This window comes from Thauera terpenica 58Eu, assembly GCF_000443165.1.
GTDB classification, from domain to species: domain Bacteria; phylum Pseudomonadota; class Gammaproteobacteria; order Burkholderiales; family Rhodocyclaceae; genus Thauera; species Thauera terpenica.
In genome coordinates, this window is sequence record NZ_ATJV01000054.1 from 1 (window position 1) to 49,493 (window position 49,493).

Annotated in this window: 37 protein-coding genes, 1 tRNA gene and 1 pseudogene; 13 read left to right on the plus strand and 26 right to left on the minus strand. The window is 63.8% G+C overall.

Features of this window, described 5'->3' with window-relative positions; all coding sequences use genetic code 11:
- Positions 1 to 359 precede the first annotated feature (359 nt).
- Together M622_RS30040 and M622_RS30050 are read left to right on the plus strand one after the other, a co-directional pair.
- Positions 360 to 4,154: a hypothetical protein gene (locus tag M622_RS30040; RefSeq protein ID WP_021249353.1), complete on the plus strand. Its 3,795-nt coding sequence runs from the start codon at positions 360 to 362 to the stop codon at positions 4,152 to 4,154.
- A 357-nt stretch (positions 4,155 to 4,511) separates the two neighbouring features.
- Positions 4,512 to 4,922 (plus strand): annotated as a pseudogene (locus tag M622_RS30050) (Tn3 family transposase); the annotation flags it as partial.
- Positions 4,923 to 5,071: 149 nt separating this feature from the next.
- Here the strand turns inward: M622_RS30050 and M622_RS30055 are convergent.
- The 9 genes from M622_RS30055 to rpsU all read right to left on the minus strand — a co-directional run bounded on the left by M622_RS30055 (position 5,072) and on the right by rpsU (position 13,312).
- Positions 5,072 to 5,368, minus strand: coding sequence for a hypothetical protein (locus M622_RS30055; RefSeq protein ID WP_021249356.1), 297 nt, complete (start codon positions 5,366 to 5,368; stop codon positions 5,072 to 5,074).
- A gap of 17 nt (positions 5,369 to 5,385) precedes the next feature.
- Positions 5,386 to 6,045 (minus strand): DNA-binding protein, encoded by a 660-nt coding sequence (locus M622_RS30060; protein WP_021249357.1) that lies wholly within the window; start codon positions 6,043 to 6,045, stop codon positions 5,386 to 5,388.
- Positions 6,046 to 6,402: 357 nt separating this feature from the next.
- A complete protein-coding gene (locus M622_RS39680; RefSeq protein WP_084520728.1) occupies positions 6,403 to 7,209 on the minus strand; it encodes a helix-turn-helix domain-containing protein in 807 nt (268 codons plus the stop codon).
- Between the two features lie 5 nt (positions 7,210 to 7,214).
- Positions 7,215 to 7,436, minus strand: coding sequence for a hypothetical protein (locus tag M622_RS30070; RefSeq protein WP_021249359.1), 222 nt, complete (start codon positions 7,434 to 7,436; stop codon positions 7,215 to 7,217).
- Positions 7,437 to 7,801: 365 nt separating this feature from the next.
- Positions 7,802 to 8,881: a site-specific integrase gene (locus M622_RS30075; RefSeq protein WP_021249360.1), complete on the minus strand. Its 1,080-nt coding sequence runs from the start codon at positions 8,879 to 8,881 to the stop codon at positions 7,802 to 7,804.
- A 97-nt stretch (positions 8,882 to 8,978) separates the two neighbouring features.
- Positions 8,979 to 9,054, minus strand: a tRNA-Ile gene (locus M622_RS30080).
- A gap of 9 nt (positions 9,055 to 9,063) precedes the next feature.
- The gene (gene rpoD / locus M622_RS30085; RefSeq protein ID WP_021249361.1) at positions 9,064 to 11,064 is read right to left on the minus strand and encodes an RNA polymerase sigma factor RpoD; all 2,001 of its coding nucleotides are present in this window, start codon (positions 11,062 to 11,064) and stop codon (positions 9,064 to 9,066) included.
- Positions 11,065 to 11,112: 48 nt separating this feature from the next.
- Entirely contained in the window at positions 11,113 to 12,966 is a 1,854-nt protein-coding gene (dnaG, locus tag M622_RS30090) for a DNA primase (protein ID WP_021249362.1), read from the minus strand.
- A 133-nt stretch (positions 12,967 to 13,099) separates the two neighbouring features.
- Positions 13,100 to 13,312, minus strand: a complete 213-nt coding sequence (gene rpsU / locus M622_RS30095) for a 30S ribosomal protein S21 (RefSeq protein ID WP_021249363.1) — start codon at positions 13,310 to 13,312, stop codon at positions 13,100 to 13,102.
- Positions 13,313 to 13,460: 148 nt separating this feature from the next.
- On the opposite strand from rpsU, the gene tsaD reads away from it, so the two are divergent.
- Positions 13,461 to 14,495 (plus strand): tRNA (adenosine(37)-N6)-threonylcarbamoyltransferase complex transferase subunit TsaD, encoded by a 1,035-nt coding sequence (gene tsaD / locus M622_RS30100; protein WP_021249364.1) that lies wholly within the window; start codon positions 13,461 to 13,463, stop codon positions 14,493 to 14,495.
- Between the two features lie 70 nt (positions 14,496 to 14,565).
- Here tsaD and plsY read toward each other — a convergent pair whose 3' ends face one another.
- Positions 14,566 to 15,183 (minus strand): glycerol-3-phosphate 1-O-acyltransferase PlsY, encoded by a 618-nt coding sequence (gene plsY / locus M622_RS30105; protein ID WP_021249365.1) that lies wholly within the window; start codon positions 15,181 to 15,183, stop codon positions 14,566 to 14,568.
- Positions 15,184 to 15,315: 132 nt separating this feature from the next.
- Here plsY and M622_RS30110 point away from each other — a divergent pair, with 132 nt between their 5' ends.
- Entirely contained in the window at positions 15,316 to 15,693 is a 378-nt protein-coding gene (locus M622_RS30110) for a dihydroneopterin aldolase (protein WP_021249366.1), read from the plus strand.
- A gap of 38 nt (positions 15,694 to 15,731) precedes the next feature.
- On the opposite strand, the gene M622_RS30115 is transcribed toward M622_RS30110, so the two are convergent.
- The 10 genes from M622_RS30115 to M622_RS30160 form a co-directional block, all read right to left on the minus strand.
- Entirely contained in the window at positions 15,732 to 16,160 is a 429-nt protein-coding gene (locus tag M622_RS30115) for an H-NS histone family protein (protein WP_245543059.1), read from the minus strand.
- Positions 16,161 to 16,282: 122 nt separating this feature from the next.
- Entirely contained in the window at positions 16,283 to 16,771 is a 489-nt protein-coding gene (gene ybaK / locus M622_RS30120) for a Cys-tRNA(Pro) deacylase (protein ID WP_031346843.1), read from the minus strand.
- 61 nt (positions 16,772 to 16,832) lie between these two features.
- Complete coding sequence (gene xerD, locus M622_RS30125; protein ID WP_021249369.1) at positions 16,833 to 17,762, minus strand: site-specific tyrosine recombinase XerD; 930 nt, start codon at positions 17,760 to 17,762, stop codon at positions 16,833 to 16,835.
- Positions 17,759 to 18,280: a methylated-DNA--[protein]-cysteine S-methyltransferase gene (locus M622_RS30130; protein ID WP_052028708.1), complete on the minus strand. Its 522-nt coding sequence runs from the start codon at positions 18,278 to 18,280 to the stop codon at positions 17,759 to 17,761. The genes xerD and M622_RS30130 overlap by 4 nt, the downstream gene beginning before the upstream one ends.
- Before the next feature lie 7 nt (positions 18,281 to 18,287).
- Complete coding sequence (locus tag M622_RS30135; protein WP_021249371.1) at positions 18,288 to 18,884, minus strand: chalcone isomerase family protein; 597 nt, start codon at positions 18,882 to 18,884, stop codon at positions 18,288 to 18,290.
- Between the two features lie 44 nt (positions 18,885 to 18,928).
- The gene (locus M622_RS30140) at positions 18,929 to 20,206 is read right to left on the minus strand and encodes a glutamate-5-semialdehyde dehydrogenase (protein WP_021249372.1); all 1,278 of its coding nucleotides are present in this window, start codon (positions 20,204 to 20,206) and stop codon (positions 18,929 to 18,931) included.
- A 58-nt stretch (positions 20,207 to 20,264) separates the two neighbouring features.
- Complete coding sequence (holA, locus tag M622_RS30145) at positions 20,265 to 21,275, minus strand: DNA polymerase III subunit delta (RefSeq protein WP_021249373.1); 1,011 nt, start codon at positions 21,273 to 21,275, stop codon at positions 20,265 to 20,267.
- Positions 21,276 to 21,288: 13 nt separating this feature from the next.
- A complete protein-coding gene (locus tag M622_RS30150; RefSeq protein WP_031346848.1) occupies positions 21,289 to 21,816 on the minus strand; it encodes an LPS-assembly lipoprotein LptE in 528 nt (175 codons plus the stop codon).
- Positions 21,817 to 21,847: 31 nt separating this feature from the next.
- A complete protein-coding gene (leuS, locus tag M622_RS30155; protein WP_021249375.1) occupies positions 21,848 to 24,475 on the minus strand; it encodes a leucine--tRNA ligase in 2,628 nt (875 codons plus the stop codon).
- A gap of 180 nt (positions 24,476 to 24,655) precedes the next feature.
- Positions 24,656 to 24,982 (minus strand): hypothetical protein, encoded by a 327-nt coding sequence (locus tag M622_RS30160; protein ID WP_021249376.1) that lies wholly within the window; start codon positions 24,980 to 24,982, stop codon positions 24,656 to 24,658.
- Between the two features lie 349 nt (positions 24,983 to 25,331).
- Between M622_RS30160 and M622_RS30165 the strand changes: the two genes are divergently transcribed.
- Positions 25,332 to 27,569, plus strand: coding sequence for a UvrD-helicase domain-containing protein (locus tag M622_RS30165; RefSeq protein WP_021249377.1), 2,238 nt, complete (start codon positions 25,332 to 25,334; stop codon positions 27,567 to 27,569).
- 259 nt (positions 27,570 to 27,828) lie between these two features.
- Here M622_RS30165 and M622_RS30170 read toward each other — a convergent pair whose 3' ends face one another.
- Positions 27,829 to 28,608 carry a ParA family protein gene (locus tag M622_RS30170; protein ID WP_021249378.1) on the minus strand — a complete coding sequence of 260 codons (780 nt, stop codon included), beginning with the start codon at positions 28,606 to 28,608 and terminating at the stop codon, positions 27,829 to 27,831.
- 302 nt (positions 28,609 to 28,910) lie between these two features.
- On the opposite strand from M622_RS30170, the gene M622_RS30175 reads away from it, so the two are divergent.
- The 4 genes from M622_RS30175 (at position 28,911) to dnaE (ending at position 37,108) form a co-directional block, all read left to right on the plus strand.
- On the plus strand, positions 28,911 to 31,202 hold the full coding sequence (locus M622_RS30175) for an NADP-dependent malic enzyme (RefSeq protein WP_021249379.1): 2,292 nt from the start codon (positions 28,911 to 28,913) through the stop codon (positions 31,200 to 31,202).
- A 119-nt stretch (positions 31,203 to 31,321) separates the two neighbouring features.
- Positions 31,322 to 32,497, plus strand: a complete 1,176-nt coding sequence (locus M622_RS30180; RefSeq protein ID WP_021249380.1) for a phospholipase A — start codon at positions 31,322 to 31,324, stop codon at positions 32,495 to 32,497.
- Positions 32,498 to 32,556: 59 nt separating this feature from the next.
- Complete coding sequence (locus M622_RS30185; protein WP_031346850.1) at positions 32,557 to 33,531, plus strand: quinone oxidoreductase family protein; 975 nt, start codon at positions 32,557 to 32,559, stop codon at positions 33,529 to 33,531.
- A gap of 46 nt (positions 33,532 to 33,577) precedes the next feature.
- Positions 33,578 to 37,108 (plus strand): DNA polymerase III subunit alpha, encoded by a 3,531-nt coding sequence (dnaE, locus tag M622_RS30190; RefSeq protein WP_021249382.1) that lies wholly within the window; start codon positions 33,578 to 33,580, stop codon positions 37,106 to 37,108.
- A 36-nt stretch (positions 37,109 to 37,144) separates the two neighbouring features.
- On the opposite strand, the gene M622_RS30195 is transcribed toward dnaE, so the two are convergent.
- The 3 genes from M622_RS30195 to M622_RS30205 all read right to left on the minus strand — a co-directional run bounded on the left by M622_RS30195 (position 37,145) and on the right by M622_RS30205 (position 41,970).
- Positions 37,145 to 38,836, minus strand: coding sequence for a SulP family inorganic anion transporter (locus tag M622_RS30195; RefSeq protein WP_021249383.1), 1,692 nt, complete (start codon positions 38,834 to 38,836; stop codon positions 37,145 to 37,147).
- A gap of 146 nt (positions 38,837 to 38,982) precedes the next feature.
- Positions 38,983 to 41,172 (minus strand): methionine--tRNA ligase, encoded by a 2,190-nt coding sequence (gene metG, locus M622_RS30200; RefSeq protein ID WP_031346852.1) that lies wholly within the window; start codon positions 41,170 to 41,172, stop codon positions 38,983 to 38,985.
- Between the two features lie 102 nt (positions 41,173 to 41,274).
- Positions 41,275 to 41,970, minus strand: coding sequence for an OmpA family protein (locus M622_RS30205; protein ID WP_245543060.1), 696 nt, complete (start codon positions 41,968 to 41,970; stop codon positions 41,275 to 41,277).
- 137 nt (positions 41,971 to 42,107) lie between these two features.
- Between M622_RS30205 and apbC the strand changes: the two genes are divergently transcribed.
- From apbC to M622_RS30220, 3 genes are all read left to right on the plus strand, one after another.
- Positions 42,108 to 43,199 carry an iron-sulfur cluster carrier protein ApbC gene (gene apbC, locus M622_RS30210; RefSeq protein ID WP_021249386.1) on the plus strand — a complete coding sequence of 364 codons (1,092 nt, stop codon included), beginning with the start codon at positions 42,108 to 42,110 and terminating at the stop codon, positions 43,197 to 43,199.
- Between the two features lie 180 nt (positions 43,200 to 43,379).
- A complete protein-coding gene (gene dcd / locus M622_RS30215) occupies positions 43,380 to 43,946 on the plus strand; it encodes a dCTP deaminase (RefSeq protein WP_021249387.1) in 567 nt (188 codons plus the stop codon).
- A gap of 145 nt (positions 43,947 to 44,091) precedes the next feature.
- Entirely contained in the window at positions 44,092 to 46,335 is a 2,244-nt protein-coding gene (locus M622_RS30220; protein WP_021249388.1) for an arginine/lysine/ornithine decarboxylase, read from the plus strand.
- Between the two features lie 89 nt (positions 46,336 to 46,424).
- On the opposite strand, the gene M622_RS30225 is transcribed toward M622_RS30220, so the two are convergent.
- Positions 46,425 to 46,922 (minus strand): dihydrofolate reductase, encoded by a 498-nt coding sequence (locus M622_RS30225; RefSeq protein ID WP_021249389.1) that lies wholly within the window; start codon positions 46,920 to 46,922, stop codon positions 46,425 to 46,427.
- Positions 46,919 to 47,713, minus strand: coding sequence for a thymidylate synthase (locus M622_RS30230; protein WP_021249390.1), 795 nt, complete (start codon positions 47,711 to 47,713; stop codon positions 46,919 to 46,921). Before M622_RS30230 ends, M622_RS30225 begins: the two co-directional genes overlap by 4 nt.
- Before the next feature lie 263 nt (positions 47,714 to 47,976).
- On the opposite strand from M622_RS30230, the gene M622_RS30235 reads away from it, so the two are divergent.
- A complete protein-coding gene (locus tag M622_RS30235; RefSeq protein ID WP_157282020.1) occupies positions 47,977 to 49,272 on the plus strand; it encodes a hypothetical protein in 1,296 nt (431 codons plus the stop codon).
- The last annotated feature ends 221 nt before the right edge of the window (positions 49,273 to 49,493 follow it).

Sequence of the window (49,493 nt, forward strand, 5' to 3'; positions counted from 1 at the left end):
TCGCGCTACTGGGCATGTCAATCATTGTGCTGGGCTGGCACGACAAGGCATAGCGTACGATTTTTTCCGTTTCGTGAGCTGACCCCCAGAAGTTCGATGATTCCGGAAAGCAGCCAACCGAACGACTTCTGAGCTTCGGAACCTGCCGGGAGGCCAATTCACAACTCAGCCTGGGGCGCGACAATCATCTTGTCCGGCCAAGATGATTGACGCCGTCCAGTTGGCGCCGCTGCGTCATTTTCCCGTCGGGCGCCTCTCAGACCGACACGGACGGCTCACTTCGCTGCTAGCACTTCTGCATGTGGTGTCGTTACGACAGCCTAAAGATGCTCGGACCCTTCAACTGAAGCAGAAGCGCAATGTTTGATATCACACCCGATGACATAAATCAGCTGAACGATATCGACCTGCGGGAATTGGTCGGGCGCCTCTGCGAAGCCGAACTGGCGAGTCGCGGGCTCTCGCCTGCGGCGGTCACGTGGGGAGGCAACCAGACTGCACCGGACGGCGGTCTAGACGTGCGTGTAGCCTTGCCCTCGGACGCGCCCATCGAAGGCTTCGTCCCTCGCCCGTCCACCGGATTTCAGGTCAAGAAGCCAGACATGCCTAGGCGCAAAATCCTCGCGGAGATGCGGCCGACAGGCACTATACGCCCCGTTATCCAGCAGCTCGCGGATGACGCTGGCGCATATGTCATTGTCAGCTCCACGGGATCGACCGCCGACGGCGCCCTAAGTGATCGCCAGAACGCCTTGCGCGAGGCTCTAGATGGAGTGGGCAACGCGGACCGGCTCCGCACCGACTTCTACGACCGCACCCGTTTGGCGACCTGGGTGCGGCGCCACCCGGGCCTTATCACCTGGGTCAAGGAGAAGGTAGGCAGGGCTCTTGTCGGTTGGCGCCCGTATGGCCCCTGGAGCGGCACAGCCGAGGGCATCGATGCTGAGTACCTGCTCGATGACAAGCTACGCCTACAGCTCGGGAAGCATCGTGACGCGCCCTCGCAATCCGTGGTCGACGCCATTGACGAGCTACGCGACGAGCTGGCCCAAGCCGGCAAGATAATGCGCCTGGTCGGCCTATCAGGCGTTGGGAAGACCCGCCTCGTTCAGGCCTTGTTCGACGATCGGATCGGATTGCGCTCCCTGCCGCCGTCCATTGCCGTCTACACCAACTTGTCGGACGACCCAGACCCCCAGCCAACCGGTCTGGCATCGGATATAATCGCAAACCGCACCCGCGCGGTCCTAATTGTCGACAACTGCCCTCCCGATCTTCACCGTAGGCTCTCCGAGTTGTGCAGCGGGCAGGACAGCACTGTCAGCGTCCTTACCGTGGAATACGACGTGCGCGACGATCAGCCGGAGGGAACTCAGGTCATCACCCTCGAGACGTCCTCACCCGAGCTGATCGAGAAGCTCATCCGGCGCCGGTATCCGCACATATCGCCGGTAGACGCGGGGGGCATCGCCGAGGCGTCTGGGGGTAACGCCCGGATTGCCATTGCCCTCGCCGAAACAGTCGAACGGTCAGATTCGATTGCCGGGCTGTCTAACGACGAACTCTTCCAACGGCTCTTCCGACAACGGCAAGAACCGAATAACGCCTTACTCCTCGCGGCCCAAGCGTGCTCACTCGTGTACTCATTCGAAGGCGAAGCTTTTGCGGGGGAAGAAGCTGAGCTGCCCCGCCTAGCCTCGCTCGCGGATCAAACCGCCCAGGAGACCTATCGTCTCGTTGGGGAACTGCTCCGGCGTGATCTCGTGCAGCGGCGAGGAGTCTGGCGAGCGGTGCTACCGCACGCGATCGCGAACCGCCTTGCGGCCCGCGCTCTTGACGACACTCCCTACGATCTCATCCACCAACAGTTGATCGAAGGCGGGAATGAGCGCTTAGCCCGGTCCTTCTCGCGGCGGCTATCGTTTCTGCACGATCACCCTAAGGCCGTCGCCATCGTCAAGCAGTGGCTCGCCCCCGATGGTCTTCTAGGCAACGTGTCAGGGCTCAACGATCTTCGGCGCGCAATGTTTGTGAACGTCGCACCCGTGCTACCGGAAGCTGCGCTAGCGGCGCTAGAGCGAGACGGCGGTGGCTATTCGAACGTCGACATGTTCGCGCGGCGACGGCTTCTGTCATTGTTGCGCTCCCTGGCTTACGACGCGCTTCTCTTCGAACGCAGTGCCCAATTGCTGTCGCGGGCTGTGATGGAAAGCGCCGACGATCAGGAGGCCAAGACTGCATCGGACACCTTCGTCTCGTTGTTCACGATCCACCTTTCCGGAACACACGCCACCATCGAGCAGCGTCTCGGCGTGATCGAACAACATCTCAAATCCGGCGAAGCAAAGGCACGGACGCTGGGTTTGGCGGCCCTGGATAAGGTGCTAGCGACAAACCACTTCGGTGCGAGCGATCGGTTTGAGTTCGGGGCTCGCTCGCGAGACTTCGGCTACACGCCACGTACCGTCTTCGACGTGGCCCATTGGTACGGTGCGGCCCTCATGTTGATCGAGGGCTTGGCCCTAACCGAGGGCGTGCTCAAAGCCGAGCTGCGCGACCTGCTGGCTCAGAACTTCGACGGATTGTGGACCGAGGCAGGGATGCACAGCGAGCTCGAAAGGCTTTGCCGTGGGTTTGCCGCCGACGGGTTCTGGCGTGAGGGTTGGGCCGCGTGCCGGCACACAATGCGATTCGACAGGGAACAGCAGACTTCTGAGTCCGCTTCGCGACTGTCTGACCTGGAGGCGGACCTTAGTCCCTCCAACCTCCCCGATCGCGTGCGAGCGATGGTCTTGGGTAACAGGTCGAGAGGACTCGATCTGGAATGCATTGACGTCGATGGCGGCACAGAGACCGCTAGCGAGCGCATGGAGGCGATCGCTCGCGAACTTGGCGCGGCAGTGGCCGCTGATGACGAAGCGTTCGCCGAACTCCTGCCTGACCTCCTCGGCGGCGGGAGCAGGGCTTGGACATTTGGCCGAGGGCTCGCTGCAGAGTCGCCGGACCGCCGTGCTACTTGGGCAAAGCTGGTCAAAGAACTGGAGCAGACCGCTCCCGAGCAACGAAACGTTCATGTGCTCTGTGGCTTCATGGCCGAGCTGTGGGAGCAGGACAGGCACCTCGCGCAAACCCTTCTCGATTCGGCACTCGATCAGCAAGCCCTGCCGAGCTGCCTTCCCGAACTACATACCGCTGTGAAGCTCGATGAGCGGGGCGTCGAGCGCCTGAAGCGAGCGGTGAGCGGCGGGCAGGTGCCGGTCCGGAGGTATCGGAATCTAGCGTGGGGAGGAACTACCGATCACTTGGCTGGAGGTCTTCTGAGTGATCTTCTCCTGCTAATTGCCAATCAGTCAGACGGGCTGGATGTGGCGCTGGAGATTCTGTTCATGCGTCTATTTTCGGATCGCTCGGTCGGGAGGGAGTACGAGCCTGAACTTCTTGAACTCGGTCGAAAGCTGCTTCCAAGGGTCACGTTTCGAAGGCACGACCATCGCGGGGATCACGAGTTAGCAGCCATTGCGAAGGCGTGTTTTACGGGTCCCGATACCGCTCTGGTCGCAGCGGAGCTTGCAAGGCGGATTAAACAGGCCGTGGAGGCCAACGAGATATCTTCGCTCGATAACGACGATCTCCTGACTGCTCTGATCGGGGTCCAGCCAGTAGCAGTCCTGGACGCATTGTTCGAAGGTGACGAGCAGGAGCAACAGATGGGCTTGTATCTGTTTGAACGCCTATTTGACCATCGTTCAAACCCAGCTGATGCGATTCGCTGCGACACCCTCATTGCTTGGTGTGAAGCAGATCGCGAACGTCGCTACCCCCTTGCGGCCTCGATCATCACGTTCGCCCGCCGCACGGAACCGGATGGTCCGAAGGTCTGGTCGGAGCAAGCGAAGGCAATTATCGCGGGCGCCCCCGACCCGAAGAACGTGCTTGCCGTGTTCGTTGAGCGGTTCCGCCCGAGGACCTGGACGGGCTCGCGCGCCGCGCTAATTGAGGCGAACGGTCGACTGCTTGACAGCCTCGAATCAGATGCCCCACCCAGCCTCATGCCCTTTGTAAACGAAACCAAGGAGCAACTTGCGCAATTGGTTGCAAGGGAGCGGGAGCGGGAGACCAAGGAAGACCGAGGACGGGATGAGCGATTCGAATGACGGGAGATGCTTGACGGAAGCGCCACGGTCAAAGTTCGTCGATAGCGAAGGCCGACCGGGCTGTCCCTGGGTAGCCGTGCCGTGCGACTGGTCCACTCGGATACGTGCCGCTTAACCGCCGACGGCTCGACCGACTGGATTGGGTCGCTATGGAGAGATTTGCATAGCGACCCATTGCCGCCTTACGACGAATAGATTGCGGATGACTGCTTGAGAATCATGAAACAGTCGTTGGAGGAGGTGTGACCTCGCCTGCCTCCTCAAGAGTCGGCCAGATCGGCGCAGCTCCCTCACCAGCCTCCGTAACGAGTAGGTGAGAACGCTGCACCGCTGCCCATACGCCGTCAGCGGAGGACCTCCCTGCGCGAGCTCGGGCGCATCGAGCGCACGCTGTTCATCCTGGACTGGCTGCAAAGCGTCGAGCTGCGCCGCCGCGTTCATGCCGGACTGAACAAGGGTGAGGCCCGCAACGCGCTGGCCCGTGCCGTGTTCTTCAACCGCCTGGGCGAAATCCGCGACCGCAGTTTCGAGCAGCAGCGCTACCGGGCCAGCGGCGTCAACCTGGTGACGGCCGCCGTCGTGCTGTGGAACACGGTCTACCTGGAGCGGGCCACGAAGGCCCAGAACGGTCACGATGCCGCACTGCTGCAGTATCTGTCGCCGCTGGGCTGGGAGCACATCAACCTGACTGGCGATTACCTCTGGCGCAGCAGCGTCAAGATCGGCGCGGGCAAGTTCAGGCCGGTACGGCCGCTGCAACCGGCTTAGCGTACTTTGCGATCCGTTTTCTGAAGCGACCCCTATAAGCGGGAACCGCCGAAAATTCGGTTCGGATCCGCGACCCGCTGGCCGACCGCGAGTACGAGTACGCACCGACGTGGGTGTTACGTTGTCGGCGGACGGGCGGAAGGGGATTTTCAGTCCCCTTCGGGACGCAGGTCGCGGACTGGGTCCTTTCGGCCCGTCCGGAAGGCGATCCTTTCGTTCGCTTCCCGGAGGTCAAGAAGCGCTTCGATGAGTTCGTCGAGCACCCGGCCGTCGAGGAACGCCTCGGCCACGTCGTGCGATCCTACGGGCGCCGGCGTCGTGATCGCGAGCCGGAAACCGCCGCCCTCGGCGCCTCCGGCCCCTTTGATTGTGAGGGATTCGGCCGTCCCTATGGTGTGGCGGTAGGGGATGCGCCGTTCGAAGTACAGGTCCTCGAAATAGCCCATGGCGTGCTCCCCGCCCGTCAGGCCTTCCCGCCGGAGCCCTTGGCCGCGTCGGCCAGTGCCCGGACGAGTTCTGCGTTCTGCGCGTTGATTCGTGAGAGCTCGGCGTTGAGCTCCGCGACGTTCAAGGCGGATGCGTCGCGCGCCGCGTCGAGGGCGGCCTTCAGGTCGTCGGCCCGCTTGGAAATCTCCTCGGCCCGCGCTTCGGCGGTCGCCGCGCGCTCGGACGCCTTGGAGAGCTTGTCCGACAGGACGGCTGCTTCGGCTCTGGCGGCTTTCTCGGAGGTTTCGAGCCCGGCCACTCGGGCCTGCAGGGATTCGAGTTCTGCGCTCACCTGGTCCGCGAGCTCGGCGGCTTCGCGCTTCTCGGACTCGAGCTGGGAACGGGCGGTCTCGAGGCCTTCCCGCTCGGACGCGAGGCGCGCGTTCGCGAGCTCAAGGGCGGCCGCCCAGATTTCGGCACCGAACTCCGCCAGGCGGTCGACGACCAGTTGCGGGGCCGGTTCGCGGATCGGCGCCTCCCTGGCCGCCTTCCGGTTCCGCCATTCCGACATCGCTTCCGAAATGGTGGTGAAGCTGCCCCCGCCGATGGCCTTGCGGACGACCGCGAGCGTGGGATTCTGGCCCGCAGCGTCGAGCTCCTCGGCGACGGCGAAGATCTGTTCCTTGGTGATTGCCATTCCGGGTTCCTCCGGGTGTCGTGTAGTAAGTAGTAATATCATACAACATACTACAAAATATAATATTTGAGTCAGGGTTTATCCACAGAATCCGTGGAAAACTCCGGGGAATCGTGCCCGGAGGCCGCGCCGACCCGGGAGGCCGGCCGGTGCCCCGAAAACGGGCGCCGTCAAATAGCGTCAATCAGCAGGCGCCGGCGGTCGAACGACATTCATCCTGGCCGCAGCTCCCCGCCGTTGCTTGATCGCTCCAGGATCCCGTCGCTGCTGCAGTGCGCCCGTCTTCTGCGCTCGATAGCCATGGCGGGAGGCGCCTGCTGACTGGGGGAAGATTCAGGCGAATTGGCGCCGGCCAGGCTAGCGAGGTCCGCCGTGTCCGGCTCTCTTCGAGACGATCTTCTGCAGGCCAGCGAGATAATGCTGAGCCGTGTCCGTGTCGCTTGGATGTTCAGCTTTCGGATGCTGGCCTTGTACAGCGGTTTGAGAACGCCGCCGGGCATCGATAACGTGCGCGCCGACAGGACTGAACAGCCCCGCCTTTGCTCGCCGGACAAGTCCTGCAAACCAAGCGACAGCGGAGCCTTGGATGCGTCGGCTCTCGAGTGCATAGGCGAGTTCATCAAGCAACTCCTGCGCGTGCGTTCCGGGCATTTCGGTCAGCAGTTGCTCGATAGCGGATTTTTCGGCCGCCTTCACGCTGGGTGGAATCTCGAGCGATCTGCGGTTTGTCGCGGCTTGTGGTTGTAGTGGTGGTTCTTTATGGTGGTTATGTGGTGGTTCAAGGGGTGACACAGCTATGACGCCCCGGGGGTGACATAGCTGTGTCACCCCGGGGGTGTCAGAGTTGTCACCCTCTCCCCGACACGACGCGGTGGAGGGTGACAAATTGTCGGGGGTGCGCCCAAGCGCCAGTCGGTACCCGTTGGATGTCTGGCGACCCGCCTCGGTGAAGCGCCGCTCGATGGTGATGAGTCCGAGGTCCTCAAACTGTTTCAGCATTCGCTGCACCGTTCGCTCAGATGTGCAGCATTTCTCTGCGAGTGTCCTGTTTGATGGCCAGCAGAAGCCTTGGTCGTCAGCGATATCGGCGAGTGCCAGCAGCAGAACCTTTGCACTGGGTTGCAGGCGGTGGTTCCATGCCCAATGCATCGCCTTGATGCTCATGGCGCTTAGGCCGCGGACTCGTCGATGGCTCGCGAGATCTGCGAAACGCAGAAGAGGACCCGCCTTCCGATCTTGCGTCTGGCAGGGCGAAGCTTTCTCGCAACCTCGTTGTCGCCGGCAAGGGTGAGACGCAGTCCTTCTGGACTGCGATTCAGGATCTCGGCGACCTGCTGGATGGTCAGTAGCGGGCTCCCGTAGCGGTGGAGCAGGATTTCTTCGGTGGTCACGCTCACTTCTCCTTGAACACGTACTGAGTCGTCCGGGCGGAGGACATGTATCCGGCGATTGCCGGCAATTGCCACTAGATGTGGGTAGTGAGTACGTGCAAAGAGTAAAGGAACGTAGACTTGAGTAAAGGGCTAAGTTATTGAATAAAAAGTAAATAGCGGTCAAAATCTTCTTGACTGCTGCACGGCGGTTAATGCCTGATACTTATGAGAAATTTCCCGCAGGTGGGGGCGCAATAGGGTTGCAGCTAGCATTTTTGCGCCGAGCGGTTTTGAAGCAAACTGTTACAATATGACGTTGTCTGAGTATTGACTCTTGTGGGGTGTAGTGGGTTTTGCGCTATGGTTTTCGCAGCATTTCAGCGCTATGTTCTGGGCTTGGAAGACAGCTGGTCGAGTTTGGCCACCAAGTCTTCTGCCCTCAGGTGTGTGTATCGCTTCAGCATTTGCATGGACTTGTGGCCGCTGATGGCTGCCACCTCCTGGTCGCTGAGGCCCTTCTCGACGAATCGGCTGACGGCCTCGTGCCGCAGGTCGTGGAAGCGGAAGTCTTTCAGGCCGACGGCGGCTTTGATCTCCAGCCATGCCTTGTTGAAGGTGTAGGGGCGGCGCCGTCCATCCTTGCCTGGCTCGCCGAAGAAGATCAGATCGGTATCGATCGGGCGGATCGGATTTTCGAGCGCTTCGCGGAGGGCGTCGACCGCACCGGTTGTCAGGGGTACCGTGCGGGGGAGGGTGTTTTTCGTTTCTACAAGCCGGACGATGCGCCGTTTGAGATCGACCTGGCTGCGGCGGAGCGTCGTGATTTCGGCCGAGCGCATGCCTGTCTCGAGAGCGATGCGCGCGATCCAGCGCAGCATCGGATTTGAGTACGTTGCAACGGCGTCGAAGATGCGTTTCTCTTCGTCGGGCGAGAGTCGCCGCTCGCGGCCGGCGCCCGGAGCCGGACGCCGGATACTAAGAACGGGGTTGTAGGGTAGGCCAAGGCCCCACTCTTTGATGGCCACCGTAAACAGATGCCCGAGCAGTGCCAACTCAAGGCGGACCGTGTTGTTCGCGCGCGGAATGCGGATGCCGGCTTTGTTCGGGTCGCCGGCTAGCCGCTTGTCTCTGAACTGGGCAATGACTTCTGGCGTGAGCGTCGCGAGGGAGTATGCACCGAGCGCGCTACGGAGCACTTCGGCGCGCCGTCGTTCGGAAACCTGAGTGGTAGGGCGCTTGGTGTGGGTGACTTCCTTCAAGTAGCGGTCGAGCGCCTGACTGACCGTCATGCGCTCTGCAGGTGAGCGCTGGATGTGGACGCCTCGCACCATCTCGTCTTCGGTCCGTCGAGCCCAATCCTCGGCGTCGCGCTTCAAGCGGAAGGTCTTGGCAGTTGTCGGCCAGCCGGTCTTGCGGATGACGGCTTTCCAGGTCCCTGAGGGGGTCTTGACGATCGTTGCCATGGTGCGCTCCAGTACACGTGCTGTACTGAAATTGTACCTAAGCTACCGAATAACATGGAAAAGGGGCTTAGGATTTCTCCTAAGCCCCTGATTTTATTGGTGGGCCCTGCGGGATTCGAACCCGCAACCAAAGGATTATGAGTCCTCTGCTCTAACCGTTGAGCTAAAGGCCCGGTAAATCCTTACTGATCGCTGTCGAGGAAGCTGCGCAGCTTCTCCGAGCGGCTCGGGTGACGCAGCTTGCGCAGCGCCTTGGCTTCGATCTGGCGGATGCGCTCGCGGGTGACGTCGAACTGCTTGCCCACTTCTTCCAGCGTGTGGTCGGTGTTCATTTCGATACCGAAGCGCATGCGCAGCACCTTGGCCTCACGTGGGGTGAGCGAATCGAGCACTTCGCCGGTGGCGTCGCGCAAGCCCGAGTACATCGCCGCCTCGGCCGGGGCCAGGGTGGCGGTGTCTTCGATGAAGTCGCCCAGGTGCGAATCGTCGTCGTCACCGATCGGCGTCTCCATGGAGATCGGCTCCTTGGAGATCTTCATGATCTTGCGGATCTTCTCCTCGGGCATCTCCATCTTCTCGGCCAGGGTTGCGGGGTCCGGCTCGGAGCCGGTTTCCTGCAGGATCTGGCGGCTGATGCGGTTCATCTTGTTGATGGTCTCGATCATGTGCACCGGGATGCGGATGGTGCGCGCCTGGTCGGCGATCGAACGCGTGATGGCCTGGCGGATCCACCACGTGGCGTAAGTGGAGAACTTGTAGCCGCGGCGATATTCGAACTTGTCCACCGCCTTCATCAGACCGATGTTGCCTTCCTGGATGAGGTCGAGGAATTGCAGGCCGCGGTTGGTGTATTTCTTCGCGATCGAGATCACCAGGCGCAGGTTGGCCTCGGTCATTTCGCGCTTGGCGCGCCGCATCTTGGCTTCACCGGTGGACATCTGGCGATTGATGTCCTTGAGCTCCTTGAGCGGGATGCCCAGGTGCTCTTGCAGGTCGATCAGCTTTTGCTGCTCCTCGAGCACCGCAGGGTGGGCGCGCGACAGGTTCTCGGCGTAGCTCTTGCCGGCAGCGATTTCCTTCTTCAGCCAGTTGAGATCGGTTTCGCGGGTGGGGAAGTTCTTGATGAAGTGCGCGCGCGGCATGCCCGACCGATCCACGCACAGGCGCAGGATCTGGCGCTCGTGACCGCGGACCTGTTCCACCATCTGGCGCACCGAGTCACACAGGCGTTCGATGGACTTGGCGGTAAAGCGGATGTTGAGCAGCTCGTCCGAGATCTGCTGCTGGAGCAGCAGATAGTGGGTGTCCTGCGAGCCGCGCTTTTCCAGTACGTCGATCTTCTGTGCGTACAGGTCGCGAATGACCGCGAAGCGTGCCAGGGCATCGTTCTTGAGCTGTAGCAGCGACGCGGCATTGACGCGGGCGGCAATTTCCTCGTCGGTCTCTTCCTCGATGTCGCTGTCTTCGTCCGCTTCGCTTTCGTCACCGCTGGACGCGGTGTCGGTATCGTCTTCGGTGATGTTCTCGCCCGGTACTTCCTCGTTGCCGGTCTCGGGGCAGATCAGGCCGTCGATCAGATCTTCGATCTTGGCCTCGTCCGCCGCGATGCGGTCGACGATGCCCAGAATCTCGGCGATCGTGGTCGGGCAGGCGGAGATGGCCTGCACCATGTGCTTGAGGCCGTCCTCGATGCGCTTGGCGATTTCGATCTCGCCTTCGCGGGTCAGTAGCTCGACCGTACCCATCTCGCGCATGTACATGCGCACAGGGTCGGTGGTGCGGCCAAATTCGGAGTCGACCGAGGACAAGGCCTGTTCGGCCTCTTCCTCGGCGACGTCTTCATCGACGTTGCTGGCGACGTTGTCCGACATGAGTATGTCTTCGGCGGCGGGTGCCGCGTCGTAGACCTGGATGCCCATGTTGTTGAACGTGGCAATGATGCCTTCGATCTGTTCGGCGTCTGCGACATCATCGGGTAGATGGTCGCTGATTTCGGCGTACGTAAGATAGCCGCGCTCCTTGCCGAGCGTGATCAAGGTTTTCAGCCGTGTGCGGCGCACTTCAGCATCGAGCGGCGCTGCGACGGGGCTTTCGACGACCGGTGCGGCCTTGTCTTTCGCTTTGGAGGTCCGGCCCTTGGGGCTGGCCTTGCGCGGCGAATCCTTGGCTGTTTCGCGTGCCATAGCACTCCTCAGTAGAGGGTGTGAGAAAATGGGAAACCGAGAATTGTACTATAAATCCGATACTTTCGGCGCACTCGTGAGCTCGCGCTTCTCCAGTAGCAGCTCCGCCAGCCGCTGTCTTCCGCTGGCGTCGAGCCCTTGTTCGCGGTTCTGTTCAAGCAGTGTGGCGATCTCGGCACCGAGGCTGTCGCCCTGCAGTTTTCGCAGGCTGTCCTCAAAAAGTGTCTCGACAATGGCTTCGTCGAATTCGGCGTCCACGAGTTCCGCGGCGACGCGCGAAAGCGTCTCGGCGTGAGGCGTGTCGCGAAAGCGCTCGATGAGGGCGCCCAGCCCTCCGCTTGGCACCGCTTCGCCCAGGCTGAGCAGGTCGATGATGGCGATCAGGGCAAGGCCTTCCGGGCTGCCCGATGGCACCAGATCGACCGGCATGCGTGCCGCCCAGGTTGGATGCTGCATGATGAGTCGGAGCAGGGTGCCTGCGGTGGATGGTGGTTTGCGCCGACCCGCCAGGCGCGGTGCGGCTGATCCGCGCGCACGTGCGCCGGTGGCAAAGGCGGGGCGCAGCGGCACTTCGAGCGCTGCGTCAGCAGGCGGGGCTGGTGTGCGCTTGTGTTTCGAACTGGCGGCGAGCACCCCGAAGGCGTGCTCCACTTCGCCCTGCGTCAGTCCGCTGGCCTCGGCCACCGCCTTGATCACCTGCAGGCGCAGCAAGGGGGCCGCAATGCGGGTGACGAGCGGTGCCGCTTCGTGGACGAAAGCGGCGCGACCCTCGGCGGCGTCCATGTCGTGACGACTGCGCAGGGTCTCGATCAGGAAGCGCGCCAGGGGCATGGCGCTGGTCGCGGCCTTGCGAAAGGCGTCCGTGCCCTCGGCGCGAATGTAGGAGTCGGGGTCGTGCTCAGGGGGCAGGAACAGGAAGGCCAGGGTGGCGTCGTCGCGCAGGGACTCGAGCGCGTTTTCCAGTGCGCGCCAGGCCGCGCGGCCGCCGGCAGCGTCACCATCGAAGCAGAACACGACACGGTCGGTCTGGCGCAGCAAGGCGTGCACATGCTGCGCCGTGGTTGCCGTGCCGAGCGTGGCGACGGCGTTGGTGACGCCGAACTGGGCGAGGGCGACAACGTCCATGTAGCCCTCGACGACGACGGCAAAACCTTCGTCGCGGATCGGCTTCTGTGCCAGGTAGAGGCCGTAGAGCTCGCGTCCCTTCTCGAACAGCGGCGTTTCGGGCGAGTTCAGGTACTTGGGCTCGCCCTTGTCCAGCACGCGACCGCCAAAGGCGATGATGCGCCCGCGCCGGTCGTGGATGGGAAAGATGATGCGGTCGCGGAAGCGGTCATAGCGCTTGCCCTGGTCGTTGTCGATGACCAGGCCGGCGTCGGCCAGGGTCTTGCTCTGGTAGTCCGGCACGGCCTTGTGCAGCGCCTGCCAGTCGTCAGGCGCGTAACCCAGGCTGAAGCGTGCAGCGATCTCGCCCGACAGGCCGCGTTGCTTCAGATAGTCGATGGCGCGGCGCGCGGGACGCAGTTGCTCGCGATAGAAGCGCGCCGCCAGGCTCATGACCTCGTACAGGCGCTCGCTGCCATCGTCCTGCGTGGCGCTGCTGTTGCGGCCGTCGTCGGGTACTTGCAGGCCCGCCTGGTCCGCCAGCTCCTTCACCGCGTCGACAAAGCCCAGGCCGCTGTATTCCATGAGGAAGCCGACCGCGCTGCCGTGCACGCCGCAACCGAAGCAGTGATAGAACTGCTTGGAGGGGCTGACCGAGAATGAGGCGGATTTTTCGCCGTGGAAAGGGCAGCAGGCGAAGTAGTTCGCGCCGCTCTTCTTGAGCGGGACGTAGCGTTCGATGACGTCGACAATATCGACGCGCGACAGCAGCTCCTGGACGAAGGACTGAGGGATCATCGTGCGCCGGTGGTCGAGATCTGCGGCTGGCGGCGACGTGCCGTTGCAGACGCGTAAAATGCATCACGCCGGGTGAAGATCAGACGATCTTCACCCGGCGCAAGAGCAGCCGGAAAACCGGGTGCGCGGAGAATCAGTACATCTTCGGCGGCAGGGTCTGGCTGCGCAGGCGCTTGTGGTTGCGCTTCACGGCGGCGGCCAGCTTGCGCTTGCGCTCCGCAGTGGGCTTCTCGTAGAACTCGCGCGAGCGCAGCTCGGTCAGCACACCGGTCTTCTCGATGGTGCGCTTGAAGCGGCGAATCGCAACTTCAAACGGCTCGTTTTCCTTGAGGCGGATACCGGGCATTGCGGACTTCCTTGGGTGTCTGGTGGGCAGAAAGATCGCCAATATAAACCACGGGACAGGTCATGGCAAGTGCGACGTGACCGCAAGGCGTCGTGTGCGGCTGCGTGTGCGGGTTAAAATGGCGCATCGAATCAGATGGATGCAAGCCATGAAAGTGCTGGGGATCGAGACCTCCTGTGATGAGACCGGAGTGGCGGTGTACGACACTCAGGAGGGGCTGCTCGCGCATTGCCTGCACTCGCAGATCGACCTGCATGCCGCTTATGGCGGCGTGGTGCCTGAGCTGGCCTCGCGCGACCATATTCGACGCCTGCCGATCCTGCTCACCCAGACGCTGGAGCTTGCCGGGCTGAACGCAGCCGACATCGATGCCGTGGCCTATACCTCAGGGCCTGGCCTGGCCGGCGCCTTGCTTGTGGGCGCGAGTGTGGCCGAGTCCTTCGCGCTGGCGCGGGGCATTCCCGCCTTGCCGGTGCATCATCTCGAAGGTCACTTGTTGTCGCCGCTGTTATCGGCCGATCCGCCGCAGTTTCCCTTCGTTGCCCTGCTGGTGTCGGGCGGGCACACGCAACTGATGCGGGTGCGCCGGGTGGGCGACTATGCGTTGCTGGGCGAATCGGTCGATGACGCCGCCGGTGAGGCCTTCGACAAGACCGCCAAGCTGCTCGGCCTGGGTTACCCCGGGGGGCCGCAGCTCGCCCGACTGGCGACGCAAGGCGTGGCGGGGCGCTTTCGTCTGCCGCGACCGATGCTCCACTCGGGCGATCTGGATTTCAGCTTCAGTGGCTTGAAGACCGCGGTGCTCAATGTGGTTTCGGGGCCGGAGTGGGACCCGGAACGCATGGCTGACCTGGCCGCTGAATTCCAGCACGCGGTGGCCGAGGTCTTGTGCGCAAAGGCATTGGCCGCCCTGAAGAAGACCGGGCTGAAGACGCTGGTGGTGGCAGGAGGGGTGGGGGCCAATCAGCACTTGCGACAAGTGCTGGACGAAGCCTTGCAAAAAAAGGGGGGGCGAGTCCACTACCCGGAGCCTGCGCTGTGTACCGACAACGGCGCCATGATCGCCTTTGCCGGCGCGCTGCGCCTGGCTGCGGGCGAGGTGGTGGGTGGCGAGCCCGCGGTACGCATCCGGCCGCGCTGGCCGCTGGCTGAGCTGCAGCCGCCACAGTCAGCCAGGCAGTGATGGATAGCTGATGCCGGCGCCCCGGGCCTGCGGAGCAGACAGGGGCAGCGCCCGGGCGATGGGCAATCCTTCAGCGTGCGTCGGCTTTCTTGCCGCCGCCGATCTTGCCTTCGGTGCCGGCGCTCAGGCGTGCGATGTTGGCCGCGTGACGCCAGAACAGCAGGCCGGCCATGATCAGCAGCACCACCACGATGGGGTGCGGGCCGAGAAACATCAGGCCCGAAATCGGTGCCGCCGCCGCCGCCGCCAGCGCCGCGGCGGAAGAGTAGCGCGTGACGAAGGCCACCGTCAGCCAGACCAGCGCGCACAGAACGGCAAGCTGGACATCCACGCCGATCATCACGCCCAGCGCGGTGGCGACGCCCTTGCCGCCCTTGAAGCGCAGGAAGACGCTGAAAATGTGACCGAGAAGCGCGAACAGGCCGGCGCACGCAGCCTCCAGGGGCGTGAAGCCGAGCTTGCTCGCCAGCCACACCGCCAGCCAGCCCTTCAGGCAGTCGCCAACCAGCGTCAACACCGCCGCGCCTTTGTTGCCGCTGCGCAGCACGTTGGTGGCGCCCGGGTTGCCCGAGCCGTAGCGACGCGGATCTTCCAGACCGAACAACTTGCTGGTGACAACGGCAAAGGGTATCGAGCCCAGTACATAGGCCGCGAGGAGCATCAAAGACAGGAAAAACAGGGACATCATTGCTCCGCGTTTTCCGCCATGACGGAAAACGAATGCATGGAAGGGTCAGGGTGAGGGCACAACGAGCATTTGCGGCTCCGGCCAGCGCCCGCGCACAGGATAGAATCGCACCGATTCTAAACGGGAACCAGCATGGATTTCATCTTCATCGAGGAGCTGCGGGTCAAGGCCTGGGTCGGCGTGTACGAACGCGAGAAGACCGGGCAGCAGACGGTCGAGCTCAATCTCACCTTTGGTGTTCCCGACGCCGCTGCCGAGCATGACGACATTGCCGACACCATCGATTACGCCGTTGTCACCCAGCGCATTCGCGAGGAGTTGGGGCTGCGTCATTTCAATCTGATCGAGAGCCTGGGCGAATTCGTCGTCAACTTGCTGTTCGACGAGTTTCACGCGCCCTGGGTCAAGCTGCGCGTGGCCAAGATCGGCGTGATGAAGGATGTGCGCCGCGTCGGCGTCTTCATCCAGCGCGGCCGAGGTGGGGTGGAGCCACCGCCGGCCGGCGTCTAGGCAATGCCCGGACTTTCAGCGCTGAGTCACTGCTCTTCTCATGCCGCCAGGTCTTCGATGGGCTTTCCCTGTGCCAACCAGTCCAGCACCCATTGTGGACGACGACCGTGGCCGCTCCAGCCTTGTTCGGGTTTGGCCGGGTTGCGATATTTGATCACCGCGGGCGGCTTGTCCTTCCTGACAGCGGGGGGCGCGCTGCCTTCGGCCTCGGTCGTTGTGCTTGCGACCTGGCTTGTCGGCGCTGCGAGCGCCTCATCCGGCATCACATCGTGTGGGGCTGGCAGTTTTTGCGCCTGTTTGGGTGTTTTTTTGCGCGTTGCGCGCTGCGGGGTGGCCGTGCGCTGATCAATTTCCGCTTCGATTTTCGTCAGCAGCTCGCGCAGGTCGGGAAGCGTATAGCTCGAAAGGTCCATGGTATTTCCTCGGTGATACCGCACTCCTGCGGTCAATGGATTTCCCGGGTTCATTTCCCCGCCCATGGGCCGTACGCGAAAACCATGAGCGGAAATCTTGCCAGCAACTGGAAGGCGGATTGAAGCCCTTGAATCTACGAACTGATGTAGTCAGCTCATTGCGCTATTGCAACGCCTCAGTTGGCGACATCGACCAGCTTGGCCTGCAGCACGCGCAAAAGGTCGTGCGGATGAATGCCGACCAGATAGCCGCGACGGCCGCCATTGATGTACACCAGCGCCAGGTCGAGCACCGTGCGTTCGATATACACCGGCATGGGCTTGCGGGTGCCAAAGGGTGAGGTGCCACCGACGAGATAGCCGGTGTGGCGATTGGCGGTTTCGGGCTTGCAGGTTTCGATGCGCTTGCAGCCAATCTGGCGTGCGAGTTCCTTGGTCGAGACCTTGCGGTCGCCGTGCATGAGCACGATCAGCGGCTGCGCGTTTTCATCTTCCATGATCAAGGTCTTGATCACGGCGTGTTCATTCACATTGAGTTCGCGGGCTGAAACGGCGGTGCCGCCGTGATCCTCATAATCATAGAGGTGGCTGGAATAGGCCATGCCGTGCTGGCGCAGGAAGCGTGTTGCGGGGGTCTCGGGCGCGTGGGTGTCGTGGCGGCTCATGATTGAATTCCGGAAGATGCTGAAGAGGCTTTGCGCGTTGATGTGCAGCGCCTTGTCTCGGTCAGGCACGAGGATGGTGCTTGGCATGCAATTGCTTGAGTCTCTCACGTGCGACATGGGTGTAGACCTGGGTGGTCGAAATGTCGGCATGACCGAGCAGCAACTGCACTACGCGTAAATCTGCGCCGTGATTGAGCAAATGGGTCGCAAAGGCATGGCGCAGGGTGTGCGGCGAGATACGCTCGGCCGGAATGCCGGCAATGAGCGCGTTTTGCTTGATGATGCGCCAGAACATCTGGCGTGTCATGCCGCGGCCAAAGCGGGTGACGAAGACCTCATCGCAGCTGCGGCCCGCGAGCAGTGTGGGGCGGCCCTCGCGCATGTAGCGCACGATCCAGTCCGCGGCGATTTCACCGAGCGGGACCAGGCGCTCCTTGCTGCCCTTGCCCATCACCCGCAGCACGCCCTGGTCAAGGCTGACGCCAAACAACTTGAGCCCGATCAGCTCCGAAACCCGTAGTCCGGCTGCATACAGCACTTCGAGCATGCAGCGGTCGCGCACGCCTTGTGGCGTGTGCACGTCGGGTGCTGCCAGCAGGGCCTCGACCTGGGCTTCGCTGAGAGTCTTGGGGAAGCGCTGAGCCGGTAGTGGTGGATCGAGCATCAGCGTCGGATCGATGCTGATCTCGCGGTTTGCCAGCAGGTGACGGTAGTAGCGCCGCCAGCTGGCGAGCAGGCGGCGCTGGCTGGCTGGGCGGGCGCGCAGGCTGAATTCGGCGAGATAGGCGGCGAGATCGCTGGACTGTGCCTGCGCGAGTGGGGTAGCGCGTGCGCTCAGCCACACGGCAAACAAGGCGAGGTCACTGCGGTAGCCGCTGAGGGTGTTACGGGCAAGCCCGTGTTCAAGCCACAGGCTGTCGATGAAGCGGTCGAGTTCGGCGCGTGCGGCGGCGGGCAGGGCCGCCTCTGCCGGGCCTGGTCGTGGCTTCACGTCGCGCCTTCGTGGCGCAACAGCCAGCGCTTGACCTCGAGCAGCCAGCCACCACTGCTGTGGGCAAAGCCGCCCAGGCCCTGAGCGGAGGTGACGCGATGACAGGGCACGATGAGCGGGAAGGGGTTCGCGCCACAGGCCTGACCAACCGCGCGCGCGGCACTGCCGAGCTGCCTGGCAAGCTCGCCGTAACTGCGCGTCTGCCCGGGCGGAATGGCGCTGATCGCGGCCCAGACGCGGCGCTGGAAAGGCGTGCCGCAGGCACGCAGTGGCAGCGCCAGGGCGGCTGCGGGGTCGTCGAACCAGGCGTGGAGCGCCACGGCGGCGGCACGCGCAGTGTCGTTTTCGGGTTCTTGCAGTGTGCTGTCCGGCGCCAGGAAGATCAGTTCGCTGAGTTCCGCACCGGCGCTGCGAATGCCCAAGGGTCCAAACGGCAGCGCGATCACGGCGTCAAGATCGCTCACGCAGTCAGGCACCTTGACGCAAGAGGCTGCGCCCGCAGGCGGTAGTAAGGACATTTTCGCCTCAGCGCTCGGGTTTGAGCAGGTCTGCCTTGAGCGCGGAGTCCGCGGGGCCCTCGCCGAGCCAGATGCGCAGGAGCGCAGGATAGAAGGCCGGGTCCGCAATGTCGCTGCCCTGCACCTGGCCATTGATCAGCAGGCGGGTCGCACCGCTGGCAAGCTGGTCGAGAATGAGCTCGGTTCCCGCCTTGGCCTCGCCGCTGCCCATTATCGCCGTGAGCAGTGCATCGGTGGCGGGTTTCAAGGCGGCGAGCGTGATGCTGTCGTGGTTGCGTTCCAGGCCTGCGAGCAAGGCGTCGGCGAACTGCTTGCCCTTGAGGTCGCGGATCATGACGATGCGGATGCGCTTCACGCCAGCGTCGTCCAGCACGGCGGCGGGGCTACTCGTGGGCTGGCGCAGATAGAGCCCCATCGCATACACCTTGAAGGTCAGGCGTGTGCGCAGGCCGGCGCCATTGAGTTCGACGCGCGTGTTCTCCACGCTGTCCTGCGACTTGAAGTCCACGCCGCCCACGTCGATGTTCGCGAGGGCCAGACTGGCCGTCAGTACTGCGGCCGCCACGAAGAGAGCTGCGAGTGGACGGCAGATGAGGAACTTCATGGTGTGCACTCCTGGAATGGGAGTTAGAGATCAGCGGCGAGAGATCAGCGGCGGATTTCACCGTTACCGAACACGATCCATTTCTGGCTGGTCAGGCCTTCAAGACCGACCGGTCCACGCGCATGGATCTTGTCGGTGGAGATGCCGATTTCTGCGCCCAGCCCGTACTCGAAGCCGTCGGCAAAGCGCGTCGAGGCATTGACCATCACCGAGGACGAGTCCACCTCGCGCAGGAAGCGCATGGCGTGGCTGTAGTTTTCGGTGACGATGGCTTCGGTGTGGCCCGAACTGAAGGTGTTGATGTGGGCGATGGCCTCGTCCAATCCATCCACCAGCTTCACCGCGATGATGGGGGCGAGGTATTCCTCGCGCCAGTCGGCTTCGGTGGCGGGCACAAGCTTGTCGGTGCTGATGCCGGCGTCGCGCAGCAGCGCCAGCGCGTCGGCGCAGCAGCGCATCTCGACGCCCTTGGCGGCCAGTGTGCGGCCGATCTCGGGCAGATAGATGTCGGCCACGGTGCGCGCGACGAGCAGGGATTCAGCGGTGTTGCAGGTGCCGTAGCGCTGCGTCTTGGCATTGTCCACGATCGGCACCACCTTTGCGGGATCGGCCTCGTCGTCGATATAGACGTGGCAGTTGCCGTCGAGGTGCTTGATCACCGGCACGCGCGCGTCCTTCGAGATGCGTTCGATCAGGCTCTTGCCGCCGCGCGGCACGATGACGTCGACGAATTCGGGCATGGTGATGAGCGCGCCCACCGCCTCGCGGTCGGTGGTGTCGACAACCTGCACCGCGTGTTCGGGCAGCCCGGCAGCAAGCAGCCCGGCGCGCACGCAAGCGGCGATGGCGCGGTTGGCGTGGATGGCCTCCTTGCCGCCGCGCAGGATGGCGGCATTGCCCGATTTCAGGCATAGCGCGGCCGCATCGGCGGTGACGTTGGGGCGGGCCTCGTAGATGATGCCGATGACACCCAGCGGCACGCGCATCTTGCCGAGCTGGATGCCCGAGGGGCGGCGCTTGATCTCGCTCATCTCACCGACCGGGTCAGGCAGGGCGGCAACCTGCTCAAGGCCGACGGCCATGGCTTCCACGCCCTTGGCGTCGAGGGTCAGACGGTCGATGAGTGCCGCTTCCAGACCTGCAGCGTGGGCCTGCTCGAGGTCCTGCGCGTTGGCCGTGAGCAGCTCGCTGCGGCGCGCGCGAACTTCGGCGGCCATGGCCAGCAGGGCGGTGTTCTTGAGTGCGCTCGGGGCAGCGGCGAGCACGCGCGAGGCGGCGCGAGCCTGGCGGCCGAGGGTCTGCATGTAGGTGTGGATGTCCATCGCGGTGTCAGGCTGATCGGGCTAAACGATCATTAAAACACCGAACAGCAGGCCTGGGCTATGTGCGGCGTGCCAGTCGCAGCGCGAGCTGGAGGAATTCGTCCCACACGTCGCCTGCGAGCAGGCCCTTGATCATGCGGTCGATGCGGGCGGCGTGCACCAGCGCGCTGCGCAGCGCGCCCATGCTCAGACGGGCGAGGGCGCGATTCACCGCCTGCTGGCGGCGGGGGTCAAAGATGCGCTCGGCCTTGAACAGCGCCGTCAGGGGCTGGCCGTCATCACGGCCCTGGCACAGCGTGGCCAGGCTGCGGGTCTCGTGGGCGAGCGCCCACAGCACCAGCGGCGGCGCCGCACCTTCGCCCTTGAGGCCTTCGAGCAGGCGCGCGCAGCGCGCGGGGTCGCCTTCGATGACGGCCTGACGCAGTTTGTCGATGTCGTAGCGGGCGACGCTGAGCACCGCATCCTGTACCTGCTCCAGGCTGAGCGCGCCTTCGGGGTGAAGCAGGCCGAGCTTGAGGATCTCCTGGTGGGCGGCGAGCAGGTTGCCTTCGACGTGCTCGGCGATGAAGGCGAGCGCATCGGCGCTGGCGGTCTGCTTCTGCGCGGCGAGGCGACGGCCCAGCCAGTCGGGCAGGCGCTCACGCTCGGGGGCGTTGAGCTCGAGGCAGTGCGCTGCCTCCGACACCGCTTTGAACCAGTTGGTCTTGCGCACCGTCCAGTCGAGTTCGGGCAGCGTGATCAGGGTCAGCGTCTGTGCCGGCAGGGCGGCGACGTAACGCTGCAGCGCATCGCCGCCGTCGCGGCCCGGCTTGCCGGTGGGGATGCGCAGATCGATCAGCTTGGCGCCGCCGAACAAGGACAGATTACCTGCCGCCAGGGTGAGCGCGTCCCACTTGAATCCCTGGCCGACGACCAGAGTCTCGCGTTCGTCGTAAGCCTGGCGTTTCGCCGCGGCCCGGATCGCATCGGCGGCCTCGAGCACCAGCAAGACCTCGTTGCCGTGCACCAGCCACAGCGGTGCGAGCGGCTTGTCGAGCGCAGCGGAGAGCTGGTCGGGGCGCAGGTTCACGGCAGGGCGGGCCTCAGGCCGCTGGCGCTGCTGCGGCCAGTCGCCGCATCAACTGTTGCAGCAGGTCGTTCTGCATGTCTCTGTAGAGCAGCGTTTCTTCCTGTTCCTTGCCCAGCACCTGAGAGTCGTCGAAGGTATATTCGCGCGCTGCCGAGATGGACGTGGGGGCGATCAAGGCCTTGCCCGTCTTGTCCAGCAATTGAAAGCGCAGGGTCTGGGTGAGCTGATACTCACGCACCTTGCCGGCGCCGGTGAGGCTGAGAATCTCGCGTCCGCGCTCGTTGGCGAGAATCTGCAGGCGGGCGTCGGCCTGCGCGGCGTCCTCGGTCACGGTGGTGCTGCCGGTAGTGGCGATCAGGCGGCGCAGGCTCGCACCCAGTGCGGTCAGTTCGCTGGCACTGACGTGCAGCGTGGCGAATTCCAGCCGTTGCGGGCCGCGCAGCTTGAAGCCGCAGCCCGACAGCAGCAGGCCGCTGAGGGCCGCGCCGCCCAGCACCAGGCGGCGGCGGGAGGGTGAGCGTGCCTGGTGGTCCGGAGTCATGAGGTGATGGTGGCAGGGCATGGCGGCGTCCTCAGACAACGATGTTGACCAGGCGACCGGGCACGACGACGATCTTCCTTGCCGGCTTGCCTTCCATGAACTTCAGCGCCGCTTCCGATCCCAGGGCGAGCGCCTCGATATCGGCCCTGGGGGCGTCGGCAGCGAGCTTGATGCTGCCGCGCAGCTTGCCATTGACCTGCAGCACGAGCTCGACCTCGTCCTGCTTGAGCGCAGCTGCGTCCACTTCCGGCCAGCGGGCGCCGATGATGCCGCCGCCAAAGCCGCAGTCCTGCCACAGCGCGTGACAGATGTGCGGGGTGATGGGCGAGAGCAGGCGCAGCAGGATGGAAAAACCTTCCTCAGCCACTTCGGCATGGGCGGCGGCATCGGCGCCGGCGCTGTCCTTTTGCGCCTTCTCGAGCGCGTTGAGGATCTTCATCGCGGCCGACACCACGGTGTTGAACTGGTGCTTGCCGAAGTCGTAGCTCGCCTGCCTGAGATGGGTGTGAATCTCACGGCGGGTGTCGGCGGCGGCGGCAGGCAGGGTGTTTGCGCTCAGCCTGCGCGTGCTGGGCAGCAAGGCGCGGGTGGTGGAGGCGAAGCCATGGCCGTAGCTCCATACCCGACGCAGGAAGCGCGAGGCGCCTTCGACGCCAGCATCCGACCATTCGAGCTGCTGATCGGGTGGGGCGGCGAAGATGATGAACAGACGCGCGGTGTCGGCGCCGTACTGGTCCACCAATGACTGCGGATCAACGCCGTTATTTTTCGACTTCGCCATCTTCTCGATGCCGCCGATGACGACCGGCAGGCCGTCCGCCTGCAGTCGGGCGGCGGTGATGCGGCCGCGTTCGTCGCGATCGACGAGCACATCGGCGGGGTTGATCCACTGCTTCTTGCCGCCTTCGAGTTCGCGGTAATAGGTCTCTGCCACCACCATGCCCTGGGTGAGCAGGGCCTTGAACGGCTCGGAGACGTCCACCAGCCCGCAATCACGCATCGCGCGTGTGAAGAAGCGCGAATACAGCAGGTGCAGGATGGCATGCTCGATGCCGCCGATGTATTGATCCACCGGCGCCCAGTAGTTGGCGCGCGCGTCCACCATCGCGCTGTTGTTGTCGGCGCAGGCGTAGCGCAGGAAGTACCAGGACGATTCGACGAAGGTGTCCAGCGTGTCGGTTTCGCGCTTGGCGGGCTTGCCGCACCGGGGGCAGTCGCAGTTGTAGAACTCGGGCATCTTGGCCAGCGGCGAGCCACGGCCGGTGACTTCGACGTTCTCGGGCAGCACCACCGGCAGTTGCTCATCCGGCACCGACACATCGCCGCAGTCGGCGCAGTGGATCATGGGAATCGGGCAGCCCCAGTAGCGCTGGCGCGAGATGCCCCAGTCGCGCAGGCGGTATTGCACGCGCTTTTGCCCCAGACCCTTGGCGGCGAGATCAGCGGCGATCGCATCGACCGCGCCAGCAAAGTCCAGGCCGTCGTACTTGCCCGAGTTCACCAGCCTGCCGTAGCCGGCGTAATCGTCCTGCCAGGGTGCGAGGGTGTCGGCGTAGGCCTCACTGCCGACCACCATGCGGATCGGCAGTGCGTAGCGGGTGGCAAAGGCGAAGTCGCGCTCGTCGTGTGCCGGCACGGCCATCACCGCGCCTTCGCCGTAGCCCATCAGCACGTAGTTGGCGACCCAGACCTCGAGTGGCTCGTCGCTCAACGGGTGGCGCACCTTGAGGCTGGTGGCCATGCCCTTTTTTTCCATCGTGGCGATGTCGGCTTCGGCGACGCCGCCGCGTTTGCATTCCTCGATGAACTCGGCCAGCGCCGGGTTGTTGATCGCGGCCTGGGTGGCGAGCGGGTGCTCGGCGGCGACCGCGACATAAGTCGCCCCCATGAGGGTGTCGGCGCGGGTGGTGAACACCTTCAGCACGCCCTCGCTGCCGATGCTGGCGACGTCATACGGGAAGCTGATCTCGACGCCTTCGGAGCGCCCGATCCAGTTCTTCTGCATCAACTTGACCTGCTCGGGCCAGTCCGGCAGGTCGTCAAGCGCGGCCAGCAACTCGTCGGCGTAGGCGGTGATCTTCATGTAGTACATGGGGATCTCGCGCTTTTCGACGAGGGCGCCGGAGCGCCAGCCGCGACCGTCGATGACCTGCTCGTTGGCGAGCACGGTTTCATCCACCGGGTCCCAGTTCACCGCGCCCAGGCGCTTGTAGATCAGGCCCTTCTCGTACAGGCGGGTGAACAGCCACTGCTCCCAGCGGTAGTACTCGGGCGTGCACGTGGCCAGTTCGCGCGACCAGTCGATGGCGAAGCCGAGCCGCTTCAACTGGCCCTTCATGTATTCGATGTTGGAATAGGTCCACCTGGCCGGTGGCACGTTGTTCTGGATCGCGGCGTTTTCGGCCGGCATGCCGAAGGCGTCCCAGCCCATCGGCTGCAGCACGTTGTAGCCCTTCATGCGGTGAAAGCGTGCGAGCACGTCACCGATGGTGTAGTTGCGCACGTGCCCCATGTGCAGCTTGCCCGAGGGGTAGGGGAACATCGACAGGCAGTAGTACTTGGGCTTGCTCGCGTCTTCGGTCACGCGGAAGGCGTCGGTGGAGTCCCAGTGCTGCTGGGCGGCCGTCTCGACGGCGGCGGGCTGGTATTTGTCCTGCATGAGCGTGCGTGCGAGCCTGAAGGCGTTGAAAACGCGCGAGTATACCGCGAAGCCGGGGCGGACCGCGAAGCGTGCGTGGTGGCTGCGGGGGCTGCGGCAGGTCGCCGGGGCAGTGCGGACCGGACAAAAAAATACCCCGCCGCAGCGGGGTGTCAAATGCGAGCGTCGGCCACGCCTGCTTCAGAGGGCCCGGGACGAGCCGCCGACGCTGCGCTGCCAGCTGGTGTGGAAGGCGGTGAACATGTCTTCCATCGCAATCAGCGGCAAGCGCCAGGTGCGGCTGTGGCTACGCACGAAGGGCAGCACCTGGGGAGCACACAAGGTGTTGCGTTCCTGGTCCAGCAGGGCGGTGAAGGCGTCCATGCAGGCGCCCCAGTATTCGGCGTTGCCGACCCAGCCGGTCTCGGCTGTGGCAGTGCGCACCGCCTTGCTCCACAGGGCTTCTGCGCGTGCGGTCGAAACTCCGGCCTTGCGGGCATACCAAGGTAGCAGTTTGGGCGTTTTCATGATGTTTTCTCCTGAGCGCCGGGTCTCGGCGCGATGATCCTGCCGGTCTCGTGGACCTCGCCTCAGTGGCGATTGTCGTGCCGCAATATTGATCGGCGGCGTTTCCGTGGGCTTGATTCTATTGACGTTTGGTCGGAAATACTGTGAATTGGTTCCGTATCTACAGCAAAAATGTTGCCATGCACAAATGGAAAATAGCGCTTGCGTGATTGTTTGGCAAGTATTTGTGCTGCAATGCAACATCGTCTTGCATCTGACTCTGCACAGACCCATGCCACTACGGCGCGCCACCCATGAATCGAAGCTCAGGCCGGCGGCATTACAATGCACGGCCTACGAAGGAGCGCTGATGTCCAACCTGCTCGCCAATCTCAACACCGAACAACTGCAGGCCGTCACCCTGCCTGCGCAGCACGGCCTCATCCTTGCGGGCGCTGGCTCGGGCAAGACGCGCGTGCTCACGACCCGCATCGCCTGGCTGATACAGTCCGGTCAGGTCGACCCCGCCGGCATCCTGGCGGTGACCTTCACCAACAAGTCCGCGAAGGAGATGCTTGCCCGCCTCGCGACCATGCTGCCGGTGAGCACGCGCGGCATGTGGGTCGGCACCTTCCATGGCCTGTCCAACCGCTTGTTGCGCGCTCACCATCGCGATGCCGGGCTGCCGCAGTTGTTCCAGATCCTGGATTCGGCGGATCAGCTTGCTGCCATCAAGCGTCTGTTGAAGACGCTCAATGTCGACGACGAGAAGTTCCCGCCGCGCGAACTGCAGCAGTTCATCAATGGCCAGAAGGACGCGGGCATCCGGGCGCATGCGGTCGAGGCCTGGGACGATTACACGCGGCAACGTGTCCAGCTTTATCAGGAATACGAGTCGCAGTGCCAGCGCGAAGCGGTGGTGGATTTTGCCGAGTTGTTGTTGCGCAGCTATGAGCTGCTCGAGCGCAACGAGCCGCTGCGCCGCCACTATCAGCGCCGCTTTCGCCACATTCTGGTCGACGAGTTCCAGGACACCAACCGCTTGCAATACCGCTGGCTGAAGCTGTTTGCCGACGAGGGACGTGAAGGCGGGGCGGCGATGTTCTGCGTCGGCGACGACGACCAGAGCATCTACCGCTTCCGGGGCGCGGAGGTGGGCAACATGCTCGACTTCGAGCGCGAGTTTCGCGTGCCCAACGTGATCCGGCTGGAGCAGAATTACCGCTCGCACAGCAACATCCTGGATGCGGCCAATGCCGTCATCCGCCACAACACCAAGCGCCTGGGCAAGAACCTGTGGACCGACCAGGGCGCGGGCGAGCCGATCCGTGTGTACGAGGCGTTCGCCGATGGCGACGAGGCGCGCTGGATTGTTGAGGAAGTTCAGGCGCTGGTGCGCGAGGGCGCGCTGAGGAGCGAAATCGCGCTGCTGTATCGCTCCAACGCGCAGTCACGCGTGCTTGAGCACCAGCTGTTTTCCGCCGCCATTCCCTACCGCGTGTATGGCGGGCTGCGTTTTTTCGAGCGCCAGGAGATCAAGCATGCGCTCGCCTATCTGCGCCTGATTGCCAATGAAGACGATGACACTTCGTTTGCGCGCGTGGTCAACTTCCCCACCCGCGGCATTGGCGCGCGTTCGCTGGAGCTGCTGAGCGACGCGGCGCGCACCTACAACACCAGCTTCTACGCGACCGTGCCGCATCTCAGTGGCAAGCCGGGCAGCGTGCTGGCGCAGTTCGTGCGCCTGGTCGAGGATATGCGCCGCGATACCGCCGGTCTGCCGCTGCCTGAAGTGGTCGATCACGTCCTCGACCACAGTGGTCTGCGCGCGCATTACAAGGCTGACAAGGACGGGCGCGAGCGCCTGGAGAATCTGGACGAACTGCTCAATGCGGCGGCCTATTTCGCTGCCGAGGTGCAGGTCAACGCGCGCACCGATGCCGACTCCGAGGTCGATGCGCGTATGCAGGCGCACGCTCAGCTTGCTGATTTCCTTGCCCATGCCTCGCTCGAAGCCGGCGACCATCAGGCCGATCAGGGCGCGGATGCGGTGCAGTTGATGACCGTGCATTCGGCGAAAGGACTGGAGTTCAACGCGGTCTTTCTGTCCGGGCTGGAAGAGGGCCTGTTTCCGCACGAGAACAGCATCCTCGAGAGCGATGGACTGGAAGAGGAGCGGCGTCTGATGTACGTGGCGGTGACGCGTGCGCGTGAGCGCCTGTATCTGTCCTTCGCGCAGAGCCGGATGCTGCACGGACAGACGCGCTACAACCTGCGCTCGCGCTTTCTGGAGGAGATTCCGACCGAGCTCGTGAAGTGGCTGACGCCGCCCAATCCACGCTCGGCGGCAGGCGGGGCCATGGGTGGGGTGGGGGGCGGCTATTTCAAGCCTTCCGCCCCGGTCCCGCTTGAGCGCGCGCCGCGACCAAGTTTTGCGACCCTGCCCAATGGTTTGAAGATTGGGCAGTCGGTGAGTCATGCAAAGTTTGGTCAGGGGGTGATCGTGGCGGCCGAAGGCAGCGGGACGGATGCCAAGGTGCAGATCAAGTTCGAGACGGCGGGGGTGAAGTGGTTGCTGCTGGCGGTGGCGAAGCTGGAGGCGGTGTGAGCGTGGGGTGAACGCGATCTGAACGCATATGGGGCGCGCGAGGCCCAGGACACGCAGGTGGTGAGTTCAGCGGTGGGTGGTCCAGGATGCAGGACGGGGGCAGGCAAGTCGTGGGTGGTCCGGGGCGCAGGACGCGGGGTGTTTGCTCCGCCGGCTGCGGAACTCGCTCGCTGCGCTCGCTCAGACAGTCCTCGCCGGCTGCGCAAACGCCCCGCATCCTGTGCCCCTGCGGCGGATGGCGGGGGGCGGCGGAAGAGGCTCAGGCGCCGAAGGTGCGCGCCAGGGTGTTGTAGAGCGCGACGAATTCCTGCGACAGCTTGTGCTTCGGGTCGAGGTGGATCATGGGTCTGGCCTGCTCGTGCGATTCCTTGATCTTCACCGAGGCGGACAAATAGGGCTGCAGCACCGGCAGGCCCTCGTCGATCAGCTCCTGCACCACTTTTTGCGGCAGATTGGCGCGCGGCTGGAACTGGTTGACGACAATGCCTTCCACGCGCAGATCACGGTTGTGGTCGGATTTGATCTCCTCCACGTTTTCCAGCAGCGAATACAGCGCCTTGCGCGAGAACTCGTCGCAGTCGAAGGGGATCAGGCAGGCGTCGGCGGCGATCAGCGCCGAGCGCGTGAAGAAGTTCAGCGCCGGCGGGGTGTCGATGAACACGCAGTCGAAATCTCCCGCCAGTTCGTTGAGCGCATCGCGCAGCTTGTAGATCTTGTAGCGTGACTCCAGCTTGCCCTGCAATTCCTCGAGCAGGGGGTGCGAGGGCATCACGTACAGCTGGTCGAAGGGCGTTGCCACCACAAAATCGGCGGTCGCGCGTGGGTTGAGCTTGAAGTTCAGCGTCTGGTCGAAGAAATCGGCGAGCGTGGACTGCACCTCATCGCCGGTGGCGCCGAGCAGGTACTGGGTGGAGTTGCCCTGAGGGTCGAGATCGACCACCAGCGTGCGCTTGCCCTGCTGCGCGCTGATGGCCGCGAGGTTGCAGGTGATGGTCGACTTGCCCACTCCGCCTTTCTGGTTGAACACCACGCGTCGCATTCTTCGCTCCCTTCGTCAGAGTGGGCATTCTGCCAAAAAAGCGGCAGCCGAAGGGGTTTTGCGCAGCGCCCACATAAGCAAAGCGTCGTGCCAAAGGCCTGTGGCCTGCGCTAAACTTCCGGCTGGTCAATCGTGGCCATCCCGCCGCCGCCCATGGCAGCGGACACGGCGAACCCAAAAACAAGATCAGACTTGCCCGAACATCGGAATCGCGCAACCCGTTCCGGGAATGTGCGGTGCACGCGGGCCCTGCGCCCGTTCCAACGCTTTAAACATGCCTCATTGGTACGAGGGGAGAAACCATGGATCAGGATTTCATCGCCGCTGCGCTCGACTATCACCGCTCCCCGACGCGGGGGAAGATTTCGGTCGTCCCGACCAAGGGACTGACCAATCAGCGTGATCTCGCACTGGCCTACTCGCCGGGGGTGGCGGCCGCTTGTGATGCCATCGTCGCCGACCCGGCCCAGGCCTTCGAGCTCACCAGCCGTGGCAATCTGGTTGGCGTGGTCACCAATGGCACGGCGGTGCTGGGGCTGGGCAACATCGGTCCGCTGGCCTCCAAGCCGGTGATGGAAGGCAAGGGCTGCCTGTTCAAGAAGTTTGCCAACATCGACGTGTTCGACATCGAACTGGCCGAGAACGACCCCGACAAGCTGATCGAGATCATCGCCGCGCTCGAGCCCACGCTGGGCGGTATCAACCTTGAGGACATCAAGGCCCCGGAGTGCTTCTACATCGAGAGGAAGCTGCGCGAGCGCATGAAGATTCCGGTCTTCCATGATGACCAGCATGGCACCGCGATCATCTCGGCGGCTGGTCTGATCAACGGCCTCAAGGTCGTGGGCAAGGACATCGGCAAGGTCAAGCTGGTGTGTTCCGGCGCCGGTGCGGCGGCGATCGCCTGCCTGGACATGATGGTCAGCGTGGGTTTGCAGCGCGAGAATATCTACGTCTGCGATTCCAAGGGCGTGATCCATGAGGGGCGCGAGGCCAACATGGAGCCGACCAAGGCGCGCTACGCGCAGAAGACCGAGGCGCGTACGCTCAATGACGTCATCGAGGGCGCCGACGTCTTCCTTGGTCTGTCGACCGCGGGGGTGCTGAAGGCCGAGATGGTGGCAAGGATGGCCGACAAGCCGCTGATCTTCGCGCTCGCCAATCCGAACCCTGAAATCCTGCCTGCCGACGCCAAGGCTGTGCGTCCGGACTGCGTGATCGCCACCGGGCGTTCCGACTTTCCGAACCAGGTGAACAACGTCCTGTGCTTTCCCTTCATCTTCCGTGGTGCGCTCGATGTCGGTGCGACCACGATCAATGAAGAGATGAAGCTGGCGTGCGTGAATGCGATTGCCGAGCTGGCGCAAGCCGAGGCCAGCGACATTGTTGCCAGCGCCTACGGCGGCCAGGAGCTGAGTTTCGGCCCCGAGTACATCATCCCCAAGCCCTTCGATCCGCGCCTGATTGTGAGGATTGCCCCGGCGGTGGCGCGCGCCGCGATGGAATCCGGCGTGGCGACCAAGCCGATCGAGGACTTCGACGCCTACGTTTCCAGCCTCAATGCCTTCGTGTATCAGTCCGGCATCGTCATGAAGCCGATGTTCTCCTCGGCCAGATCGGTGCCGATGGAGCAAAAGCGCGTGGTCTACGCCGAAGGCGAGGACGAGCGCGTGCTGCACACGGTGCGAGTGGTGCTGGACGAGGGGCTTGCACATCCGATCCTGATCGGGCGCCCGGACGTGATCGAGATGCGGATCAAGAAGATCGGGCTCAGCCTCCAGCCCGGGCGTGACTTCGAGATCGTCAACCCGGAGTCCGATCCGCGCTATCGCGAGCTGTGGACCGAGTACTACCAGCTCATGAGTCGCGATGGCATCACACCGGAGCTGGCCAAGGCCAAGATCCGCCGCGACACCACGCTGATCGGCGCGATGCTGCTGCGCCGTGGTGATGCCGATGCGCTGGTATGTGGCACCTATGGCACATTCGGCTACCACCTGCAGCAGATCAAGGATGTGATCGGGCTGGCGCCGGGTGCCAAGCAGTTTGCAGCCATGAACCTGCTGCTGCTGGCCAAGCGCATGTTGGTGGTGACCGACACTTACGTGAACGAGAACCCGAGCGCCGAGGATGTGGCCGAAATTGCCCGCATGGCGGCCGAAGAGTTGCGCCGCTTTGGCATCGAGCCAAGTCTTGCATTGTTGTCGCACTCCAACTTCGGCAGTTCGGAGTCCACGTCTGCACGCAAGATGCGTCGCGCCAGCGAAATCTTGCACGAGATGTGCCCCGATCTGAATTTTGATGGCGAGATGCATGGCGATGCCGCGCTGTCGGCGGAAATTCGTGACAAGGTGCATCCGGATTCACGCCTCAAGGGCGACGCCAACCTGTTGGTGATGCCGAACCTTGATGCAGCCAACATCTCCTTCAATCTCATGAAGATGGCCAATGGTGACGGCGTATCGGTCGGCCCCATCTTGCTTGGCGCCGCAAAGGCGGTGCAGATCCTGACGCCGTCGGCGACGGTGCGCCGGCTGGTGAATATCACCGCGCTGGCGGTCGTCGACGCCAAGGAGTCGCGCGCCGGGCGCTGATCAGCACGCGGCGCGCTCCCCGCTCCGAGCTGGGGCGGGGAGCGCGACACGATTCTTCACCGTCACTGCAGCGGGCAGCCCTTATCATGGCTGCCCGCCTTGTTTTCAGCCCCACTTCCATGAAGCACACAAGACAACTCGCAGCCTGTCGCCTGATCGCTCTTGCCGGCCTGCTGTGCGCGCTCCCCGTCCACGCCTCGGGCTGGCTGCTTGCCGCGCCCGAGCCGCGCGTCGTTCCCGGGCAGAGCTTCAGCGTCATCGTCATCGCCCCCCGGTCTACGCTTGAGCTGCCCGAGCGCCTGCCGGCGCAGATCGAGTTGCCCGATGGCGGCCCACGCATTGCGCTCGAGCTGGTGGCGAGCGGCCCCACCGATGCGGGCTCACAGCAGCGTCGCTACATGGCGCGCTGGCCCAGCGAAGTGGTGGGCTTCGCCACGCTCGCATTGCAGGAGTCGGCCTCGGCCCGGCTCGTGCTGGATGCGGGTGCGACCACGCGCAGCGCAGTGCAGACGGCGCAGTTGGGCGCGGTACAGGCGCAGGGTGATCTGGTGCCCGGCGCTGCTGCTGTGGAGCCGGTCGCGCCCTCGGCGCTGGGTTTTCATGAACCGATGTACTTTCTTGTCGGTGGTGAGGATCCGGTGTCGGCGCGCTTTCAGTTCAGCTTCCGCTACCGCGTCTTCGATGACCACGGCGTGCTCGGTGAGACCCTTCCCATCGTGCGCGGGTTGTACCTTGGTTTCACGCAGACTTCGGTATGGGATCTGCAATCGGACTCCAAGCCTTTCCGTGATTCCAGCTTCAGGCCCTCGTTGTTTTACCGCTGGCGACTCACCAACCCTGATGGCGGCAGCTCGGTGGCGCTGTCCGGGGGCTACGAGCACGAGTCCAATGGCAAGGACGATGAGGCCTCGCGCAGTATCGATACCCTGTTTCTCAGGATCGAGGGGCGCCACTACTTCGATGATGAGCGCACCTATCTCGGCATCGAACCCAAGGTGTGGACCTATCTGGACCGCAGTGACAATCCCGACATTGCGCGCTACCGTGGCTATGTCGATCTTGGCCTGAGGCTGGGGAGGGATGACGGACTGATGCTGAGCTCGAGCTTTCGCCGCGGCACGGCCGGCAAGATGCGCCGCCAGTTTGATCTCTCCTACCCGCTGCGGCGCAGCGTATTCTCTGGTGTGGGGGCGTTTGCCCATTTGCAATACCTGAGTGGCTACGGCGAAACCTTGCTCGACTACGACCAGTACAGCGATCCCCAGGTCCGCATCGGTTTCTCGCTCGTACGTTGAACATGGCTGGCGCCGAGCCGGCACTTGACCCTGATCACAAAGCCAAGGAGACAGCAATGATGACGCATGCAATTCGTTTGCATCAGGCCGGTGCGCCGGAGCTCATGCAGTGGGAATCGATTGCACTGCCGCCACCCGCAGCGGGCGAGGTACGTCTGCGTCACCATGCGATCGGGCTCAACTACATCGACACCTATCACCGCAGTGGTCTGTATCCCTTGCCCTTGCCGTCAGGGTTGGGGCAGGAGGGGGCCGGCGTGGTGGAGGCGGTCGGCGAGGGTGTGAGCGAGGTGGCGGTGGGCGATCGTGTGGCTTACGCCACCGCGCCGCTGGGCGCCTATGCCGAGGCACGCAATGTCCCGGCCGATGTGCTCGTGCCCTTGCCGGACGCGCTGTCCTTCGAGCAGGGGGCGGCCATGCTGATGCAGGGCCTGACCGCGCAGTATCTGCTGCGTCGCACCTATCGCGTGCAGGCGGGCGACACCATTCTGGTTCATGCCGCGGCCGGTGGGGTGGGGACGATCATGTGCCAGTGGGCGAAAGCGCTGGGCGCGACGGTGATCGGCACCGTGGGCTCGGAGCACAAGGCCGAGCTGGCGCGGGCCAATGGCTGCGATCATCCGATTGTCTACACGCGCGAGAATTTCGCCCGGCGCGTGCGCGAGCTGACCGACGGAGAAGGTGTGCCGGTGGTGTTCGATTCGATCGGCAAGGACACCTTCATGGATTCGCTCGCCTGTCTGCGCCCGCTTGGCCTGATGGTGAGCTTTGGCAACGCCTCCGGCGCCGTGCCGCTAGTGGACATTGGCGTGCTGGCGCGCATGGGCTCGCTGTTCCTCACCCGTCCGACGCTGTTTACCTACGCCGCCAGGCGCAGCGATCTGCTGGCGATGGCGAGCGAGCTGTTCGACCTGGTGGTGGCGGGCACCCTGCGCGTCGAAATCAATCAACGCTATGCGCTCAAGGACGTAGCGCAAGCTCACCGTGATCTCGAAGGTCGGCGCACGAGCGCTTCGAGCATCCTCCTGCCCTGAGCCTGGGGCGGAGCGGTCGAGGCTCAGCTCGGGTAAAATCCGCGCCATGACTGACGCCCACGATCCTGCCACCCTGCCCGCCGCCGCTTCACCTTCCCAGCCGCGTTTCGTCCATCTTCGACTGCATTCCGAGTATTCGGTCACCGACGGCATCGTCCAGGTCGATCAGGCGATTGCCAGCGCGCTTGCCGACGGCATGCCGGCCCTGGGCATCTCCGACCTGGTCAACCTGTTCGGCATGGTCAAGTTCTACAAGGGCGCGCGCGACAAGGGGCTCAAGCCCATCATCGGCGTCGACGCCTGGGTGCAGAACGAGCTCGAGCGCGACAAGCCCGGTCGTGTGCTCTTGATCTGCAAGAACCGTGAGGGCTACGGTCAGCTGTGCAGCTTGCTCACGCGTGCGTATCTGGAGAACAAGCATCGCAGCCGCGCCGAGATGCGGCGCGAGTGGTTCGAGGAGGGTGCAGCGAGCGAGCTGCTGTGCCTGTCGGGTGCGATGAGCGGGGATATCGGCGCCGCGCTGGCGGCCGGCAACCCCGAGCAGGCGGCGAAGCTGGCGGCGGACTGGGCGCGGCTGTTTCCTGACGCCTTCTACCTCGAAATCCAGCGCGCCGGCCACCCCGGCACCGAGGCCTATATCCGCCAGACGCTGGAGATTGCCAGCGCGCTGGGGCTGCCGGTGGTGGCGACCCACCCGGTGCAGTTCCTCAAGCGTGAAGACTTCCAGGCGCACGAGGCGCGGGTGTGCATCGCCCAGGGCTATGTGCTGGCCGACAAACGCCGGCCGCGCGACTTCACCGAGGAGCAGTACCTCAAGAGTCAGGCGGAGATGTGCGCGCTTTTCGCCGACATTCCCGAGGCGCTCGAGAACGCGGTGGAGATTGCGCGCCGCTGTTCGCTGACGGTGGAGCTGGGCAAGAACTTCCTGCCCCTGTTCCCGACGCCGCAAGGCATGACGCTGGACGACTTCCTGGTGCATGAGGCGCGCGCAGGACTTGAGCGCCGTCTGGCCCAGCTCTACCCCGACGCGGATGAGCGCGAGCGCCAGCGCGCACGCTACGAGGAGCGGCTCAAGTTCGAGACCGACACCATCGTGCAGATGGGCTTTCCGGGCTACTTCCTCATCGTCGCCGACTTCATCCGCTGGGCAAAGAACAATGGCGTGCCGGTGGGGCCGGGCCGTGGCTCGGGTGCAGGCTCGCTGGTGGCCTATGCGCTCGACATCACCGACATCGACCCGCTCGCCTATGCCTTGCTGTTCGAACGCTTCCTGAACCCGGAGCGAGTGTCGATGCCCGACTTCGACATCGACTTCTGCCAGGACAACCGCTACCGCGTCATCGAGTACGTGCGCGAGCGTTACGGCAAGGACGCGGTGAGCCAGATCGCCACCTTCGGCACCATGGCCTCCAAGGCGGTGGTGCGCGACGTCGGGCGTGTGCTCGATCTGCCCTACGGCCTGTGCGACCGGCTGTCCAAGCTGATCCCGATCGAAGGCGCCAAGCCCGTCTCGCTCAGCAAGGCCTACGAGATGGAGCCGCAGATCGGCGAGATGATGAAGGACGGCAACGATGGTGAAGCCGTCCAGACCCTGTGGGCGCTGGCGCAGCCGCTCGAAGGCCTGGCGCGCAACGTCGGCATGCACGCCGGCGGCGTGCTCATTGCGCCGGGCAGACTCACCGATTTCTGCCCGCTCTACATCGCCGACGGTGAGGACGCCACGCCGGTGTCGCAGTTCGACAAGGACGACGTCGAGGCGGTGGGGCTGGTCAAGTTCGACTTCCTCGGCCTGCGCAACCTGACCATCATCGAGCTCGCGCTGGAGTACATCGCGCGCATGACCGGCGAGCGCCCCGACTTGATGAGCCTGGGCTTCGAGGACCCGGCGGCTTACCAGATCCTGAAGGACGCCAACACCACGGCGATCTTCCAGGTCGAGTCGGACGGCATGAAGAAGCTGCTGAAAAAGCTCGCGCCCGACCGCTTCGAGGACATCATCGCGGTGCTCGCGCTCTATCGCCCCGGGCCGCTGGGCTCGGGCATGGTGGACGACTTCATCCTGCGCAAGAAGGGTCAGCAGGCCATCGATTACTTCCATCCCGACCTCAAGGCCTGCCTGGAGCCCACCTACGGCGTCATCGTGTACCAGGAACAGGTGATGCAGATCTCGCAGATCATCGGCGGCTACACCCTGGGTGGCGCTGACATGTTGCGGCGCGCGATGGGCAAGAAGAAGGCCGAGGAGATGGCCAAGCACCGTGCCACCATCGCCGAGGGTGCAAAGACGAAGGGTTACGACCCGGCGCTGGCCGAACAGCTCTTCGATCTGATGACCAAGTTTGCGGAGTACGGCTTCAACAAGTCGCACACCGCAGCCTACGCGGTGGTCACTTACCACACCGCCTGGCTCAAGGCTCACCATTGCGCGGCCTTCATGGCGGCGACCATGTCATCCGACCTGGACAACACCGACACGATCAAGATCTTCTACGAAGATACGGTCGCCAACGGCATCACGGTGCTGGCGCCGGATGTGAACGCCTCCGACTACCGCTTCGTGCCGGTGGACCGCAAGACGATCCGCTACGGTCTGGGCGCAGTGAAAGGGGTGGGCGAGCCCGCGGTGCGGGCAATGCTCGCCGCGCGCGAGCAGGGCGGGGCGTTTCGCGACCTGTTTGATTTTTGTGCGCGGGTTGACCGGCGCATGGCCAACCGCCGCGTCATCGAGGCCTTGATCCGCGCCGGTGCGATGGATGGTCTTGAGGCGCACCAGGGGCTGGATCGCGCGCAGCTGATGGCGACCGTGGCGCTGGCGATGGAGGCGGCCGAACAGGCGGCGGCGAATGCGATGCAGGGCGGTCTGTTCGACATGCTGCCCGAGGCTGCCGGTGCGGCCCCGGATTTTGTCCGTATCCGCCCGTGGACCGAGCGTGAGCGCCTGAAGGAAGAGAAGCTGGCAATCGGTTTCTTCCTCTCCGGCCACCCCTTCAATGCCTCCCGCCCCGAGGTGCGGCGCTTCGTGCGCCGTACCCTGGCGCAGCTCGAGCCCGCGCGCGACATCAGCATGCTGGCCGGGGTGGTGATGGAGACCAGGACCAAGATGGGCGGGCGCGGCAAGATGGCGTTCGTGACGCTGGACGACGGCACCGAGGCGCGCGAGGTGATGGTGTATTCCGAGGTGCTGGAAGCCAATCGCGGCAAGATCGTCACCGACGAGGTGCTGGTGGTCGAGGGCAAGATCAGCAACGATGAATTCTCCGGCGGGCTGCGCATCATCGCCGAGCGCCTGCTGACCCTGGGTGAGGCCCGCAGTCGGTTTGCGCGCGCCTTGCAGCTGCGCATCGAGGGTGGGCTGGATGCCAGCGGCGGCGCGGTGGTCGCAGCGGGCAAGCTGCAGACCTTGCTCGAGCCCTTTCGTGAGGGCGGCTGCCCGGTGCGGGTGCGCTATCGCAATGCGGCAGCCGAAGCCGAGCTGCCCTTTGGTGATGGCTGGCGCGTGCGCCTGGATGACGCGCTGCTCGACAGCCTGCGCGAATGGCTGCCGCCCGAGGCGGTCGAGGTGATCTACCCCAACTGAGCCCAGCTGAGCGCCAGCCCCGCACACGGGCGGCGCTCAGGTGTAGGCGATCTCCCCCTCGCCGGCGCTGAGCCATTGCGCGCGCAAGAGCGCGTCGGCGATGGTGGCGGTGATGTTCTCGTCGCCGAGCCGGTCCATGAAGCCGGAGCGGAACACGATGGAGCCCGGCTGCGAGTTCAACCCGCACAGGATGAGATGGGCGCCTCGCCTTTGCAGATTGCGGTGCAGGGTCTGCAGGATGTCCAGGCCGGTGGTGTCGATGCTGACCACCTTGTCCAGATCGAGAATGACCACATCCGGATGGCCGTGCTGCATCAGCAACAGGTTTTCGAGCTTGTTGGCGGCGCCGAAGAACAGGCTGCCGAACATCCTGTAGGCGAGAATGCGCGGCGTGCCGTCCTCCCGATTCATCTGCGCGGCGCCGTAGTGCCCTTCCAATGGCACGCGCTCGATGCGGGTGAGGTCGGACATGCGGTAGATGAAGAACAGGCTTGCCAGCACCATGCCCAGCTCGACCGCCAGGGTCAGGTCGAAGAACACGGTGACGAAGAAGGTGCCGAGCAGGATGGTGCGATAGGGCAGCGAATAGCGCATCAGCTCTTTTGGCGCGAAGGCGTGCCACTCGCCCATGTTGACCGACACCATGACCACGATCGCCGACAGCGTTGCGAGCGGGATGTGGCTGGCGGCCGGCGCCAGCACCAGCACGATGGCCAGCAACACCAGGGCGTGCAGGATGCCGGCGACCGGGGTGCGCCCGCCGGTGCGGATGTTGGTGGCGGTGCGGGCGATCGCGCCGGTGGCGGCAAAGCCGCCGAACAGCGGCGCGGCGACGTTGGCGATGCCTTGTGCCATGAGCTCCTGGTTGGGGTCGTGGCGGTCGTCGATCATGCTGTCGGCGACGCGGGCCGAGAGCAGCGATTCAATCGCGCCGAGCAGGGCGATGGTGATCGCCGGGCTCACCAGCTTGCCCAGTGTGCTCAGACTCAGTGCGGGCAGGCCGATCTCAGGGAGCTCCTGCGGGATGCCGCCAAAGCGGCTGCCGATGGTGTCGACCGGCAGGGAGAACAGGGCATTGGCCACGGTCATGAGGATCAGCACGGCGAGGGGGCCGGGCAGACGGGCCATCCAGCTGACGGTCTTCGCCTTGTGGTTCCAGGCCAGCAGCCCGGCCAGTGATCCTGCGCCAACGGCGACCGTTGCCGGGTCTATGCTTGGCAGGGCCGTCCACAGCGCCGCCATCTTGGCGAAGAACTCGCCCGGCAGGTTTTCGATCTGCAGGCCGAGGAAGTCCTTGATCTGCGAAATGAAGATCACCACGGCGATGCCGTTGGTAAAGCCGATCACCACGGACAGCGGGATGAAGCGGATCATGTTGCCCAGGCGCAGCGCCCCCAGGGCGAACAGCAGGATGCCTGACATCATGGTGGCGATGAGCAGGTTCTGTACGCCGTAGTCAGCGACGATGGCGTAGATGATGGGGATGAAGGCGCCGGTGGGGCCGCCGATCTGCACCCGTGAGCCGCCGAGGAGCGCGATCAGCAGGCCGGCGACAATCGCGGTCCAGATGCCGGCGGCGGGAGACATGCCCGAGGCGATGGCGAAAGCCATCGCCAGTGGCAGGGCGAGCACGCCGACGGTGATGCCGGCAGAGAGGTCCTGGACGAAGCCGGTCCGGTTGTAGCCGGGGAGGGTGTCGAGGAGCTTGGGTCTGAAGTGGATTTTCATGCTGTCTCCGCTGCGGGTGGGAACGCGGGCTGGAGCGCCGCCCGTTCGGGCAGCGCTACGGAGACGGTCGCCCTCGACCGGCGTGATGCAGGATGAACCAGCGTTTCGAGGGCGTCAGCGGCATGGTGTGTTCTGCGGTCCCGCGTCTACTTGACCCGCATGCCTGCGCTGGCGCCGGCATCGGGCGAGAGGATGTAGAGGCCACCGCTCTTGCCGTCCGCATCGGAGGCAGCCAGTACCATGCCTTCGCTGAGGCCGAACTTCATCTTGCGCGGCGCAAGGTTGGCGACCATGACCGTGTGTCGACCAATGAGCGTCGCCGGGTCATAGGCCGATTTGATGCCGGCGAAGACCTGGCGCGGTTTTGGCGCGCCGGCGGCGTCGGTCTCGCCGATGTCCAGTTGCAGGCGGATCAACTTGTCGGCGCCGTCGACGTGCTCGGCGTTGACGATGCGGGCGATGCGCAGATCGACCTTGGTGAAGTCGTCGATGCTGATGTGCGGTGCGGCGGTCTCGGCTGCTTGTGCCGCGTGCTGCTGCTTTTCGGCATGACGTTGCGGCGAGGCGGTGGCGTCGGCAGCTTTCGCGTTTGCAGCGCTCTGGGCGGGTGCGGCCGCAGTCGGGGCGAGCGATTCACGGTTGGCTTCGAGCAGGGCGTCGATCTGCTTGCGTTCGACGCGCGTCATCAGGTGGCTGTAAGGCTCGATGCGGTGTCCGGAGGGCAGGGGCGCCCAGTCGCCCAGCCAGTTCATGGCCGGAACGGAGAGGAAGGTCTCGACTTGCTCGGTCAGGGTCGGCAACACCGGCTTGAGGTAGCGTGCGAGGTCGCGGAACATGGTCAGCGCGCTGCTGCACACCATGTGCAGGTGGGCCTCCTGGCCTTCCTGTTTCGCCAGTTCCCAGGGCTTGTGGTCATTCACGTACTGGTTGGCGATGTCGGCCAGGCGCATGGTCTCGCGCAGCGCACGGCTGTAGTCGCGTTCGTCGTAGGCGGCGGCGATCCTGCCATCCGTCCAGGCGGCGGCGAAGTCGGCACAGGCGGCGACATCGATCTCACCCAGTTTGCCGTCGAAGCGCTTGCCGATGAAGCCGGCGCAGCGGCTGGCGATGTTGACGAACTTGCCGACGAGGTCGGAATTGACCCTGGCGATCATGTCGTCGAGGTTGAGGTCGACGTCTTCCATGCTGCCGTTCGATTTGCCGGCGAAGTAGTAGCGCAGCCACTCGGGATTGAGTTTTTGTGTGATGTAGGAGTGTGCGGTGATGAAGGTGCCGCGGCTCTTGCTCATCTTGGCGCCGTCGACGGTCAGGAAGCCGTTCACGCACAGTTGGCTGGGCGTGGCGTAGCCGGCGAACTTGAGCATTGCGGGCCAGAACAGGGCGTGGAAGTAGAGGATGTCCTTGCCGATGAAGTGCACCATCTCGGTGCCGGCTGCTGCGGCGCGATCGGCGTCGATGTAGTCCTCGACGATGATGGGCTCGGCGCTGGCGGCGCGTTTTTCGGCCAGGTTGCGAAAGCTGGCGAGGTAGCCGATGGGTGCATCGAGCCAGACGTAGAAGTACTTGCCAGGTGCGCCCGGGATCTCGAAGCCGAAGTAGGGCGCGTCGCGCGAGATGTCCCAGTCGGAGAGCTTGTTCTCGCCGGCCTCGCCCAGCCACTCCTTCATCTTGTTGGCGGCTTCGGGCTGCAGGCGGCGCTCGCCGAGGGCGTTGTGGCCGCGCGTCCAGCTGCGCAGGAAGTCCACCGCGCGCTCATCCGAGAGGCGGAAGAAGTAGTGTTCCGAGCTTCTCAGCACCGGCTTGGCACCGGACACCGCCGAGTACGGGTTCTTGAGCTCGGTCGGAGCATAGGCGGCGCCGCAGGCTTCGCAGTTGTCGCCGTACTGGTCGGCCGCGCTGCACTTGGGGCATTCGCCCTTGATGAAGCGGTCGGGCAGGAACATCTCTTTGACTGGGTCGTAATACTGCTCGATCGAGCGCGTGTCGATCAGTCCGCCGGCCTTGAGCTTGCCGTAGATGTCCTCGGCGTAGAAGCGGTTCTCGGCGCTGTGCGTCGAGTGGTAATTGTCGAAGCCAACGCCGAAGTCGGTGAAGTCCCGCAGATGCTCGCCATGTACGCGTTCGATGAGCTGCTCAGGCGTCAGTCCTTCCTTTTCGGCGCGCAGCATGACGGGCGTGCCATGGGTGTCGTCCGCGCACACGTAGTGCACCGAATGGCCCCGCATGCGCTGGTAGCGTACCCAGATGTCGGCCTGAACATAGCCGACCAGATGGCCGAGGTGAATGTCGCCGTTGGCATAGGGCAGGGCGTTGGTGACGAGGATCTTGCGGGGCATGGTGGCTTCGGCGCGATTCAAAGGACGCAAGTTTATCAAAGCGCAGCGCTCACCGCCGTGCGCCCGGCTGAAGCGGCAGCTGCGGCGCGGATCTGGACCCGATCAGGGCATCGCCCGCAGCAGCAGCTCGACCCTGCGGTTGCGTGCGCGTCCCTCTTCGGTGGCGTTGCTGGTGAGGGGGTCGGCTTCGCCCTGACCGTCGGCACTGAGGCGCTCAAGCGCGATGCCGCGCTCGCTGAGATAGCTCACGACAGCTTCGGCGCGTTCGATCGACAGACGCAGATTGACCATCTCGCTGCCCTGGCTGTCGGTGTGGCCGATGACCTTGATGGCGACGCCGTTGTCGTCCGTCAGCGCCGGCGCGATGGCTTCGAGTGCGCTCGCAAGGGAGGGGCGGATTGCGGTACTGCCCGAGCTGAAGCCGTCTGCGACCGGGATCTCGATGCGCACGCCTTGCGCGTCAGCCGCCCCCACCTTGATGCCGGGCAGGGGTGCGGTGGCGGTGCTGATGCGTTCGCGCAAGCCCTCCCATTGCGGTGCCGGGCTTGCAGGGCGGACAAGGGCGTGGCGGTGGATGGGGTCGCTGGCGGCCGGGGTGGCAGGTGTTCCAGGGCTTGCGCAGGCCGCGAGCAGCAGGCTTGCAGCCAGGGCAATGCAGACTGGAGCGCTGAACAACGGGGTCTTGAAGAGGGCGGGCAGGCGGATGTTCATCGGCGGTGGCGTGTGGTTGAGGCGCAGCCTCGGCTCGTGTCGTGCGGGCGAGGGGTGGCAGGCGGGTGGATGGATCAATGCGTGCATGAGCGCGTTGTGAGGCTCGTCCGGGGTCTCGCGTGAGGAAACCTTGATGACAGCGCGGGTGAGTGATTACACAGGCTCCGGTATCATTCTGCCGTCTCCACCCCGCAGTGGGTGCATCGATTATCGAGGAAACCGCGATGAGTCTTGACCAGCAAACTGTAACCGACGTGCTCAAGCAGGTGATCGATCCGAACACCGGCAAGGATTTTGTCTCCGCCCGTAGTGTGCGTAATGTGGTGGTGAAAGGCGCAGATGTCGCTTTTGAGCTTGAACTCGGCTACCCGGCGAAAAGCCAGCACGAACCCATCCGCGCGCTGCTGGCCGATGCGCTGGCAGCGGTGCCGGGCATCGGTCGCGTCGACATCAAGGTCAGCAGCAAGGTCGTCGCCCACTCCGTGCAGCATGGCGTGAAGCTGCTGCCCGGGGTGCGCAACATCATCGCGGTCGCATCGGGGAAGGGCGGCGTAGGCAAGAGCACGACTTCGGTCAACCTGGCGCTGGCCTTGTCCGCCGAGGGTGCGCGCGTGGGTATCCTGGATGCGGACATCTATGGGCCGTCGCAGCCGCAGATGCTGGGCATCGGCGGTCAGCGTCCGAAGTCGGAAGACGGCAAGACCATGATTCCGCTCGAGGCCTATGGCCTGCAGGCGATGTCGATCGGCTTTCTCATCGAGCAGGACACGCCGATGGTGTGGCGCGGGCCGATGGCGACGCAGGCCCTCAACCAGATGCTCAAGGACACCGTCTGGGATGATCTTGATTACCTCATCATCGACATGCCGCCGGGCACGGGCGACATACAGCTGACGCTGTCGCAGAGCGTGCCGGTCACCGGCGCGGTGATCGTCACCACGCCGCAGGACATCGCCTTGCTGGACGCGCGCAAGGGCCTGAAGATGTTCGAGAAGGTCGGTGTGCCGATCCTGGGGGTGGTGGAGAACATGAGCATCCACATCTGTTCGAAGTGTGGCCATGAAGAGCACATCTTCGGCCAGGGTGGCGGCGAGAAGATGTGTACGGACTTCAACATTCCCTTTCTCGGCGCGTTGCCGCTCGACATCCAGATCCGCTCTGAAGCCGACAGTGGGGCGCCCACGGTGGTGTCCGATCCGGACGGGCGTATCGCCGCGATTTACAAGCAGATTGCGCGCAAGGTGGCCGTGCGTATCGCCGAAAAATCCAAGGACATGACGCACAAGTTTCCCAGTATCGTCATCAAGAGCAGCTGAGGCGGGCGCAGCCTGGCGGCGAACCGAAGCAGGCGCCGCGGCAGCGAAGGACGGGGCCGGATGCGGTGGCGAAACAACACTGGTTCGCCTGGCCTTTCGCTGCCGCGGCGCTTGTCCTACACTAGAAAGCTTTTGTGGCCGCCTCGTCGGTCCTAACGCAACCCGCTGGAACTCGCGCCAATGTCCATCAAGTCCGACAAGTGGATTCGCCGCATGGCCCAAGAGGCCAACATGATCGAGCCCTTTGAGCCCGAGCTGGTGCGGACCAACGCCAGCGGTCGCATCGTCTCCTATGGCACTTCGAGCTATGGCTACGATGTGCGCGTGGCGAACGAATTCAAGATCTTCACCAACATCAATTCCACCATCGTTGATCCGAAAGACTTCGATGCGCGCAACTTTGTCGATTTCATTGGCGATGTCTGCATCATCCCGCCGAATTCCTTCGCGCTTGCGCGCACCGTGGAGTACTTCCGTATTCCGCGCAGCGTGCTGACCGTGTGCCTGGGCAAGAGCACTTACGCGCGTTGCGGCATCATCGTCAACGTGACACCGCTGGAGCCGGAATGGGAGGGTCACGTCACGCTTGAGTTCTCCAACACCACGCCGCTGCCAGCCAAGATCTATGCCAATGAAGGCGTGGCGCAGATGCTGTTCTTCGAGGCGGATGAAGTGTGCGAGACCTCGTATAAGGATCGCGGCGGCAAATACCTCGGACAGACGGGCGTCACGCTGCCGAAGATCTGATCCACAATGCGGTGATGACGTATTCACGGGGCCGACTGACGGCCCTTTGCGCTTTTTGAACCACTTTCGGTAAATTGTGGTCCGTATGCACCGGAGTGCTCTGCCGGTTGCGCTGACCCGCCGGGATCGGCTGGAGACGAACAGGATGAAATTCAACTTCCCCATCATCATCATCGACGAAGACTTTCGCTCGGAGAACACTTCGGGGCTGGGGATTCGTGCGCTCGCCAAGGCGATCGAAGCGGAGGGTATCGAGGTGCTAGGGGTCACGAGCTATGGTGATCTGACCTCGTTCGTGCAGCAGCAGAGCCGTGGCTCGGCCTTCATCCTGTCTATCGATGATGAGGAGTTTTCCTCGCCCGAGGCTTCGGCCAAGGCCGTCGCCGACCTGCGCGCCTTCGTCGAGGAGATCCGCTTTCGCAACGCCGACATCCCGATCTTCCTGCACGGCGAGACGCGCACCACGCGGCATATTCCGAATGACGTGCTGCGCGAGATGCACGGCTTCATCCATATGTTCGAGGACACGCCCGAATTCATCGCGCGCTACGTTGTGCGCGAGGCCAGGCATTATCTGGAGTCACTGGCGCCGCCGTTCTTCCGCGCGCTGGTGCACTATGCGGCGGACAGTTCCTATTCGTGGCACTGCCCGGGCCATTCGGGGGGGGTCGCCTTCCTGAAGAGCCCGGTGGGGCAGATGTTCCATCAGTTCTTCGGCGAGAACATGCTGCGCGCCGACGTGTGCAACGCGGTCGATGAATTGGGTCAGCTGCTTGATCACACCGGTCCAGTGGCGGCGTCCGAGCGCAACGCCGCGCGCATCTTCAACTGCGACCACCTGTACTTTGTCACCAACGGGACTTCGACATCGAACAAGATGGTGTGGCACACAACGGTCGCGCCCGGCGATATCGTCGTCGTCGACCGCAACTGCCACAAGTCCATCCTCCACTCCATCATCATGACCGGCGCGGTGCCCGTGTTCCTGACCCCGACGCGCAACCATTACGGCATCATCGGCCCGATCCCGCTGCGCGAGTTCTCGATGGAGAACATCGAGAAGAAGATCGCCGCGAATCCGTTCGCGCACGAGGCAAGGAGCAAGAAGCCGCGCATCCTGACGATCACGCAGTCGACTTACGATGGCGTGGTGTACAACGTCGAGACCATCAAGGACATGCTCGACGGCCAGATCGACACCCTGCATTTCGACGAGGCGTGGTTGCCGCACGCTGCTTTCCACGACTTCTACGGCGACTATCATGCGATCGGTGCCGACCGCCCGCGTTGCCGCGAGTCGATGGTGTTTTCGACGCAGTCCACGCACAAGATGCTGGCTGGTCTGAGCCAAGCGTCGCAGATCCTGGTGCAGGATTCGCAGACGCGCAAGCTCGATCGCGACATTTTCAACGAGGCCTACCTGATGCACACCTCGACCTCGCCGCAGTACGCGATCATCGCCTCGTGCGATGTGGCGGCGGCGATGATGGAGCCGCCGGGTGGTCCGGCCCTGGTCAACGAGTCGCTGTCCGAGGCGGTCGAATTCCGCCGTGCGATGCGCAAGGTCGACGCCGAGTTTGGTGACGAAGAATGGTGGTTCAAGGTGTGGGGGCCGGAGTTTCTGGCCGAGGAAGGCATCGGCAGCCGCGAGGATTGGACGCTGAAGGCCGGTGAAAGCTGGCACGGCTTTGGTGACCTGGCCGAAGGCTTCAACATGCTCGACCCGATCAAGGCCACCATCATCACCCCGGGTCTCAACATGGATGGTGACTTTGCCGATCACACCGGCATTCCGGCGGGGATCGTGACGAAGTATCTTGCCGAGCACGGCATCATCGTCGAGAAGACCGGTCTTTACTCCTTCTTCATCATGTTCACCATCGGCATCACCAAGGGGCGCTGGAACACGATGGTGACCGAGCTGCAGCAGTTCAAGGATGATTACGATCGCAACCAGCCCTTGTGGCGGGTGATGCCCGAGTTCATCGCCAAGCATCCACGTTACGAGCGCGTGGGCTTGAAGGACCTGTGCAACCAGATTCACAGCTTCTACACGTCGCACGACATCGCGCGTCTGACGACAGAGATGTATCTGTCAGACATGGTGCCGGCGATGAAGCCGGCTGACGCCTGGGCGAGAATGGCGCATCGTGACATCGAGCGTCTGCCGCTGGATGAACTGGAAGGGCGGGTCACGGCGATGCTGGTCACGCCTTATCCGCCCGGTATTCCGCTGCTCATTCCCGGCGAGCGCTTCAACGCGACGATCGTGCGCTATCTGAAGTTTGCGCGCGACTTCAACGCGCGCTTCCCGGGGTTCGAAACCGATATCCACGGCCTGGTGAAGGGCGAGGACGGCCGTTACCACGTTGATTGTGTGAAGGATTGATCGCTGCTGCCGCCTTGTCGGGCTGAGAAATGGCCAGGGCCGCGAAGTGCGGCCCTGGCCATTTTTCCAATGTGGAGGGTGGTCACCAATCAACGCCGACGGTAGTGGACGAAATCGAAATCGAACTCGTTGTCGGCGTCGGCCGTCCGTGGGTCGCGCCGCTCTTCGATGAAATGCGCACGATCGAAAGGGGGGAAGCGGGCGTCACCGCTCACATCCGCCCATACCTCGGTGAGCTCAAGTCGATCCGCACAGGGCAGCAGCGTGGTGTAGAGCTGGGCGCCGCCGATCACGAACAGGCGGTCTGCGTCGGCCGCCGCGGCGATGGCGGCCTCGGGATTTTGGAAAACCTCCGCGCCTTCGGCCTGGAACTGCGGGTCGCGTGAGACCACGAGGTTGCGCCGGCCGGGCAAGGGGCGCCCGAGCGACTCCCAGGTCTTGCGCCCCATCAGGATCGGATGGCCCATGGTCAGCGCGCGGAAATGCTGCAGGTCAGCCTTCAGCCGCCAGGGCAGGCCGTTATCGACGCCGATCACACCGTTGCGCGCGATGGCAGCGACGATGATGAGCTCGGGTTTTGTCCTCATACCGCAACCTCTGCCTTGATGTGGGGGTGGGGGTGGTAGTCGGCGATCTCGAAGTCCTCGAAACGGAAGGCAAAGATGTCGGTGACCGTGGGGTTCATTTTCAGACTTGGCAGCGGGCGTGGTTCGCGCGCAAGTTGTGTGCGTGCCTGCTCAAGGTGATTGACGTAGAGGTGGCAGTCTCCCCCCGTCCATACAAAATCGCCGGGTTCGAGTCCGCACACTTGCGCCACCATGTGGTTGAGCAAGGCGTAAGAGGCGATGTTGAAGGGGACGCCGAGGAAAATGTCTGCACTGCGCTGGTAAAGCTGGCAGGAAAGGCGGCCGTTGGCTACGTAGAACTGGAACAGGGCGTGGCAGGGCGGAAGTGCCATCGTATCCACCTCTGCCGGGTTCCAGGCAGAGACGATGTGCCGGCGCGAGTCGGGGTTCTGGCGTATGCCGTCGATCAGCTTCGTGATCTGATCGATGCTGCTGCCGTCCCGCTTCTCCCAGCGCCGCCACTGTTTGCCATAGACCGGGCCGAGGTCGCCGCTTTCATCCGCCCAGTCGTCCCAGATGGAGACGCCGTTGTCCGTAAGGTAGCGAATATTGGTGTCGCCCTGCAGGAACCACAGCAGCTCATGAATGATGGAGCGGGTGTGCAGCTTCTTGGTGGTCAGGAGCGGGAAGCCTTCCGCCAGGCGGAAGCGCATCTGCCAGCCAAATACCGACAAGGTCCCGGTTCCGGTGCGGTCTGTCTTGCGATCACCGTGCTCAAGCACGTGGCGCATTAGATCAATATACTGACGCATGTTTGCACGGTACGGATAAACGAGTAAGTTTATACCGAAGGTGGGGTGATGACTGTGGTCACGGTCCGTTCTCGCCGTGTTCGTAGTGAGTGCAGGGCTATGCTGGCCTGCCCGCTTCGAGCTAGTCATGCTAGGCTCGGCAAGCTGATTTTCTCCACCCACCATTTCCATCCGTCGGCCCATTGAGTCGATGTCGTCATCGAGTTGCCAGACTGAGGTTCCGCACGGGTGTCCTGGTGGATCTGTATCTTATGAATGCTGTCATGTCATCGTCCCATTCTGAACCAGCCGACGCCTTTGCTGAGCTGTACGAGCTTGCTGCGGCGCTGCGAAGGCAATTGGCCGCTGCAGCCCTTGACCCGAGCGCTGTGCATCGCGCCATCCTCGAAGTCGAGGGCGCGCTGCAAGGGCTTGCCCGGCAGGCGGGCGGAGACGTTGAGGCGCCACGCTTTGCCAGTCGCGCGACTGCTGACGCGTATCAGGAGATTGCCGGGCGGTCGGAGCAGACCGTTTCCCGTGCCACTGTGGCTGCTGCACTCGTCGAAGTCGTGAGATGGGATGCGATCGGCCGTTACGCGCCAGACCCTGAGATATGGCAGAGATTGGGTGGCGTGCTTGATCCGGATGTTGATGCGCAGACAACGGTTTTTGCGGGCGACATTGACTCCGCAGGCAAGCAATACCTGCGCGCACTCGCTTATCAGAGTGCCGGGCTGGATCGACTCGATGGTGAGGCTGTGTGGCATGCGATGGAGTTGATCGATCGTTGTCTGCCCTACCTCAACATGTCGAGACATCCATTCAGCGCCGCACACTATGTGGCTGACCCACAGGCTGGAGCAGTGCCACGGCGCCGTCTCGAGGCATCCACACATCGTGGTTTCCACTTCTCGACGCGCACGGCGTGGGAGTATCTGGCCGAAATCGAGTCCGAGCTTGGTGGCGACGATGGGGACGTCGGTCTCGAGTCCTCCTCCTCGCCGAGTCGCCTGCTTGCATGGCGCCAGTTGCGGCGCCTGTGGGCCGATGCTGCGCCGGTACGTCGCCATAGGCGACATGCGGTAGGGGGGCAGGTGCGCATCGTGCGCGGAGTCGCTGAATGCCTGCGCCTGATATCGGGGTCGGCGGAGCAGGAGCTTCCAGCGTGGAACGTTTGCGATGTGAGTCGTTCGAGCATGGCAATCGTCCTGCCCTCACCACACCTTGACGTGCCGCGCCTTGGCGAGCTGGTGGGTGTTCGCTTCGATGACGCCGATCGCTGTCAGCTCGGTATTGTCCAGAGGCTGCGTCTGGAGTCGCGCGGTCTGGTGTGCGGGATACAGCTTGTGGCGCGCGCAGCGTCGGCGGCGGCCCTGGAGGATGGGCGCGCGCCCGTTACGGTCTTGCTGTGTGATAGCCCTGCGCGCGGAGAGTCCGTGCGCTTGATGGCTGCGAGCGCCGATGTCCTTGCTGATGGGCTGCTGTTTCTCAAGGCAGAGGCGGCAGTGTTCAGGCTGCGGGCGCTGGACCTGCCCTTGGTCGGTGTGGGTTTCGCCATGCGTGCCTATCAGCTCACTTGAGTGTCTTTTTGCTGTTGTGAGCTAATCCTCGCTACAAGCTCGTTTTAAGCTTGACCTTTGCTTTTTGGTGTCTATAATTCGGCCTCTCCTGGCGCTGACGCGGTTTGATTCCGGTCTTTGCGGTGGTGCTGGAGGTGAGGCGGGTTGGGTGTTTCGGGGGTTTCGGGTCGTGCGGTTGGAGGCACGGTTCGTTAAAAAGAGTTCCCGGGGTGCTTGACAGG

Excerpts from the sequence above, each read along its gene's own strand:
- M622_RS30040 (WP_021249353.1), top strand. The coding sequence starts at position 360 with ATGTTTGATATCACACCCGATGACATAAATCAGCTGAACGATATCGAC.
- M622_RS30055 (WP_021249356.1), bottom strand. The coding sequence starts at position 5,368 with ATGGGCTATTTCGAGGACCTGTACTTCGAACGGCGCATCCCCTACCGC.
- M622_RS30060 (WP_021249357.1), bottom strand. The coding sequence starts at position 6,045 with ATGGCAATCACCAAGGAACAGATCTTCGCCGTCGCCGAGGAGCTCGAC.
- M622_RS39680 (WP_084520728.1), bottom strand. The coding sequence starts at position 7,209 with ATGAGCATCAAGGCGATGCATTGGGCATGGAACCACCGCCTGCAACCC.
- M622_RS30075 (WP_021249360.1), bottom strand. The coding sequence starts at position 8,881 with ATGGCAACGATCGTCAAGACCCCCTCAGGGACCTGGAAAGCCGTCATC.
- rpoD (WP_021249361.1), bottom strand. The coding sequence starts at position 11,064 with ATGGCACGCGAAACAGCCAAGGATTCGCCGCGCAAGGCCAGCCCCAAG.
- dnaG (WP_021249362.1), bottom strand. The coding sequence starts at position 12,966 with ATGATCCCTCAGTCCTTCGTCCAGGAGCTGCTGTCGCGCGTCGATATT.
- rpsU (WP_021249363.1), bottom strand. The coding sequence starts at position 13,312 with ATGCCCGGTATCCGCCTCAAGGAAAACGAGCCGTTTGAAGTTGCGATT.
- tsaD (WP_021249364.1), top strand. The coding sequence starts at position 13,461 with ATGAAAGTGCTGGGGATCGAGACCTCCTGTGATGAGACCGGAGTGGCG.
- plsY (WP_021249365.1), bottom strand. The coding sequence starts at position 15,183 with ATGATGTCCCTGTTTTTCCTGTCTTTGATGCTCCTCGCGGCCTATGTA.
- M622_RS30110 (WP_021249366.1), top strand. The coding sequence starts at position 15,316 with ATGGATTTCATCTTCATCGAGGAGCTGCGGGTCAAGGCCTGGGTCGGC.
- M622_RS30115 (WP_245543059.1), bottom strand. The coding sequence starts at position 16,160 with ATGAACCCGGGAAATCCATTGACCGCAGGAGTGCGGTATCACCGAGGA.
- ybaK (WP_031346843.1), bottom strand. The coding sequence starts at position 16,771 with ATGAGCCGCCACGACACCCACGCGCCCGAGACCCCCGCAACACGCTTC.
- M622_RS30130 (WP_052028708.1), bottom strand. The coding sequence starts at position 18,280 with ATGTCCTTACTACCGCCTGCGGGCGCAGCCTCTTGCGTCAAGGTGCCT.
- M622_RS30135 (WP_021249371.1), bottom strand. The coding sequence starts at position 18,884 with ATGAAGTTCCTCATCTGCCGTCCACTCGCAGCTCTCTTCGTGGCGGCC.
- M622_RS30140 (WP_021249372.1), bottom strand. The coding sequence starts at position 20,206 with ATGGACATCCACACCTACATGCAGACCCTCGGCCGCCAGGCTCGCGCC.
- M622_RS30150 (WP_031346848.1), bottom strand. The coding sequence starts at position 21,816 with ATGACTCCGGACCACCAGGCACGCTCACCCTCCCGCCGCCGCCTGGTG.
- leuS (WP_021249375.1), bottom strand. The coding sequence starts at position 24,475 with ATGCAGGACAAATACCAGCCCGCCGCCGTCGAGACGGCCGCCCAGCAG.
- M622_RS30160 (WP_021249376.1), bottom strand. The coding sequence starts at position 24,982 with ATGAAAACGCCCAAACTGCTACCTTGGTATGCCCGCAAGGCCGGAGTT.
- M622_RS30165 (WP_021249377.1), top strand. The coding sequence starts at position 25,332 with ATGTCCAACCTGCTCGCCAATCTCAACACCGAACAACTGCAGGCCGTC.
- M622_RS30170 (WP_021249378.1), bottom strand. The coding sequence starts at position 28,608 with ATGCGACGCGTGGTGTTCAACCAGAAAGGCGGAGTGGGCAAGTCGACC.
- M622_RS30175 (WP_021249379.1), top strand. The coding sequence starts at position 28,911 with ATGGATCAGGATTTCATCGCCGCTGCGCTCGACTATCACCGCTCCCCG.
- M622_RS30180 (WP_021249380.1), top strand. The coding sequence starts at position 31,322 with ATGAAGCACACAAGACAACTCGCAGCCTGTCGCCTGATCGCTCTTGCC.
- M622_RS30185 (WP_031346850.1), top strand. The coding sequence starts at position 32,557 with ATGACGCATGCAATTCGTTTGCATCAGGCCGGTGCGCCGGAGCTCATG.
- dnaE (WP_021249382.1), top strand. The coding sequence starts at position 33,578 with ATGACTGACGCCCACGATCCTGCCACCCTGCCCGCCGCCGCTTCACCT.
- M622_RS30195 (WP_021249383.1), bottom strand. The coding sequence starts at position 38,836 with ATGAAAATCCACTTCAGACCCAAGCTCCTCGACACCCTCCCCGGCTAC.
- metG (WP_031346852.1), bottom strand. The coding sequence starts at position 41,172 with ATGCCCCGCAAGATCCTCGTCACCAACGCCCTGCCCTATGCCAACGGC.
- M622_RS30205 (WP_245543060.1), bottom strand. The coding sequence starts at position 41,970 with ATGCACGCATTGATCCATCCACCCGCCTGCCACCCCTCGCCCGCACGA.
- apbC (WP_021249386.1), top strand. The coding sequence starts at position 42,108 with ATGAGTCTTGACCAGCAAACTGTAACCGACGTGCTCAAGCAGGTGATC.
- dcd (WP_021249387.1), top strand. The coding sequence starts at position 43,380 with ATGTCCATCAAGTCCGACAAGTGGATTCGCCGCATGGCCCAAGAGGCC.
- M622_RS30220 (WP_021249388.1), top strand. The coding sequence starts at position 44,092 with ATGAAATTCAACTTCCCCATCATCATCATCGACGAAGACTTTCGCTCG.
- M622_RS30225 (WP_021249389.1), bottom strand. The coding sequence starts at position 46,922 with ATGAGGACAAAACCCGAGCTCATCATCGTCGCTGCCATCGCGCGCAAC.
- M622_RS30230 (WP_021249390.1), bottom strand. The coding sequence starts at position 47,713 with ATGCGTCAGTATATTGATCTAATGCGCCACGTGCTTGAGCACGGTGAT.
- M622_RS30235 (WP_157282020.1), top strand. The coding sequence starts at position 47,977 with ATGTCATCGTCCCATTCTGAACCAGCCGACGCCTTTGCTGAGCTGTAC.